The organism is Ruegeria sp. CDSA221, assembly GCF_059611825.1.
On sequence record NZ_JBXWPK010000018.1, the window covers coordinates 1 to 54223 of the forward strand.

Sequence of the window (54223 nt, forward strand, 5' to 3'; positions counted from 1 at the left end):
GTCTTGCCGTGGTCAACGTGCCCAATCGTGCCAATGTTGACGTGCGGCTTATTACGCTCAAACTTTTCCTTTGCCATTCCTCAGGCGCCCTTTTGTGCTTTGGGGGACCCTTGGTCCCGTGGTTACATCTGCGCGCGCGAGATATTGGGTTCAAAGGAGAAAATCAAGCACATCCTGCGGGAAATGCCGTTCTTTAAGCCGGATTTTGCGTTGCTTCACCTGAATCGAGTGGCTGGATCAGTTCGGGACGCCGGTCGAACCAACCGTTTTCCAAATGTTCCTCGGCCAACCATTCTTCGACTCGGTCCGCAACTTTCAGAGCCAGCCCGCTCATTTGCTCTTGTTTCGTCCGTTCATGACCCGACCCTTTCAGGGCACTGCCGCCGGTTGTGTCTTCCAGCACCTGGAATTGCTTACCTTTGGCAAGAAACTCTTTCTTGTTCACGTCATAAACGTTGACCAGAACAATCGCAGTGCTCTTGGGGTTGTAGATCACCGGAATTCCGGGAGGGGCCAGCATGTAGCCCTCGAGGCTGATGCCGATGTCGTATTCCTGAGCGCCCGTATAGCGCCCAAGGCGGATGTCCAACGCGTTTTGAATGGCAGCAGTCCATTCGTCGGGCGTCGCATCCCGGCTTACCGGCCCCTGCACCGCCTTATCGGCAAAGGCATAGTTTACCCGCAACTTGAATTCGCCCAGCGACTCAGGCTCTTCGTAAACCTGCGTTTGGGTGCAGGCGCCCATCAGGGCCAATCCGGTGATCAGTGTCAAAATGCGCAACATATCTCGTCTCGATAGGCCTGTTTTTCTTTGATCTAACGCACCGATACGGCTTGTGCCAAGCCGTATCGGCATAAATCCTCTGTGACCGGGCCTGATCAGGAGAATTTAAAATCACGCGGGAAGCCGTATGGCGGCTTTTTCCCGACGCTGGCACGCTTGGCCAGCCATTGCGAAAGATCTGCCTCGTGCCGGGTCTTGTCGCCACCCATGGACCATTTCAGGCCCTCTTCCCAGTTGAAGGTGGTGATATCTGACAGCCCGCCGTCCAATTCCAGCGTCCCCTGCCGCCCGCGCGCCATATTGTATTTTTGCAGGCGAACGCCCTTGCCGCGGGTCATTTCAGGCAGTTCCTCGGTCGGGAAGACCAGAAACTTGCCGTTCTGAGAAACCACTGCAACGTGGTCACCTTCGATCGGCTTACAGATAATCGCTGTTTCGTCGCCTTTGACGTTCAGCACCTGTTTGCCGTTTCGGGTCTGTGCCAGCACGTCATCCTCGGGCACGGTGAAGCCATTACCCGCATCCGAAGCCACCAGCAGCTTGCGCCCCGGCTTGTGGATCAGGATGTCGATTATCTGCGCCTCATTCGGCAGGTCGACCATCAGGCGCAGCGGTTCGCCCATACCCCGACCGCCGGGCAGATTCGCGGCACTGATCGTATAGAATCGACCGTTCGAGGCAAAGACCAGCAGCCGATCGGTGGTTTCCGCATGGAAGATAAACCGTGGCCCATCGCCATCCTTGAACTTCAACTCACGGTTCAGGTCGATATGGCCGGTCATGGCGCGAATCCAGCCCATCTGAGAGCAGACAACTGTGATCGGTTCGCGGTCGATCATCGCCTCAAGCGGGACCTCTTCGACCTGACCTGCTTCGGCAAACTGGGTGCGCCGCGCTCCGCCCTCATAGTCCTTGCCGAAGGTTTTCTTGGTCTCTTTCAACTGCTCGGCGATGCTGGCCCATTGCAGGCTTTCGTCGGCTAGCAGATCTTCGAGATTGGCACGTTCCAACATCAGCTCATCGCGTTCGCGAACCAGCTCCATCTCTTCCAGACGACGCAAGCTGCGCAGACGCATGTTAAGAATTGCGTCGACCTGGACCTCGGACAGCTCGCCCTCGCCCGGTTTGGGCGAGACATAGTCGGCCTCATTGGTGGCGCGGACATGGTCGATGCCCCAGTCTTCGCGCATCAGCGCAGCCTTGGGGTCATCGTCATAGCGGATAATGTCGATCACGCGGTCAAGATTCAGGAAGGCAACGATAAAGCCCTCCAACACCTCCAGCCGATGGTCGATCTTGGCCATCCGGTGGCGCGACCGGCGCAGCAGAACCTCTTGCCGGTGATCAAGGAAGGCGCGAAGCACTTCTTTCATCGAGCAGACTTTGGGTGTCACCCCGTCGATCAGCACGTTCATGTTCAGGCTGAACCGCACCTCAAGGTCCGAGTTGCGATAGAGCATGCCCATCAGAACCTCGGGGTCCACATTCTTGGAACGCGGCTCAAGGATCAGGCGGATGTCATCGGCGGATTCGTCACGAACGTCGCCAAGGATCGGGATTTTCTTGGTCTGAATCAGCTCGGCGATCTTTTCGATCAGCTTCGATTTCTGAACCTGATAGGGAATCTCGGTGACGACGATCTGCCACTGACCGCGGCCCAGATCCTCGACCTCGAACTTACAGCGCAGGCGGAATGACCCGCGCCCGGTGCGATAGGCCTGCGCGATATTCGCAGGCGGTTCAACGATTACGCCGCCGGTTGGGAAATCCGGTCCGGGCACGTAGTTCAGAAGCGTATCGTCGCGCGCATCCGGCGTCTTGATCAGATGCAAACAGGCGTCACACAGTTCCGAGATGTTATGTGGCGGGATATTCGTCGCCATGCCCACCGCAATACCGCTGGAGCCATTGGCCAGCAGATTCGGAAATTGCGCGGGCAGAACCACCGGTTCGGTCAGCGTGCCGTCATAGTTGTCACGGAAATCGACAGCATCCTCGTTTAGACCCTCAAGCAGAGCCTCGGCCACGATGGTCATCCGAGCCTCGGTATAACGAGAGGCCGCCGGGTTATCGCCGTCGATATTGCCGAAATTCCCCTGCCCGTCGACCAGCGGATAACGCACGTTGAAATCCTGCGCCAAACGCGCCATCGCGTCATAAATCGCGGCATCGCCGTGCGGGTGATAGTTACCCATCACATCGCCCGAGATTTTCGCCGACTTACGGAACCCGCCCGTTGCACTGAGTCGCAACTCGCGCATCGCATAGAGGATTCGCCGATGCACCGGCTTCAAACCATCCCGTGCATCGGGCAAGGCCCGGTGCATGATGGTGGACAGCGCATAGGTCAGATAACGTTCACCAATCGCGCGGCGCAGCGGTTCGGCTACTTCGCCCCCGTTTTCGGGGGCCACCATATTGGGGTCGTCGATCGTATCATTCATAGATGATGTGATACGACGCAAGGGCGCGCGGGTAAAGCAAGCAAGACATATTTTACTGGGGACAAGTGGCGCTTTTTGCAACAGGGGGAGGCAACCCCCCGATTTCCCCCGTTTTTCGACTTGGGTCGCGAATTATGCTAGGATGTCTGACATTAGTCTGCTGCCTTTTTTTGGTTTGATTGATCGACCGGGGGATGCGCCATGACGCGCCTGATTGTAATGAGTTTCGCTGCACTTGGCTGGTGCTTTTACGTCATGAGTGGCGGGCCTAATTTCGAGCCGCGCGGTGTGCGGTCGGAACAGCCTGTGCGAGTCGCCTCGAAAGCGGCCCCCAAAAGCGTAGCACCGTCTCCGGCAAAAGAGCTTGTGACAAATGTCGCTATGCGCTCGCCGGTCGTGCGCGAGCGCCCGATTGATCCCCAGCCAGCAGTCGCAGCGATTGTCGCAGAACCTGCCAGTCTGGACACTTTCAACGCGCTTTCGGTGTTTGACGATCAGACTGCCAGCATCACGCTTGCGTCTCTGGAAGACGGTGTAACTGGCCTGAAGCAAATCACCAAGGACGTGCAGCCTGAACCCGCCGCCCAGCCTGAACCCAGGAAAGATATCCGGGAAATCTCCGGGACCCGCGTGAACATGCGTGACGGCCCTGGAACGATCTACCCGATTGTTGGCAAAGCGCGCATCGGCCAGAAGGTCGAGGTGCTAAGTGACTCGGGCACCGGATGGTTGCGACTGCGCGTGTTGCCGCAGCAACAGGTGGGGTGGATTTCGACCTCTTTGGTCAGAAAAACACCAGACTGACGTGGAGCAATGATTGTTCCCATACTCTGTGCACCCTAGCTTGGGGCTGGTTCAGAATCGGGAAAATCATGCAGAAAACCATTCTAATTACTGGCTGCTCATCGGGCATCGGACTGGATGCGGCGCATGGGATGCGCGCGCGGGGTTGGCGCGTGTTTGCCTCGTGCAAACAACAGCGCGATTGCGACCGGTTGCGGGCGCAGGGGTTTGAAAGCCCGCGCATTGATTATACCGACACGGCCAGCATATCGTCGGGTTTGAACGAAGTGTTGGAGGCCACCGGAGGCACCCTGGACGCGCTGTTCAACAATGGCGCACATGGCCTGCCCGGCGCGGTCGAGGACCTGCCGACCGAAGGCCTGCGTCAGATTTTCGAGGCGAACTTCTTTGGCTGGCACGAACTGACCAGACAGGTCATCCCGATAATGCGCAATCAAGGACACGGGCGAATCGTTCAGAACTCTTCGGTGCTGGGTCTGGTGGCCTATCCGTGGCGCGGCGCCTATGTGGCCACGAAATATGCAATCGAAGGGCTGACGGATACACTGCGCCTAGAACTGGCTGATACGGGGATCAAGGTCATTTTGATCGAACCCGGCCCGATCACATCTAAAATCCGCGAAAACTCGATCCCGTTCTTCGAGCGGTTCATCAACTGGCAAAACTCGGCCCTGCGCGAGCGTTATGAGTCCTCTTTGTTGAAAAGACTGTATGAATCGTCGGGGCCGGATCGGTTTGAACTGCCCGCATCAGCAGTTACGACCAAGCTGGCCCACGCCGTAGAATCCAAGCGCCCGCGCCCCCGATACTATGTGACAACACCTACATTTATCGCCGGTTGTTTGCGCCGCATCCTGTCGACACGTGCGATTGACCGCATCCTTGCAGGGGTCTGAGGCGAAATAACCCGTTCGCTTTTGGCACGCACGGGGCTAGATGATAGCCCTAGGCAAACAGAAACGCGGACGGTGTACTCATGGACCTAATGATGGTCATTTTGCTTTTGGCCATGGCGGCGGTTGTCGTCGTATTGGCGCTTGGCATCTCGAATTTTGGCAAAAGCGGCAGGGACGCGGCACTGAAAAGCAACAAGTATATGCGCCTGCGTATCCTGTTTCAGTTCATCGCCGTGATTCTGATCGTGCTTTACGTCTGGCTGCGCGGTCAGGGAGGTCAGTAAATGGTCGTATTGAACAAGATTTACACCCGCACCGGTGATGATGGCAAAACCGCTCTCGGCAATGGCGAACGCGTTGCCAAATACTCGGGCCGCGTGACCGCTTATGGCACCGTGGACGAGTTGAACGCCTTTGTCGGCGTCGCCCGGACCGAGGCAGATGGGGATGTCGAAGCTGCACTCGCCCGCATTCAGAATGACTTATTTGATCTGGGCGCAGATTTCTGTCGTCCCGATATGGAAAAGGATGCCGAAGCAGACTATCCGCCTCTGCGCATCGTGCCCTCGCAGATTGACCGGCTCGAGGTTGAAATCGACGCGATGAACGAAGCCTTGGAACCGCTGCGCAGTTTCATCCTGCCCGGTGGCTCGCGTCTTGCGGCGCATCTGCATGTATGTCGAACCGTATCTCGCCGGGCCGAACGGCTTGCGGTTGAGCTGACCAACATGGAGCCGGTCAACGAAACCGCAGTCAAGTACCTGAACCGTCTGAGCGACTGGTTCTTCGTCGCAGCCCGTTGTGCCAATGAAAACGGAACCGAAGATGTTCTGTGGGTTCCGGGCGCGAACCGCTGAAAGCGGCGTTGCGTCCAGTGGACGCGGCGGCGACCGGAAGGGCGAAGCCCCGGCCCGACGGGCGGGCGCAAACCGATAGCTTCCTGCCTTTTTGGGTGGGTGTGTGGTGCTTGGTCACGTCAAAAATAGCAAAACGCGACGTCCGTTGCAGATGACGTGACGATTTTGCCCTGTTGCCGCCTGAATTGAATCGCTATTCAAGCCCTCATGAACATTGGTGGAGTCGCGACGCGGCTTGCCGTTTTTTGTGAGGAGCTAGCGCAAAATGAAGGTACTCGTGCCTGTCAAACGCGTGATTGACTATAACGTTAAAGTTCGCGTCAAAGCGGATGGCAGCGGTGTCGATCTCGCCAATGTCAAAATGTCGATGAACCCGTTCGACGAAATTTCTGTCGAAGAGGCAATCCGTCTGAAAGAAGCCGGCAAGGCAGACGAAGTCGTCGTTGTTTCTATCGGCGTAAAACAAGCCCAGGAAACACTGCGCACTGCGCTGGCCATGGGCGCGGACCGTGCCATCCTGGTCATTGCTGCAGATGATGTCCATCAGGACATCGAACCCCTGGCCGTTGCCAAGATCCTGGCCAAAGTGGTCGAGGAAGAGCAGCCCGGTATCGTTCTGTGCGGCAAGCAGTCTATCGACAACGACATGAATGCAACTGGTCAGATGTTGTCAGCTCTTTTGGGCTGGTCACAAGGCACCTTTGCGTCCGACATCGACATCGACGGCGACAGCGCAAAGATCACTCGCGAAGTCGATGGTGGCATGCAAACCATCAGCGTCAAAATGCCGACAATCGTGACCGTGGACCTGCGCCTGAACGAGCCCCGTTACGCGTCGCTGCCCAACATCATGAAGGCGAAGAAAAAGCCGCTGGACGAGAAAACCGCCGCCGATTACGGCGTCGACGTCTCGCCGCGCCTGGAAGTCGTCAAAACCGAAGAACCACAGGCACGTGCCGCTGGCATCATCGTCGGCTCGGTAGACGAGCTTGTCGCGAAACTCAAAGAAGCGGGGGCTGTGTAATGGCTGTTCTTCTTCTCGCCGAAGTCAACAATGGTGAACTGGCGCTGGACGCAACCGCCAAAGCTGTAAACGCAGCAAAGGCACTGGGTGATGTAACCGTTCTGGCCGCAGGCGGTTCCGCTGCTGCTGCCGGTGAAGCTGCCGCCAAGATCACCGGCGTCTCAAAGGTTCTGGTCGCCGAGGACGAATCGCTGGGCCATCGCCTGGCGGAATCCACTGCTGCGCTGATCGTAGGTCTGGCTGATGGTTATGAGCACATCGTTGCCCCCGCCACCACCGATGCCAAGAACGTTATGCCGCGCGTTGCCGCGCTGCTGGACGTCATGGTCATCTCGGACGCGTCCGGTGTCGTCGACGGCTCGACCTTCGAACGCCCAATCTATGCGGGCAACGCGATCCAGACCGTCAAATCTGTGGACGCCAAAAAAGTCGTCACTTTCCGAACCGCAAGTTTTGATGCTGCGGGCGAAGATGGCTCGGCAGCCGTTGAGACCATCTCGGTCGGCGAGAACCCCGGCCTATCGTCCTGGGTCGAAGACAAGGTAGCTACAAGCGACCGCCCCGAGCTGACTTCGGCTGGCGTTGTTGTGTCGGGTGGCCGTGGTGTCGGTTCTGAAGAGGACTTCAAGCTGATCGAAGGTCTCGCTGACAAGCTGGGGGCCGCAGTTGGCGCATCGCGCGCCGCAGTCGACTCGGGCTATGCTCCGAACGATTGGCAGGTGGGTCAGACCGGCAAGGTTGTTGCCCCGGATCTGTATGTCGCTGTCGGCATCTCGGGTGCGATTCAGCATCTGGCAGGTATGAAAGACTCGAAAATCATCGTGGCGATCAACAAAGACGAAGAAGCGCCGATCTTCCAGGTTGCCGATTACGGTCTGGTCGCCGACCTGTTCCAGGCCGTTCCGGAACTGACCGAGAAACTCGGCTGATCAACGGGCTAGACTTTTCCACGAAGAATCTTGCATTGGGCCCGCCATCGGCGGGCCCTTTTCATTGCAGGTTTCTGATCGGACCGACCAAGGCGTCAGCAATCGACCTGTGTGCCGCAGGACCTATCATATGTTCCGCCATGGGCTGTTGCAGTGTTCCAAACAGCATATCTTCAAGCTCATCGGACTGCCCCGACACGCTGACCGTCACCTCAACGATCTCGGCGCTGAGAGGGCGCAGGGCCTCGATCATCTGTGGCGTGATCCGAATATCAGCACCGTGCTTGGGCTGATCACTTTCTGCCTCACGCAGGACCTGCAAATTCAACAAGACAACAGGCGCCTCAAGCGCCTCAACAAGCCCCCCAATGCGGTCGATCCAATTCCGTCGCAGCTCTTCTGCGATTACCTCGAACCGCGCATCATTGCGGCCCTGCAACAAAATCATCAGGTGATGTACGAAATGGACATCAGCAAAGTCGATCTCGGGATAGAGAGATTTCAGATCCTCTGTTGGAGCCAGAAAACGGTCGTTGCGTCGGGGATGAACCCGGTAGAATCGATTGGACTGCCCCAATATGTCGCTAAGCTGCACCACGCAGAGCTCTGCTTGGTTCAGTAAACCCTTCAACTCCGTGTCATCGCACAGCGCATCTACGCCGCAAAAAAGACTTCCGAAATTCAGGCATCGTCTGTCCAACCTCTCTTCGAGAACTGCCGCGAATGGCTGCTCGACGAATCGCCCGAATGTTTCGGTCCCACCTGCGCAGGCCACAAATGACGTCTCCAGCGAACGCATTGGCCCACGAAACCACAATCGTGACTCACCGTATTGGCACACGTCATGCTCGAGTCGCCCCGAGCCAGCTTGATGATAGCTCATATCACTCACCCAATTTTCACCCGGATGCCATCTTGCAGCCGCAAGTCTTGAGAATCTCCTAATGTGCGCATTTGAAGCAAAGTCGAACGGTCTGATCCCCTTGCCGCCCGCCCCGATCTGCCGATAGTGTCATCCTACCCCGTGGCACAGAGGCGTCAAAAAATGGATGTAAAATCAGTCGGAGTGATTGGCGCAGGCCAAATGGGCAATGGTATCGCCCACGTACTGGCTTTGGCGGAATATGACGTTCTGCTGAACGACGTTAGCCAGGACGCGCTGAACAGCGCCATGGCGACGATTGAAGGAAATATGGCGCGCCAGGCATCGCGCGGAAAAATTTCGGATGAGGAGATGCAATCCGCGCTGAAACGCATCACGACCACAATGGAGCTGCCACAGCTGGGCCAGACTGACCTGGTGATCGAGGCCGCAACCGAGCGTGAGACCGTCAAACAAGCCATTTTCGAAAGTTTGCTGCCACATCTGCAACCGCATACAATCCTGACGTCAAATACGTCATCTATTTCGATCACACGTTTGGCGAGCCGAACAGACCGGCCCGAACGCTTTATGGGTTTTCACTTCATGAACCCAGTTCCGGTGATGCAACTGGTTGAACTGATCCGGGGCATTGCTACGGATCAACCAACATTTGCTGCCTGTAAGGCCGTTGTAGACCGCCTGGGCAAAACCGCCGCCAGCGCCGAAGATTTCCCGGCTTTCATTGTCAACCGCATCCTGATGCCGATGATCAACGAGGCCGTATACACCCTGTATGAAGGCGTGGGGAATGTTCAGTCGATTGACCAATCGATGAAATTGGGCGCAAACCACCCGATGGGACCACTAGAACTGGCTGACTTTATCGGCCTGGACACCTGTTTGGCCATTATGAACGTGCTGCATGATGGATTGGCCGATACCAAATATCGCCCTTGTCCGCTGTTGACGAAATATGTCGAAGCGGGCTGGCTGGGACGTAAAACGCAGCGTGGTTTTTATGACTATCGGGGCGAGGCCCCAGTGCCGACCCGGTAAAGGCCACCGCCCGGAATTCATCCGGGCGCAGCCACCGAGATTGTCCTGATCAGGTGAAATTGCAGGTCAGAGCTTGGTTGCCTGCCCCAGACCCAGCGTGTGCTTTCTGAGCCAAGCCATAAAGCCGCGCGGATCTCGTTCCAGCAGCTGCATATCCTCATCCGAGATCGGTTCTCCGATCACCGGGGATTGCGGTTTGTTGCAGGATCGAACGATCTCGTGCAGCAACAAACCCTGGCGCAGAATCGCAGAAAGCTTGTTGGCGATCTGGTAGGCACGCGAATTCCTGCCAGGGAAAAAGATCGGCAGGACCTGCGCGCCGGATCGACGGATCATTTTGGCCGTGAACACGTTCCACTCACGCTCGATCACCGGCCCGAACCAGTCATCCGAAGACATCACGACGCCCGAAGGGAACAAGGCCACAACGCCCCCGTTTTTTAGATGCTCCATCGCATTGCCGCGCATCTCAAGCATCTTGGCCTGTGCCTCGGGATCGTGCGGGAAGGGCACCGGAATCATGAACGACGTCGCCGCCTCGTCCAAACCTGTCAGAACCGAACGGGTCAAGATCCGATAGTCGCTGCGGACCCTGCCGATCAGCTCTGCCAAAATCATGCCGTCGACCATGCCATGGGGATGGTTGGCTACGACGACCACGGGCCCCGTTTTCGGAATACGCGCGATCTGTTCCTCTGGCGTGGTCAGGTCGATGCCCATTATATTAAGCGCACCTGCCCAGAACCGTTGGCCGCGGAATTGTTCATTCTGCTTCTCGAACTTGTTAACCATACCCAAAATGGTCAACTTACCCGTACACCATTCAATGGTGCGGATCGCTGTTGCAGTCCAAGGGTCGTCGAACGAGTTTGCGTAGGTCAGGGTCTTACGATCATAGATCTCGCCCTGGTCCTTGGTCCCATCCACCACCGGGCCTGTCTTGGTCTCGTGCGTTGTTTCCGCCAATTCCTGGTTATCCCGTTCTTCGTATCACGGCGGGTGCGGTCAGAAACCTTCTCCGAACTTGTCGTTCACCAGAGTCTCCAACGCATCAGCCAACGCCTCAGCATCCGGTCCGGACGTCTCGACGTCAATAGTCGTTCCGCGAGACGCTGCCAACATCAAAAGACCCATAATGCTGTCGCCGGATGCGGAAAGCCCGTCTTTCGACACCTCGGCCTGAGCGTCGAACCCTTCTACCAACTCAACCAGCTTGGCCGAGGCGCGGGCATGCAGGCCCTTTTCATTGATAATTTTCAAGCTTCGGGTGGTCATTCTTTATCTGTCCGGTTCTCATCAAACGTCACATTTTGCGCATTGATATACTTACGTCCAGCTTCCATTGCCTGCCGCACGGCTTCGCCAATCGGCAGGTGGCGGGATTTAGCCAGTTTTATCAACATGGGAAGATTTGCGCCGTAAAGGATGCGGCGATCCTGCGGCGCGCAGGCACGCAGGCTGAGATTCGACGGGCTTCCGCCAAACAGATCGGTCACGACGACAACACCGTCACCAACATCAACACTGTCGGCGGCCGTACAGATTTCCGATTGCTTCGCTTCGCGATCATGATCGGCCTCGATCGAGATCGCGGCCAGGCCGGGCTGATTGCCGACCACATGCTGCATCGCGGCCAAATATTCTTTGGCCAGCCCACCATGTGCTACGAGTACGATCCCGATCAATCCGGCCTCACATTCAACGATCGTCTTTCCATTTCGCGATGCCTAATTGCCACTTGCTGCCCCCCCTCTGCAAGGGCCTTTGCAACCGCTTCGGCCATTGCAACCGATCTGTGTTGCCCTCCGGTACAGCCAAAGGCCACGGACAGGTAGGCTTTGCCCTCGGCCCGGTAGGCGGGCAACAACAAAGTCAGCAGGTCAACCACCCTTTCGAAGAAAGGCGCATAGTTCGCGTCGGTTTGAATATAGCTCGCCACATCCGAATTGCGACCATCTTCGGCCCGTAGCTCGGGACGCCAGTACGGGTTGGTGAGAAAACGGCAGTCAAAGACCATATCCAATCCGCGAGGCAAACCACGCTTATAGGAAAATGATTCGATGGTTACCGCCAGATGCCGCCCACCCTGAGGTGCAAACCAACGCTCTACCTCTTCGCGCAGTTGGTGAACATTCAGTGGTGTGGTGTCGATCAACGTATCTGCAAGTTCACGAATTGGGGCCAGCGACTCTTTTTCCTGGCGCACTCCGGTTTCAGGGCTGGCATCCGCAGACACCGGGTGACGTCTGCGGGTTTCCGAATACCGGCGCAGCAGGACTTCATCGCTGCAATCGAGATAAAGCGTGGTCAGGTCAACCTGTTCCATCCACCGAAGCTTGGCCAGCAATTCGATGACGCCAATCGTGGAAAAATCGCGGTTGCGCGCATCAATACCAAGCGCCATGGGACGGTCGGTTTTTGGCCCGTCTAATAGACGCAGCAAAAGACCCATGGGAAGGTTGTCGATGGCCTCGAACCCCAGATCCTCTAACACACGGATTGCGGTGGACCGGCCTGCGCCGGATGGGCCGGTGACAAGTACGATGCGTCTTTGGGTCGTCATTGATTGGGCCATTCCGGGTCTGCGCACCCGTTTTTCATCAGTAGCAAGAGCGCTGCTGGTAAATTGGAGACGCCAGCGCCCCGAAGCAAGGGAACAGTTTGCCTCAGGATAAGAATTGAACGGGGTTCTGGCAGGCGCTCGGGTTCTTCTTGCGCCATGTCCACCACAAAGCCAACCGGCACCGGCCCAACCGAGACTGCCCGCAACAGGCCAAGACCTCTTGCCTCGATCAGTCCACCGATATTTGGAGCCGCCTCTGCCAGGGCGAGATTGCCATCCATATACAACCGAACCCGATCGTCCGCGACCAGATCGGCCCCCAACGCCATCATCTGCAAAGACAGCGCTGACTTCCCGGTGCCCGAAGGTCCCACGATCAAAACAGCACGGTCTGCTACCGCGACGCAAGAGGCGTGAACGATGGCAGTATCTTTGTGTTCAACAGAGGAGAGTGCGGACGTGCTCACCGCGTCAAACCGGCAGGCCCACGACAAATCGCGCGCCTTGAGGGTCTGATGTTATGTCCGCTTCGGTCGGGCGGATATTTTCGGCCCAAATCACCCCGCCATGCGCCTCGACGATCTGCTTGGAAATTGCCAGACCCAACCCCGAATTATTGCCGAAATGCTCGGCTGGTCGCTGGGAATAGAATCTTTTGAACACTTTGGTCAGGGCTTGCTCGGGGATGCCTGGGCCGGTGTCTTCAACAACAACCAGAACCCGATCCTCGCGCCGGCGTACCCACACACGTATGGCATCGCTTTCTTCGCAGAAGGAAATCGCATTGGTGATCAGGTTTACGAACACCTGCGCCAATCGCGCCTCAAGCCCGGTCACGGTGATTGGTTCGGGCGGCAGATCAGTGATGTAGTCGATTCCCTTGGCGCGCGCATCCTCGCCCAGATACTGACCGAGGTTTCCGATCAGGTTCAACAAATCAAATGGCTGCTCTTCCTCCTTGACCAGTTCGGCGTCCAGGCGCGAGGCGTTCGAAATGTCGCTGACCAGACGATCCAGCCGACGGACATCATGTTCGATCACACCCATCAGCTTATCGCGCTGGTCGTCTCTTTTAACCATGCGCAACGTGCCCACAGCAGATTGAAGGCTGGCTAGGGGGTTTTTGATCTCATGCGCCACATCTGCCGCGAATTGTTCGTTTGCATCAATCCGGTTGTACAGCGCTGTAACCATGCCGCGCAAAGCTCGGCTGAGTCGTCCAATTTCGTCCGGTCGCGCGCTCAGATCGGGGATGCGGATGCGGCCCGGGTTGACCCCCGCACCGCGGTCTTTGCCCATCTCGGCGGCGGATGCCAGGTCGGCCAATGGGTTGGCGATGGTCGATGCTAGGACAAGGCTCAATCCGACTGACACCAAAAGCGCCACGACGAACATGCGCAGGATTCTCTCTTGTTCATGGCGGGCCAATGCGTCGATTTCTCCGGCGGGTCCAGCCATGGCAACCGCGCCAACGGGCTTTCCATCCAGTTGGATCGGGGCCGCAGCAACGATAACCGTTTCGCCTGCGTCATCCTGAACCGCCTGAACCTGAATATGCCCGGTCAGCGCCTGTGGAATGATGGCCTGAACGCGTTGGGCCAAGGTTGGCGCTTCGCTGGCTTCTTCTTTGTTGAACACTCTGGACAGCCCGGTCCAGACCGCATTCAAGGCATCACTGATCAGTGTGCTTCCAGTCTGTGCATCAGCTTCTGAGCGCAGCATGACCGGCATCTCTGAGACCGCGGGTGCGCCGCGCGTCCAACCAATCAGCGTCCCTCGGGCATCGTAAACAAAGACTTCACCGCCGACCGGCAGGCTGAGACCAGCCAACGTATCTTTGACATCCAGGATGGCCGCGTCGCGGGTAATGCCAGTCACATTCTGTCGCAGCTGGGTTTCAAATACGTTGCTGACCAACTGCGCATCACCAACCAAGTTCCGGGCGGTCTGCTGCACCTGTTCTTCTCGCGAATTATCCAGATATAGCAATCCGGTGACCAGAATCACCAATGCAATCATGTTGAATGTGATGATCTTGCGCGCCAGAGGCGAGCCCCGCAGAGAAAACAGATTGCGGCGGCCGCGTGTGGCCCTGAGTTCGGCGGAATCGTCGCTCTGGGGGATGACCCAGTCATCCCCAAGAACGACGTCACCGTCGCGTAACTCGTTTTCTTGCTCAGTATCGCGCACGAGACCCAGTAACCCCTTAACTTAGGCCACGCTTATTCTTCGTTGTACCGATACCCAATACCATACAACGTTTCGATGGCCGAAAACTCCGGATCAGCAGCGCGCATCTTTTTGCGCAGACGCTTGATGTGGCTGTCGATCGTGCGGTCATCTACATAGACCTGATCGTCATAGGCAACATCCATCAGCTGATCGCGGCTTTTGACAAATCCCGGACGCTGCGCCAAGGCCTGCAGCAACAAGAACTCGGTCACTGTCAAAGAGACATCCGATCCCTTCCAGCTCACCGCGTGGCGCAAGGGGTCCATCCGCAATTCGCCCCGTTCCATCACCTTGGCGTCGCCTGTGTTGGCAGCCACGGGATCACCCGAGGTCGCTTCCTGACGACGCAGCAAGGCCCGTATCCGTTCTACCAGCAACCGTTGCGAAAAGGGCTTTTTGACATAATCATCAGCACCCATACGCAAACCCAGAACTTCGTCGATCTCGTCATCTTTCGAAGTCAGAAAGATCACCGGCATCTGAGTCTTCTGCCGCAGTCGCTGCAGCAAATCCATGCCATCCATACGCGGCATCTTGATATCCAGCACTGCCATATCGGGCAGCTTCTTGTTAAACGCATCCAGAGCAGCCTGCCCGTCGTTATACGTTTCTACCTCGAAACCCTCGGCTTCGAGCGTCATGGATACGGACGTCAGAATGTTCCTGTCGTCATCCACCAGTGCAATCTTTGACATCGGGTTAACCCCTATTCCTGCTCTCATACGAAACAATTCGCTTATTTGTAGGGCATTTTTGTCGTTTTTATGGCCGCGAATCAATCGCCATCTACGAATCGTGCGATTGTTGTCACACACATGCGGCAAAAAAGCCGTTAATGGTCTTCGAAAAGTGTCTGTATTTCCGGCAGAAAAAACATGGTGGCGCTAAACCTGAACTTGGTTGCGCTAACTGCGCCAAACCGTCCTGTTCACGCCCTAAACGACCATGATAAGACCCGCCCAATCGCCGGTTTTCCCGGTACACTGCCCCAAGAGCGCACCTTGGCCAATCTGCCGCCGCGCCGCCACAGGAGAAGACACACATGACATCTGGACGGGTGAACCCGCAATTCCGCCTCGAAGATCAGGGCATCGAGGGTCTGGGCAATGTCTATTACAACTTCATGGAACCGGCACTGATTGAAGAAGCCCTCAAGCGGGGTGAAGGTACACTTGGCAATGGCGGAGCTTTTCTTGTCAGTACCGGCAAGTTCACTGGCCGTTCTCCCAAGGACAAGCATGTTGTCCGCACCGACAGTGTCGCCGATTCGATCTGGTGGGAAAACAACGCCGAGATGAGCCCCGAGGGTTTCGAAACGCTTTATGCCGATATGATCGAGCACATGAAGGGTCGTGACTATTTTGTGCAGGATCTGGTCGGTGGCGCCGACCCCGCTTATTCGATCAACGTGCGCATGGTCACCGAACTGGCATGGCACAATCTGTTCATCCGTCACTTGCTGCGCCGCCCGGATCGTGAAGACCTGGATGAGTTCATCGCGGATTTCACAATCATCAACTGTCCCAGCTTCCAGGCTGATCCGGCCAAGCACAACTGCCGTAGCGAGACAGTGATCGCACTGAACTTCGACCGCAAATTGATTCTGATCGGCGGCACAGAATATGCCGGTGAAAACAAGAAGTCCGTCTTCACCCTGCTGAATTACATGCTGCCCGAAAAAGGCGTGATGCCGATGCATTGCTCGGCGAACCACGCGGTCGGCAATCCCGTTGATACCGCAGTCTTCTTTGGCCTCTCGGGAACTGGCAAGACCACCCTGTCCGCTGATCCGGCCCGCACCTTGATTGGCGATGACGAACATGGATGGTCAGACCGTGGCACTTTCAACTTCGAGGGCGGGTGCTATGCCAAGACGATCAACCTGAACGCCGAGGCCGAACCCGAGATCTATGCAACCACCAGCAAATTCGGCACCGTGATCGAGAATATGGTTTTCGATCCCGAGACCAAGGAGCTGGATTTCGAAGATGACTCGCTGACCGCAAACATGCGTTGCGCCTATCCGCTCGAGTATATCTCCAATGCCTCGAAAAGCGCGTTGGGCGGGCATCCGAAGAACATCATCATGCTGACTTGTGACGCGTTTGGTGTTCTGCCCCCGATTGCGCGGCTGACCCCGGCTCAGGCGATGTACCACTTCCTGTCGGGCTTCACCTCGAAGGTTGCTGGCACAGAGCGCGGCGTGACCGAGCCCCAACCCACATTCTCGACATGCTTTGGCGCGCCGTTCATGCCGCGTCGCCCAGAAGTCTATGGCAACCTGCTGCGCGACAAGATCGCCCAGCACGGCGCGACCTGCTGGCTGGTGAATACCGGCTGGACTGGCGGCGCCTATGGCGTTGGCAGCCGGATGCCGATCCGTGCGACCCGCGGTTTGCTGACTGCCGCTCTGGATGGATCGCTTCGGGATGCGGAATTCCGCAAGGATGCGAATTTTGGCTTTGATGTGCCGGTTTCCGTCCCCGGTGTCGCCGAAGTTCTGCTGGATCCGCGTCGCACCTGGGACGACCAGGCCGCTTTCGATAAACAGGCTGAGAAGCTGGTTCAGATGTTTGCTGAAAACTTTGAGCAGTATCTGCCTTTCATCGACGAAGACATCAAAGCCGTAGCAATCGGTTAATGTTGCAAAAGGGGGCCAACCTCTCCCCTTTTTTTCGGACAGCACATCTGTTGGCAATCGTCCTTATACGTCTAACGTAAGGTGTCCTTACAAATTCGTTGCCCGATTTGCCGGTTTAAGCTATCCAATGATGTCATTAAGATAAATTCGCCCGACGCAATCGCGCCGGGCGTTGTTTAAAAATACCTTGGGTAACTCAGCCGCGCACTCACATTCGCGAATTGAGAAACCTAATCAGATAGCAAGTGTATGCCAATGGGGATGAGTGTCAATATGAGACTTTCTGAACATTCAGATTTCAGTTCGTCTCATACCGCTGCTTTGTCGCAGCGCGTGACATGGGAAACGACAGGTAACGAAATGACTGAAATCTTGAAACTGACCGAACTGCGCAAACTGATGCAAAGCATGGAGCGCACGCTGGGGCTGGAACAACTCTCACCGGTAGAGCGCGATATCTATTACGCCGCCGAAGAACTGTCCAAAGCTGACCAGGAAGTTCGGACATTTGGGTTGATTGAACACACGCTTGTGCAAAGCGTCTCGCGCCCGACCTTTTTTCGTGCGCTGAAGTCGCTGGTGCAGAAGGGGTATTTGTCACAAAGCGGTAGCGCGAACCGTGGACGGTATGTTGTGCATGCGCCTAAGTAATAAAGCGTTTGATCTGCGCATTGCTGGCTGACCGCCGTGCGCAGATGGGCCTCTGAAACGTTCTTTGCCTCACTGACCTACGTGATTGCCTCGTTCCTTACGTTCGAGGTTCTGATGCCACTGCAGAACGTATTCTTCCCCGAATATCCCAGCAAGGCCAGCTTGCTGTTTCTCCCGCATGGTGTGCGTGTGCTCTCTGCTTGGTTGTTGGGGTGGCGGGCGATTTTTGCGCTCTTGCCCGGTGTCTTTCTTGTCTTTGCCTTTCTCGGCGGAAGCGACGTCTTCCTGCCCAACCGTCTGGCCGCCATAGCAATCGCCGTCACAACCGTTCCTGCTGTATTTTACCTATGCAAATGGGTCGGCTTCGATCTGTTTCCCCACCCGGACCGCAAACCATGCTGGTCCTGCGTCATGGGGGTCGGGATCGTCACGTCAATATTGGTGTCCGTACTGACCAATCTGGCTTTTGGCAGCGGTGGGCTGGAATATATCGCCTTCCTGATCGGCGATATCTCGGGCCTGTTCTTTCTGATGCTGGGGCTTTATTTCACGCTGCGCACGATAGATCGGCGTGCCTAGCCCATCAGCCCGCGTCGCAACAGGTTCAGCCCTGCGATAAGCAGCACGAACAGGGTGATCTTGCGAAACAGCGCCTGATCTATGCGCGACTGCAGTTGCAACCCCACCCACATGCCCGCCAGCCCCGGCAGCACCAGAGCAGCCGAGAACGGAGCGGTTTCGGCGCGGAAAATCCCGGAGCCCATATGCGCGAACAGCAACGCCAACGCCCCCAAACCATAGATGACCCCCTGCACACGCATCTGCACCGCTTTCGGGGTGTTTAAGGCGGTCAGATAGGCAACGGTTGGTGGTCCCCAAATTCCAGACATCCCCCCGACAAAGCCTGCAACCGCGGCGATCATGGCCTCTATTCGGGCAGATGGGCTGGCCAATTTCAGACGCAGCCCCAATACTTGGATCAATGCAAAGACTGTAACCGGGATGCCAATCATCAACAAAAAAGTTGATGCTGGCACTGCGCTGACCAACTGAGCACCAATCAGCAGAAACACCAACCCGACAACCAGAAATACACGGAACTGACGGATCGAGGACACGGCGGCCGGAACACCCCCGCGCAATGCCTGCACCCCATTTGTCACCAGGGTTGGCAGAATAAGCCCCGCGATCGCCATATCCGGCGAAAGGAACATGCTCAGCCCCGAGATCAGAACCATTGGCATGGCAAACCCGACCATGCCTTTGACCCAACCGGCAATGAAGGCAACCCCACAGGCCAGCAGCAGTTCTTGGGCAGAGAGCATAGAAAACAACGTCATGTCCCCCTGATATCACTCCTGACGGGTGCTGCACTGCAAAAATGATCAAGCAACTTTAGAACTTTTTAGTCACATAATTCGTATTTTTGTTGCGCTGCACGTGCAGCATGATATGACCAGACGACTTTAGGAGAAAGCTGATTCATGGCCCATGACGGACAGGATATGACCCAGATGATTACATCCGCGATTTTGCCCGAGCTTCTAACGCTGACACGTGCGGCTCTGCCCGCCGTGGAGACCGTATTCGAACGCGCCCGCGAGTCGGTTCGCGCGATGGTGACAGAAGATGGTCGCGTGTCCGGCGCTCTGATCGAGGCCAATCAGACCGCCGCTCATGGGTTGGCATGGCTGGCGACATACAACCAGTCGCTGCAGCAAATGCAACGCTGGGCCGATGCTTTGGAGGCAGAAGGCAAATTCGGCGAGATCGAACAGCTGCTGCACCAAATCGCCTTTGGTGAATACTTGCATCAGGTCGCGGGCGGCATCCCAATGAACCAGGGTGAGATTTTGCGTCTTCAGGACATGGGTCTGGGCTGGGACGCGCTGTCCGGTTTCCAATGCGCCGAAGTTCAGACACTGATGGCACAGGCCAATTCACAGGCCGCACGCGGTCGCTTGGTTGAACTGATGGAAGAACAGGCCGGTGCCACGATGTTCGGAACGTCGGGCTTGGACGAAGAACTGGAAATGATCCGCGACCAGTTCCGCCGCTATGCCCAGGAAAAAGTCGAACCAAACGCCCATGATTGGCACCTCAAGGATGAGCTGATCCCGATGGAGATCATCGAGGAACTTGCCGAGATGGGTGTCTTTGGCCTGACCATCCCCGAGGAATTCGGCGGGTTTGGCCTGTCCAAAGCCTCGATGTGCGTGGTGTCCGAAGAATTGTCGCGCGGCTATATCGGCGTCGGTTCGCTGGGCACCCGGTCCGAGATTGCGGCCGAGTTGATCATTGCCGGCGGAACGGATGAGCAAAAAGCGCAGTGGTTGCCCAAGATCGCCAGCGCCGAGATTCTGCCGACGGCTGTTTTCACCGAACCCAACACGGGCTCGGACCTGGGCAGCCTGCGCACCCGTGCGGTCAAGAATGCGGATGGTGATTACGAGATCACCGGCAACAAGACCTGGATCACCCATGCGGCGCGAACCCATGTGATGACTTTGCTGGCACGCACCAACTCTGACACCTCCGATCATCGCGGCCTGTCGATGTTCCTGGCGGAAAAGACGCCCGGCACGGACGACAACCCCTTCCCCACCCCCGGCATGACTGGCGGTGAGATTGAAGTGCTGGGTTACCGCGGCATGAAGGAATACGAGCTGGGCTTTGATGGCTTCAAGGTCAAGGGTGAGAACCTTTTGGGTGGCGAAGAAGGCAAGGGATTTAAACAGCTCATGGAAACCTTCGAATCCGCCCGCATCCAGACCGCAGCCCGCGCCATCGGTGTGGCCCAAAGCGCACTGGACATCGCCATGCAATATGCGCAGGACCGCAAACAGTTCGGCAAGTCGCTGATCAACTTCCCCCGCGTGTCCGGCAAGCTGGCGATGATGGCCGTCGAGATCATGATCGCACGACAGCTGACCTATTTCTCGGCTTGGGAAAAAGACAACGGTCATCGCTGCGATCTTGAGGCCGGGATGGCCAAGCTGCTGGGCGCCCGCGTGGCCTGGGCTGCTGCCGATAACGGCCTGCAGATCCACGGCGGCAACGGCTTTGCACTGGAATACAAGATCAGTCGCGTGCTGTGTGACGCACGTATTCTCAATATTTTTGAAGGGGCTGCCGAAATTCAGGCACAGGTGATCGCGCGGCGTCTGCTGGGCTGACCTGTTACGGCAATCCTGTTTCCCCAACTCGACCCGGCGCACGCGCCGGGTTTTTTTTGCCCGCAATACTACAATCTTCTGTTCCCAGTATTATTATTGATACCTGCCCTCATGTCCACGCTCGACCATGACCAGCCGCAGCACAAACTTCCCCCTATCACTGCGTCGATTATCCCGGTAGATCAGCGATTGATCACGAACCAGCGGCGAACACATGACCCGATCCATTCTTGTCCTTCTGGCCACGCTTGCGGCACTGGCCCTTGCCGGCTGTGCCACCCCTCAACCGACCGCAACGCAGAACGACATAGACGAGCTGGCGCTCGCCATCCGTTCTATGGGCCCTGAGGTTGATCCAGCCGAGGCACAGAAGGCGGCCACCATTGCCTATACCTATTCGCAGAGTCTGGCCCGAGAATGGCAGGTCACCGACCCGGCCATCATCCACAACGCCAAGGTCATCAACGGATTTCGTGAGCGCGGCCTGTGCAACGACTGGGCCGAAGCGATGACCAGCCGTTTAAGGGCCGAAAACTTCCGCACCCTGGAAATGCACTGGGCTACATCACCGCCAACGCCGCTGAGGATCATCCACCATTCCGCAGTGATCAGCGCAAAGGGCGACACGATGTTCGAGGGCATCGTCCTTGACCCATGGCGCAACAGTGGCGCGCTGACATGGGCGCCAACGCGCGAAGATACGCGATACAACTGGCGTACCCGCATGGAGGTGCGCACCGCTTTGCTAAACGGAGAGCAACCCTACTGAGTTTAGGACGGGGTCTTACACTGGCTGATCCGTTCCGCCACCACGGGCAGCATCCGCGCAGCCACCAGCTTTGACCCTTCGGGCGTCAGATGCGTGTAATCGACATACAGCACCTTGTCTTTGTGGAGGGGGCCGCCGATCTCGGCAATATCGGTGAAAGGCACATTGGCCTCTTCAAACAAAGCAGGGAAATCGACCCGCGCGCGATGCATCAGATTTTCGCGTCCCGGCTTGTACCAATCCCGCGTGAGCTGGGCGATTTCGCGGTCGGTCTCGCTTAGGACATTGGTGTCCTCATAGACGACCTCAGGCTGCAAAAAGACGTGATAGCAAAACCCATGATAATCACCGAATGTCTCGATCAGCTTGTAATTGCGCAAAAAACCGACCTTTGCAGTCTGTGCAAGCTCAGCTGAAAAGTCTCTTTGCAAGGCGGTAACATCCCCATACGTGATGTTTTTGGGGATTTCATAGCGGTCGAACAAGCCTTGCGTAAATTTCGAAGCCAGTTTGAAGGTATAGGAATACTGCGCCGGGTACCGCAGGAACGCATAGGCTGAAAAGAAGGGTTTGCGATCATTCAAGGCGTCGATCATGCGTGCGGACGAGTAAGCATAACTTTGGACCGGATTATCGACCCCAACATTGTAAAAATCATTGTGGCCATCCAGAAACACAATCATGTCCGGGCTGTACTCATATAGCGTCTCGTACAGGTACAACACATGTTGAAAACTGTGATACGCAACCACTCCGGCGTTGATCACCTCAATCGTCACACCGGGCATCTGATCGCCCAACCGCTCGCGCAGGTCCTGCTGCAGGAAATACGCAACCGTTTCCTGGTTGGTGAGCGTTGGGTGGTCAGGATAAATACTGCCCTGCGATCCGATGGCATAAGCAGTTGAGCCACCCATCAGAAAAATGCGGAACGTGTCGTCGGGTTTTGGCTGTTCAATCAGCGTATCGTGGCGGAACCCTTGATCGGAATGGATACGCTGTCCGCCAGTATCAAATCCTCGCTGATAGTCTGGGTTCAGTTTGTGACCACGGATCGAAGAGTATAGATGTCGCTCTGCCGTATTGCCCAGCGTGTTGTCATACACATAAACCACGGTGAAATACGAAAGCAGTTCAACCAGCAGGAAGAGAAAGAGGGCATAGATCAAAATCATAAAAAACTTGGTTACAGGTCGCATCCGCCCCATGCCAACATCATCATTTCCGCTCACTACGAAGCTCCAATTCTATCAGGTCAAAATCAAATAAACCTGGTGTAGATACCGGTGTAAAAATTCCACCTAACTGCCCAAATCTTAGGAAAGACCCGTTATTCGCTTTCAATATGTCCAAGATGTTTTGCAAGTCAACGGTCAGCATTGTATCCGATCCTTTACCTAGTCGGTTCAAAACAATGCGTCCAAGCGCAGGAAACTGTTCTTCGCTGATTTCAGGAATTCTGCCATGTTGCGTTACATAATGCTGCTTTCCCTTTCCGGATTACTCCAATGTCAGAAGGATGAAACCGTTGCGGCCTATGGTGCCGCCGAACGGGAATGGGCCCTGCAAGAGATCAACGGTCAGCCCTACAATGCAAGTGCCTTGTTGCGATTTCTGGAAGAAGGCAAAGTAACGGGCAACGCCCCCTGCAACAGCTACACGGGCAGGCTTAACGCGCCCTATCCATGGTTTGAGCTGACCAGCCTGACAGCGACCCGTGCCGCCTGTGCCGGGCTTGAGGCAGAAGGGATCTATTTCGCCGCCCTGCTTGCCATGACCCAATCCGAAGTATCAGGGAACCTGCTGATATTGCGCAATGAGGACGGGCAGGAAATGGTGTTCAAAGCTGCCGATTGATCTGATCAATAAACCGCGCCCGTGCGCCGGGCAGAGGGTTGTTCCCCAACGACGGAGCGACATGGTTTTCTAGAAAATGTCCGGTGGTCAACAATCCTTGCACCAATTCGGTATCCGGCGCGTCGCCCACGCCACGTAGGCAAGGTGGCAAGGGAAGCAACCTATCCACCCAGTCCCCTGCCCCATCAACGCTGACCGCACGACCTGTTTTCGGAGATACATATTCCAAACCTTCTGTTACCCCCGTCACGGCACAGCGTGTCAGGTCAAGGCCAAACCCCAGCTCTTCCAGCAGCGACAATTCCCACCGCAGATAGGCAAGCACCCAAATTTCGTCCTGACCCAGCAGGTCCATCAACTGTTCGGTTTGTTTATAGATGCGCGGATGCGCTTCGCGCTCAGGCAAACAGAACGAGAGCAGGGCCACCACCGCATTCAATCCGGCCAGCGCAAGCCTACCCGAAAACGCCGCCGCCGCCCGCGACCGCAGGGGCTCGACCTGAAAAGTGCCGATATGCTCCTCGAGCCGCGCGCGCCAAAGCACATCTAATTGCGCCCCGGGCTGCAGAATCGGCGCAATCTTGCGGCTGGTTCCACCACGTACGACGCCGGCATGACGACCGTGGCCTTCGGTAAAGACTTCGATAATCGCCGCCGTTTCGCCATGGCGGCGTGAGGTCAGAAGTATGCCGTGGTCGCGCCAGTCCATTGGTGGTTCCGTTTCCGTGTCACAGGAATCAAAAGGTTTCGTTCCTCAGCCGCCAGCAGCTCATTGCAACGCGCTTCATCAATTCAATCTGACCAGCCAATGTATGCGCAAGTCATCCCGCGGGTACCAAAAACACTAAAAATGTTGTATAGAAGTCGCCTAAATACCTTTTTAGGAGACCTATTATGGCCGAAATTTATAGCGTTGACAAATTGGACTTGGCTATCGAAAAGTCACTGCCACCTAATCTTATTGTCACTGCAGAAGGCACTGTAAACACTGGAGGATGGTGCAACTTTTCTCTGTCCTTGGTAGTTTATGTTGTCGCGCCGAGTGACGGGATTCAGGAATATGTTTTTATCGGCACAAAGCCTACTGGCAGCGTCACTGAAGGTTTTGAAAGCGAGAAAGTAGCGGTTGCACGCATCGAAGAACTAGACGAACAAAACTACTGGGGCAATGGAATACCCTTGAAGGGTATTAGAGTTAAGGCGCAAACCAACAATAAAGTTGTGATGCTCTAGTCCAACCCCTCCTCACCCAACAGATGTCGCCCCTGACGGTCCTCGACCTCGATCACCCAGAGGTCGGGGTCAAAGCTGCGTTGACGTTGGATCGCGGCATCGACATCTGCCTCAAGGCCAGAGCTGAGTTCGATCCATTTGCGATTCCCGCTCATCAGATCAAAGCTGCGCTGAAACGCAACAGCTTGGCCATCCAGCGTATTCAGTTTGACCAACACAGCACCGGCAGTGTCATCGCCATGGGAAACAACAAAAGCGGGGATTTCTTGGAACCGAAGCCGCGCTAGATAGGCGTGAACCCAGAATTCGGCGGTCAAACGGGTCATGGCGTACCCTGCGCCACCAGGACCGAGAATTTTCGTCGAAAATTCTTTCCCAGCGTCATGCGTTGCCGTCTTTGAAATCCAGGCCCATTTCCGAATAGCGCTCGGATTCCTCTAGCCAGTTTGGCCGGACTTTGACCTGCAGGAACAGGTGGATTTTTCGATCAAGAAACTCTTCCAGCTCGGCCCGGGCCGCCTGGCTGACCGCCTTGATGGTCTCGCCCTTTTTGCCCAGAACGATACCTTTATGGCCGTCGCGCATGACATAGATGATCTGGTCGATCTTTGCCGACCCGTCCTTGCGCTCTTCCCAATTCTCAGTCTCGACGGTCAGCTGATAGGGCAGTTCCTGATGCAGCCGCAGGGTCAGCTTTTCGCGGGTCATTTCCGCCGCAATCATACGCAATGGCAGATCAGCGATCTGGTCTTCGGGATACAGCCACGGGCTTTCGGGCAATTCGCCGGCCAACCATTTGCGCAGATCGTCTACGCCATGGCCTTTCTCGGCCGAGATCATGAACGTCTCGGCGAAAGAATAGCGGGAGTTGAGATCGCTGGTCAGGGCCAGCAGAACTTCGGACTGCACCCTGTCGATCTTGTTGATGGCCAGCGCGACGGTGCGGCCCTGCCCGATCTCATTCAGACCTTCAAGGATGCGCTCTACACCCTCGGTGATGCCACGATGCGCTTCGACCATCAGGACAACCACATCGGCATCCGCGGCGCCGCCCCATGCGGCGGCAACCATCGCCCGGTCCAGACGGCGGCGCGGTTTGAAAAGGCCCGGCGTGTCCACAAAGACCAGCTGTGCATCACCTTCCATCGCCACGCCCCGGATGCGGGCTCGGGTCGTCTGAACCTTATGTGTCACGATCGAGACCTTGGCCCCGACCATGCGATTCAGAAGGGTGGATTTGCCTGCGTTGGGCTCTCCGATCAGGGCGATAAATCCGGCGCGTGTCGTCATCTGGGGTTTGATCCTGTTTGCAGATGGGCCTCCCTATCGCAGAAAGAGGCAGCGGACCAGAGCGATTTGCAGCTTGGGCACATGCGATCTGGATGGCATTGGGTGGGGTATGGTGGGCGACCCATCACCGGATAGGACCCGTGTTCGACCGATAGGCATTTCCGGCCAGCCCTCAGGAGACAGACTGTTTTTACCCGGTAGACTAATTCTGCAAACGGTCCAGCAACGACTTGGCAGCCGCCTGTTCGGCCTGACGCTTTGACCCTGCTGTTGCCTGCTCTTCTGCCCCGTCCTGAAGACGCGCAGCAATGGTGAAGACCGGCGCATGGTCCGGGCCAGAGCGTCTGACTTCGACATAGCTGGGCGGTTTCTGGCCCCGTGCCTGCGCCCATTCCTGAAGCGCCGTTTTGGCGTCACGGGCGTCGGCCTCGACATCGTGGATGCGATCACCCCAGAGCTTTAGGATAACGGCGCTGGCGACCTCGAACCCGGCGTCGCGATAAACCGCAGCAATGACTGCCTCCATCGCGTCGCCAAGCAAAGCTTGTTTGCGCCGCCCTCCGGACAGCATTTCAGATCGGCCCAGTTTCAGTACAGCACCCAAATCAATCTGCAGCGCCACATCTGCACAGGCCTCTTTGCGCACAAGCGCGTTGAACCGGGGGGCAAGCTGACCTTCGCTGGCCTTTTTGTCCGCCTCCAGCAAGGCCGTCGCCATCACCAGACCCAGCACCCGATCACCCAGAAATTCGAGCCGCTGGTTGTCCGGGCGCGTGGCGGACGAAACCGATCCATGGGTCAGCGAACGCACCAGCAGCTCGGGGTTGGCAAATTCATGCCCCAGACGTTTTTGAAACGCCTTTATTTCGGCGGAAAGCTTCAATTCACAGCCTTAAAGAAGCGGTCTCCGCGCCAGGTCCAGAAGAACAGCATCGACCGGCCAGCGGAGGAGAACATGATGCGATCTGCACGACCAATCAGGTTTTCATAGGGTACATATCCGACACCCCCGGCCGATTGCGGCAGGCGGCTGTCGCTGGAATTGTCGCGGTTATCGCCCATAAAGAAGTATTCGCCTTCGGGCACTGTATAGACGCCGGTATTGTCCGACCCCTGATTACCGATATTGAGCACATCATAGGACACCCCGTTGGGCAGGGTTTCGATCATGCGGGATTTCTCACACACGCCACCACGGCCAACCGGGCCGTTTTCACAGCGCGGGCGCAACCCTTGCGGACCTTGCGGCGCCGCGACCTCGGTGAAGACGCCATCGGGTTGCTGCGGAACCGGAGTACCGTTCAGGATGATCTGGCCCTCGATGATCTGGATACGATCGCCGGGCAGGCCGATCAGGCGTTTGATATAATCGCGGCCCGTTACCGGATGACGGAATACGATCACATCACCGCGCTCGGGATCGCCGGCCCAGATACGGGTGTTGTCATCACTTTGCATCCAGCCACAAACATCCTCGGCGTCGATATTGAGGCCGACGCTTGGAATAATCAGACTGGGGCAAGAGGCATAGGAATATCCATAGGCCATTTTGTTGACGAACAGGAAATCCCCGATCAACAAGGTCTGTTTCATCGACCCTGACGGAATCCAGAACGGCTGAAAGAACAGGGTACGGAAAACGCCCGCGATCAACAGCGCATAGACGATGGTTTTGATCGTCTCCCACACGGGATTTCCGGTTTTGACGTCCTCGGCCATACTGCTCTCCGGTCCTTGGTTTGTTGGGGTGCTACATGCGCGGCGCGGCGGGGTTAGTCAAGACAGAGCGCTGCGTTCGCGAATTGGGCGCGCCTCGATCACCACGAAGGCCTGCGCCCAGGGGTGGTCATCGGTTAGGGTGACGTGGATGATCGCCGCATGACCCTCGGGGGTCATATCGTTGAGCCGTTCCGCCGCCCAACCGGTCACATGCATCACTGGCTGGCCGGTTTTAAGGTTGGTCACAGCCATGTCCTTCCAGGAAATCCCCATACGAAGCCCGGTGCCCAGCGCCTTGGAGCACGCCTCTTTCGCGGCCCAGCGCTTGGCATAGGTGCCTGCTGTGTCGGCGCGGCGTTCGGCCTTGCGCTGTTCGATGTCGGTAAAAACACGGTTGCGAAACCGGTCACCAAACCGGTCGAGCGTGCCTTGAATGCGGTCTATGTTTGCGAGGTCTGTGCCGATGCCTAGGATCATGACAACCGCACCGTCAAAATCTTGTAACTTGCCACCCCAAAGAACCCGGCAAAGGCAAAATCGAACCAGCGGCGGGCGCGGCGGTAGGCGCGGACTGTGCGTTCGGAAGAGAAAAGGAATGCATAGCTGATGAAAATCAGCAACGAGCCCGCGTAGAGCAGGCCGAAATAGCCAAGCAGCATCGACAAGCTGGCGTCATTCGGGGCAACGATAGCGTAGATCGAGCCCCAGCTGAGGATCGCCTTGGGGTTGGTCAGGTGAATCGCCGCGCCTTTGGCAAAGATGGTGCGTAGCGAGCCGGTGACCGGGTTGCCCAACGCCATCTCATCCGACGACAGCGCCCGTTTCAGGGCCTTGAGCGCCAGCCAGCCCAGATAGGCTACACCGACATAGCGGATCACTTCGAACACCCAGACATTGGCCAGCATGATCGCCGACAGGCCCAGCGCGGCGGCGATGCCCCAGGCAGCGGACCCAGCACAGATGCCCAGTGCAAAGACCAGACCGGCGCGGCGGCCTTCGTTCATTGCAGTTCCGGCGATGCCCATGGTTGCCGGACCGGGTGAGCCTCCGGCCATCAGCCAGGCGATCCAGATTGCTATGAAACCCGCGGTTATCATCCCCGCGCCTCATCCATCAGGCGGCGCATTTCCTGAATGGCGGGGGTCATGCCCAAAAAGATCGATTCGCCAATCAGAAAGTGACCAATGTTCAACTCGCGCACCTCGGGGAAAGCGGCGACAGGTTTGACCGTGTCGTATGTCAGACCATGTCCGGCATGCACTTCGAGGCCAAGCGAATGGGCAAAGGTGGACATGTCGCGCAGGCCTTCCAGCTCTTGCGCTGCCTCATCCAGTTTGCCTTCGGCATGGGCGTCACAATAGGCGCCTGTGTGCAGTTCGATCACTTCGGCGCCGATGCGATGCGCTGCCTCAATCTGTCGACGGTCGGCGGCGATAAAGATCGACACGCGACAGCCCGCATCACGCAAAGGTGCAATGAAATGGGCCAGTTTGTTTTCTTCGCGCGCGACTTCCAGCCCGCCTTCGGTGGTCCGTTCCTCGCGCTTTTCGGGGACGATGCAGACCGCGTGCGGCTTATGGCGCAAAGCGATTTGTTGCATCTCGGGCGTGGCTGCCATTTCAAAATTCAGAGGCACCGAAAGAACCTCCATCAACCCGTCAATATCTGCGTCCGAAATATGCCTGCGGTCTTCGCGCAGATGGGCAGTAATGCCATCTGCACCGGCCTGCTCGGCCAGCGTGGCCGCGCGCAAAGGGTCGGGATAGACCCCACCACGTGCATTCCGCACAGTGGCCACATGGTCGATATTCACACCGAGACGCAAACGGTTCTCAGACATCCTTTGATTCCTTTCCCAAATCCTGGCTCGAGCCTAGTTGGTTTGACTCTGGAACGGCAGCCTCGGATTCAGCCAGACGTTTGATTTCTTCAAACTTCTTTTTGATCCTGTCGCGACGCCGTTGCTGATAGGTGTGGACCAGCGGCAGGCTGAGATAGTAGCAAACCACCCCAGCCAGCAATCCGGGAAGAATGCCGCCAATCAGGTACGGAAAGAAAACCTCGTCGTAGAAAATTCCCAGCCCGTGCCAGTCAGCCACCCGGTCGGTGAATACTGCAATCAGGTTGTCTTTGAGATCACCGATAGCATTGGCGAACTTCCCCATAAGCCCATGGGTGTCGCCCTCTTCAAACTCGGTGCCCAACAGGAAATGCCCGGTCTGAAGGCAAACCACCCCGATGGGCACATAGGTCAATGGGTTTCCGAAAAACGTACCGCTGAGTGCAGCCAGCATATTGCCGTTGAACAATCGCGCAGCCAGGGCGGCAATGCCAAAATGCAGCCCGTAAAAAGGTGTAAAGGCCGCAAACACTCCAAACCCTACCCCGCGGGCGATGCGTTCAGGTGAATCCGGCAATCGCCGGACGCGGTGTTTCACATAGTGAAAGGCCCGGGTCCAGCCACCACGAGGATAGACGAATTCCGATGCGATCTGGACAGGCGAGCGTCGATCTCGGCGCTTGAATACCACTCCTGATCACCCCTTCTCAGCCAGCCGCAACTGCGGATTTAGCTCTGTCTCTGAAACGTTCAACCGCTGCAACATCGCTTTCGGCCTCAAGCATCAACATCAACGAATGCAACTGCTCTAGGTCGCGCAGTTCTACGTTGACCAGCAGGCGGTAAAAATCCGGTTTGCGATCCACAAATTCTAGGTTCGAGATATTGGCCTTTTTCTCGCCGATCAATGTACAAATGCGACCCAGCACACCTGCGTCATTGCCAATCGTAACATCAATCGTTGCCCCGTAAACAGCCGGGTGAGTTCCCGAGTGCCAGTGCAGATCGACCCAGCGTTTGGGCTCACTCTCGTATTCGCTCAGGCGATCGCAGTCGATTGCATGCACGACAACACCTTTGCCGCGATAAGTGATCCCGACGATCCGTTCACCCGGCAATGGCTGGCAGCAAGGGGCGCGGTCAAACTTCTGCCCCGGCTCAAGACCGATCACGGCCCGGCGCATCGGAATGGCATCACCATCATCCTGCGTCAGTTCCGGGTAGACGGCGCTGACCACATCATGGGCAGTTAGTTCTGCACTGCCCAGGCGCGCCAGCAGCTCATGCCGGTCTTTCAGGCGCAGATGCTTGGCAGCAGTGTCCAGCGCCTTGTCGGTCGCTTTGCGCCCGACATGTTCAAATCCCGATCGCGCGAGTTCTTTGCCCAGCTTGATGAACCGCTCTCGGTCAACCTCGCGCAGGGCGCGACGAATGGCTGTACGGGCTTTGCCGGTGACGGCAATTTCCAACCACGTGACTTGGGGAGTCTGACCGTCAGCTGTTATGATATCCACCGACTGACCGTTTTTGATCCGGGTCCAAAGTGGCACGCGAATACCATCAACCTTGGCCCCTACACAGGCGTGCCCGATGCGCGTGTGGATGGCATAGGCAAAGTCAATCGGCGTCGCACCACGCGGCAGTTTCACCACGTCCCCCTTAGGCGTGAAACAAAAGACCTGGTCCGAATACATCTCGAGCTTGACTGCCTCGAGGAAATCCTCGTGATCCTCTTCGCTGTCGAATTGTTCAGTCAGGTTGGCGATCCACTTAGCCGGGTCGACGGCAAAGGGGTTTTCCGAACGCACGCCATCCCGATAGGACCAGTGCGCGGCCACGCCGGTTTCGGCGACATCATGCATCTGACGGGTGCGGATCTGAACCTCGACCCGCTTGCCGTCACGGCCTGAAACGGTGGTGTGGATCGACCGATAACCGTTCGATTTCGGCTGACTGATATAATCCTTGAACCGCCCCGGCACGGCGCGCCAACGCTGGTGGATCGCGCCAAGGGTTCGATAGCAGTCTTCTTCGCTTTGCGTAATGATGCGGAACCCGTAAATGTCGGACAGACGCGAGAACCCCTGGTCCTTTTCCTGCATCTTACGCCAAATCGAATAGGGTTTCTTGGCACGGCCAAAAACCTCGGCTTCAATCCCGGCCTTTTCAAGTTCGTGCCGCATGTCGCCGGTGATCCGGTGGATCACGTCACCCGTTTCGCGCTGCAGCGTGATGAAGCGGCGGATGATGGACTGTCGGCCTTCAGAGTTGAGAACGCGGAAGGCGAGGTCTTCCAGCTCTTCCCGCATCCATTGCATACCCATACGGCCTGCAAGCGGCGCGTAGATATCCATCGTCTCGCGCGCTTTGACGATCTGCTTTTCGGGCCGCATCGCCTTGATTGTGCGCATATTGTGCAGACGGTCTGCCAGCTTGACCAGAATGACCCGCAAATCCTTGGACATCGCCATAAACAGCTTGCGGAAGTTCTCGGCCTGTTTGGTTTCGCGGCTGGACAGCTGAAGGTTTGTCAGTTTGGTGACCCCATCAACCAGCTTGGCGACTTCTTCGCCAAACAGCTCAGACACTTTGCCGTAATTGGCCTTGGTGTCTTCGATCGTATCGTGCAGCAGCGCCGTGATAATAGTCGCATCATCCAGACGCTGTTCGGTCAGGATGGCGGCAACGGCAACAGGGTGGGTGAAATAGGGCTCGCCAGAATGGCGGAATTGCCCTTCATGCATCTGCTTGCCGAACTCATACGCCTTGGCAATGCGGTCTGCATTCGTTTTTGGATTGTAGTTGCGGACCAGCGCAATCAGGTCTTCAGCAGAAATCATCCGGTCCGCACCTTCATTTGTGGGGATTACCCCTGGCCTTGAGCCTCCATCAGAGCGCGCAGCAGCTTTTCTTCGGACATGTCGTCATCCGCAGGCTTGTCTGTTTCCGCACCCATCAGCAGCGCCATCTGGTCTTCTTCGGGCTCGTCGACCTCGATTTGGGTCTGGTTGGCCTCGATCAGCCGCTCGCGCAGCTCGTCAGCGCTTTGAGTCTCGTCAGCGATCTCACGCAGAGAAACAACCGGGTTTTTGTCGTTGTCACGGTCAACGGTGATCGGACCACCGGCGGAAATCTCGCGCGCACGATGGGCGGCAAGCATCACCAGTTCAAACCGGTTCGGAACCTTGTCTACGCAATCTTCAACCGTCACGCGGGCCATGGGGCGCTCTCCGTTACTGAATCCATGTCAGGAAGAGGTTTATCTAAGGGCGAATCCCTGCCTTGACAAGCAGGAAATGCTGCAAATGCACCAATCATAACGGGGTAACTGCCGCAATATCGCCTGAAGGAAGCCCCGCAAGCATTTCCCTGACGGTCTGATCCAGTATTGGATGCCTCCAGTTCGGGGCAACATCCGCCATGGGAACAAGCACAAACGCACGATCCTGTACCCTTGGGTGCGGCAGGATCAACTGATCCGGCGCCTGCTGTTTCTGATCTTCGGGCGGCAGCGATAACCAGCTTTGAAAAACCTCGCGGTCGGGCAGAACCAGATCATCGTAACAGACCAGGTCCAGATCCAACGTCCGCATTCCCCAGCGCTGAATCCTCTCGCGCCCGTAATCATGTTCAATTCCATGCAATATCTGCAGCAACTCAAAGGGTGACCTTTCAGTCTCGATCAACACGGCCGCATTCACATAGTCCGGCCCCGCGCCTGCAGGAAAACAAGGGGTCGCATAAAAGCGGCTTTCTGCCCGAATCAACAGCCCCTGGCGCAAAATCGCGTCAATGGCATGCCGTAGCGTCAGATGGGGCTCAAAACCTCTCACTTTGAGATTTGCACCGAGGGCAAGCACTGCTTTTGAGGTGGTTTTGCGCATCCTACTCCCTATATTCGGCGAATTGCATACTTGCGATACACCATAAAACCCCTAATTATGGAGATATCAATGCGCTGTATTTTCCCAAGACTCACTCACGTAACACGCAGCGCGCTGATTTGTACCGGAAGGACCTATTTATGTTTTATAAAGACGAACGGCTAGCGCTGTTCATCGACGGCTCGAATCTTTATGCAGCCGCAAAAGCACTGGGGTTTGACATTGACTATAAACTGCTGCGCCAGGAATTCATGCGCCGCGGTAAGATGCTCAGAGCTTTCTATTACACAGCGCTACTTGAAAATGACGAGTATTCGCCCATCCGTCCACTGGTTGATTGGCTGCATTACAATGGCTTCACCATGGTTACGAAACCGGCAAAAGAATACACCGACAGCATGGGGCGTCGGAAAGTCAAAGGTAACATGGATATCGAACTGACCGTCGATGCCATGGAGCTTGCACCACGTGTAGACCATATCGTGCTGTTTTCCGGCGACGGAGATTTCCGCCCGCTGATCGCAAGCCTGCAACGTCAGGGGGTACGCGTTTCTGTGGTGTCGACCATCCGCAGCCAGCCACCCATGATCTCGGACGAATTGCGCCGCCAGGCCGACAACTTCATCGAGCTGGAAGATCTCCGCGACGTGATCGGTCGTCCGCCGCGCGAAATGCCGATGGAACCGCGCACCGTTGCCGCAGGCGGGTAGTAACTGGCCCCAAAGCAAACTCGGTTGAAAATTAGCGCGGTCAGGGGAAACCCTGGCCGCGCTTTTTAAACAAAGATCAGGTGCTGAAAACACCTATTGGCTAGCATTGAACCATGTCGGATCAATGACATTGTCCTGACTGGACCATGGCCGTGAAAAGACTTACCTGTGTCGGTAAGGAGAACGCGACATGACCAAGCCCCCCCTGACCCTCTATCTCGCCGCCCCGCGCGGGTTCTGTGCTGGTGTCGACAGGGCCATAAAGATTGTCGAGATGGCGCTGCAGAAATGGGGCGCCCCGGTTTATGTTCGGCACGAGATTGTCCATAACAAATTCGTGGTCGATGGACTGCGTGCCAAAGGTGCGATCTTTGTCGATGAACTGGAAGACTGCCCCGACGATCGCCCAGTGATATTCTCGGCGCACGGGGTTCCCAAATCGGTACCCGCGACGGCGGCGCAGCGCCAGATGGTCTATGTCGACGCCACCTGCCCGCTGGTCTCCAAAGTCCATGTCGAAGCACAGCGCCACGCCGAAGCCGGGCTGCAGATGATCATGATCGGACATAAGGGCCATCCCGAAACTATCGGAACGATGGGACAGCTACCGGAAGGAGAGGTTTTGCTGGTCGAAACGGTTGCAGACGTTGCAGACGTCCAGGTCCGCGACCCTGACAAACTGGCCTTTGTCACTCAGACGACCCTGTCGGTTGACGATACAAAGGATATCATTGCAGCGCTTCAGACCCGATTTCCATCTATCGTCGGCCCTCACAAAGAAGATATCTGTTACGCCACAACCAACCGGCAAGAAGCAGTCAAGGTTGTGGCCCGGAAGTCAGATGCCCTGCTGGTTGTGGGGGCGCCGAATTCATCTAACTCGCGCCGTTTGGTCGAGGTCGCGGCACGCGCAGGATGCAGCTATGCCCAACTGGTGCAGCGCGCGACCGATATCGATTGGCGCGCCCTCGAAGGTATCTCTTCGATCGCTCTGACAGCAGGCGCTTCTGCCCCCGAGGTTCTGATCAACGAAGTTATCGATGCGTTCCGCCAGCATTATGATGTGACGGTCGAGATGGTCGAAACAGCGACCGAGAATGTCGAATTCAAAGTCCCGCGCGTCCTGCGCCAACCCGCATGAGCGGCATACCAAGGGCGCCGCTGTTTCTGGGGTTGGCCGGGCTGATCCCCTTCATCTGGGGCGCTCTGACCTATCTGAACGACGATCTGAACGACTGGGGCCGACAGGCACTGGGCGCACGTTTTGTCGGTCCGTATATCCAGTTGTATTATGGGGCGATCATCCTCAGCTTTATGTCCGGCGTGCTGTGGGGGTTTTCCAGTAAAACCTCTGGCAGCAAGGCCGCGACCTGTTATGCGCTGTCCACATTACCCGCCCTGTGGGCCTTTCTGAAAACCGGCAGCGGGCCTGTCAGCACTGGCACAAATCTGATGTGGGGGTTTGGCGGGCTACTGGTGTTAGATGCCATCTTTTCGTATTGGCGGCTAACACCGGTCTGGTGGATGCGGTTGCGCATTTTGCTGACCGCAGTCGTATTGGCCTGCCTTGCCGTCGGAGTCTATCTGTGAGCGATCCCAAAACCATCAACGCCTATACCAACAACGTGGCCGAATACCTCAAGGTTCCTCTACCACCGGAGCAGCTGACATCACGTCAGGAATTTGTCGATGCCGTCGGTAAGGGGCATGTGTTGGATCTGGGCTCGGGCCCCGGGTCAGACAGCGCGTTCTTTCTACGCCAGGGCCTGAGCGTGCATGCGCTGGATGCGGCGCCCGCTTTTGTTGACTATGCGCGCGCCAATGGCGTGGACGCGCATCTGGGTACTTTCGACGACGTGACCGAAGTGGCCGCATATGACGGCATCTACGCCAGCTTCTCGCTGCTGCACGCGCCCCGCAAGGATTTCCCACGCCATTTGGTGGCCATCCACCGGGCGCTGAAACCGCAGGGCGTTTTTTTCCTGGGCCTCAAACTGGGCACGGGCGAACATCGCGATCATCTGGATCGCTATTATAGCTACTTCTCGCAGACCGAGATTGAGGAGGCCCTGGCAGATGCCGGCTTTACCATCGACGGGATTAGGACCGGGATCGGCAAAGGTCTGGCGGGTTCTTACGATGGCTTCATTCTGGTGCTGGCCCATGCCTGAACTGTTTGCCTATACTGACGGTGCTTGTTCCGGTAATCCAGGCCCGGGTGGCTGGGGTGTGGTGCTGCGTGCAATGGACGGCGACACCGTCCTGAAACAGCGTGAACTGAGCGGCGGCGAAGCTGAAACCACCAACAACCGAATGGAACTGCTGGCCGCAATCAGCGCGCTTGAAACGCTCGAACGTGCCTCGAAAATCACCGTAATCACTGACAGCGCCTATGTGAAAAACGGCGTCACCGGCTGGATATTCGGTTGGAAAAAGAACGGCTGGAAAACCTCGAACAAAAAACCGGTCAAGAATGTCGACCTGTGGCAACGGCTGGATGAGGCGCAGGTGCGTCATGATGTGACCTGGGAATGGGTCAAGGGCCACGCGGGTCACCCGGAAAACGAAAAAGCCGACGAACTGGCCCGTGCAGGCATGGCCCCGTTCAAGCCCAAGAAGACGCAGCCATGAACGGTTTGGACCTGCTCGATTATGCCTCGGTTCTGGTTTTTGCGCTGACTGGCGCATTGGTCGCCAGTCGCGCGCAGCTTGATCTTGTAGGGTTTGCCTTTATCGCCTGCCTGACTGCCGTTGGCGGCGGCACGGTGCGTGACCTGCTGTTGGATCGGAATCCGGTGTTCTGGGTTGGCCAGCCCAGCTATGTCCTGATGGCCTGCAGTGCGGCGGTGCTTGTGTTCTTTACAGCCCATCTGGTCGAAAGCCGATATAACTGGCTGGTTTGGTTGGACAGTTTCGCCCTGTCCATCGCGGTCGCTGCTGGCACGGGCGTCGCATTATCCTTGGACCAATCCGGCACGATCGTGGTGTTGATGGGTGTCACCACCGGATGCTTTGGCGGCCTGATGCGGGACGTGGTCTGCAACGAAGTTCCGCTGGTGCTGAAACAGGGTGAGCTTTATGTGTCCTGCGCCCTTGCAGGCTCGGTAGCGGCCGTTATTGCCAACCGGATGGGGTTCGAGGAGCTGACCGTGCTTGCCGCATGCGCCCTGATCTGCTGGGCATTGCGGGCAGGATCGCTGCTGTTCGGCTGGAGACTGCCGGTCTACAAAAGCCGCCCGCCACGCAGTCGCCCTTGACCAAGGCTTAGCGGCGCTTATAGGTCTGCCAGATCCAGATCACCAGAAGCGCCCCCAGCACAGCGCCGACAAACCCGGACAACCAGCCCATCATCGTGACCAATGCCCGCAGAAGAAACCCACCAACCAAGGCACCAATGATACCGATCAGCATGGTGGTGGGAATATCTGCCTCGATCCGCATCAGGCGGGTGGCCAGAAAACCCGCAGCGGCGCCGATGACGATCAGGGCGATGACGGGCATGTCACTTCCTCCAATGAGTCGGAACGATGATCAGCGCCCCGATCGAGGACAGCACTGCATCCAGACCGGGCGGGCCAAAGCTGATCCCGAACATGATGCGCACGAAATAGAACAGGAATGCACCACCTACGCAGATGATGATCGACTGCAGAATGCCATTATGGGTAAAGCCGGATTTCTCGGACAGATAGCCGACAATCCCAGCAATAACGACAGTCCCCATCAGGATCATGAACATGGTGGCCTACTCCGATGACAGGCGGGTACCAACGGCAATCGGCCACCCCCGCAGAAAAGTTCCCCTATCCTGCGCCCCTTTACCCGCCCGTTGCAAGCGCAGTAGCTCAATCGCGTCATCGTCACAGGCAACCTTCAGTTGGTCGTCAAGAACCTCTCCTGCAACACCCTGCCCCTCGGCCAATTTGGAACCAAGCAGCTTGATCCGCTCGCCATTCATCTCGGTCCAGGCGCCGGGAAAGGGGGACAGGCCACGGATCTGACGGTCAATTTCGACCGCGGGTCTGGCCCAGTCAACACGCGCCTCAGCCTTGTCGATCTTGGCGGCATAGGTCACGCCGACGTCGGGTTGAGGCTCGGGCGTCAGGTTCGGCAGTTTGGACAGTGCCTCGACGATCAGAGAAGCGCCCATTTCAGACAACCGGTCATGCAACTGCCCTGTGGTCTCCTGCGCACCAATGTCGGTGGCCCGCCGCAACAGGACTGGCCCGGTATCCAGACCAGCCTCCATCTGCATGATGCAAATACCGGTTTGCGCATCACCCGCCATGATCGCCCGATGGATCGGCGCAGCCCCCCGCCAGCGCGGCAACAGGCTTGCATGAATGTTCAGACATCCCTGCGTAGGCGAATCCAGAATCGGTTGTGGCAACAACAGACCATAGGCCACGACGACAGCCACATCCGCATTCAACGCGGCAAAGGCGTCCTGTTCTTCCGCTGATTTCAATGAGACCGGATGCCGAACGGTCAGTCCCAATGCCTCGGCCCGAGCATGAACGGGGGTTGGACGATCCTTTTTGCCTCTGCCCGCTGGGCGCGGAGGCTGGCAGTAGACGGCGGCAACCTCATGCCCCGCATCAATCAGCGCGTCCAGCACCGGAACCGAGAAATCGGGTGTCCCCAAAAAGATCAGCCGCATGCCTACCCCAGCTTTTTAGCTTTGCGCAGCAGAATGTCTCGTTTGACCTTGCTGAGCCTGTCGAAATACATCTGCCCGTTTAGATGGTCGATCTGGTGCTGCACGCTGGTGGCTTCGATCCCGACAAAGTCACGGCGGTCGATGATGCCTTTTTCGTTGAGAAACTTTACCGTCACAGCCCGGGGACGTTTCACATTGGCCGACACGCCAGGCAAGTTTGGGCTGGCTTCTTCATGCTCGCGCAATTCGACGGATCTGTGCAGGATCTCAGGGTTTGCCAGCCGCACAGCCCGCCCCCTCTCGGTCGAGCCATCGACCACCGCCAGCCGGAGCATCACGCCGATCTGCGGTGCGGCAAGGCCGACGCCGGGCATCGCCTCCATTGTGTCGATCATGTCATCCCAGATGGCACGAACCTCGTCAGTAATTTCGGTGATATCTTCGGCTTTAGTCCGCAGACGCTTATCAGGCCATGGCAGGCAGGTACGAACGGTCATTCGCGCGCCTGCTCGCGTTTCAGCTTTTGCATTTTTCGGGTGATCATCTGGCGTTTCATAGGCTTAAGATAATCGATGAACAGCTTCCCGTTCAGGTGGTCAATCTCATGCTGGACACAGGTTGCCCAAAGGCCATCGAATGTTTCCCGCTGCGCGTTACCATCACGATCGATCCAAGCCACGTCCACGACCTTTGGGCGCGTGACTTCGGCGAATTGTTCGGGGATCGAAAGACAACCTTCTTCATAGACATTCGTCTCGTCCGACGATGCGACCACTTCGGGGTTGAACATAATCAGCGGGCGTGGAGCCTCGCCCTCTTCCTTGACACAGTCCATAACGATCAGCCGGTCCAGCATCCCAATCTGAGGCGCTGCCAGCCCGATACCAGGTGCATCATACATCGTCTCAAGCATGTCATCAGCCAGCTGGCGCAATTCGTCCGTCAGATCCACCACAGGAGAGCAGATCTTTTTCAGGCGGGGGTCGGGATGGATCAGTATATTGCGTTTCATGAGGTTGATTTAGGCCATCACGCCCTAAGCCGCAACGCCCCCCTTGCACCTGCCGAATTTGCGGCTAGCTTTCATCCGGACAGATGGAGCAGATATGACATTCAACGACCTGATCGACCGCCGCGGCACTAACAGTTCGAAATGGGACAAGCTTGAAAAGCTGTATGGCCTTTCGCCAGATGACAGTCTGGCAATGTGGACGGCCGATTCCGACTATTCTACGGCGCCTTGTGTGATCGACGCTGTGCGTAACGCGGCGGATCACGGTGTTTTCGGATATTCCTGGATGCACCCGGACTACCTGAATTCCATCCAATGGTGGATGAAGAACCGCCACGGGTGGGAGATCGATTCTGATTGGATTCTGACGTCGCAGGGTCTGGGAAATGCGATTGCGCTCTGCCTCGATGTCTGGACCAGTCCGGGCGACGGAGTGGTCATCTTTACACCCGTCTACCATGAGTTTGCACATAAGGTGAACAAGTCGGGTCGGCGCGTGGTGGAATGCCCCTTGATGCGCGACGGCGACGGCTATGGCCTTGATCTGGAAGACGCGCAATCGCGGCTGGACGGAACCGAGAAGATGCTTTTGTGGTGCTCGCCTCAGAACCCCTCGGGCCGGGTCTGGACGCCAGAAGAATTGCGCGCAGTCGCGGCATTTGCGGAACGGAACAGCCTTATTCTGGTATCGGACGAGATTCACCACGATCTGGTCTATCCCGGCACGACCTTTGTTCCGATGGATGTCGCCGCGCCGGTTGCGCGGCCTTGGACGGTGACACTGACGGCAGCGTCCAAGACCTTCAACATCGCAGGTCAACGGACGGGGAATATGATCATTCCCGACCCGCACCTGCGCGCCGCGATGCGTCGCCGAATCCAGACACTGGATTATGATCCCAGCGCATTGGGAGTCGCAATGATCACCGCTGCCTATTCGACTGAAGGGGCCGCTTGGGTGGATGAACAGATCGCCCATCTTGATAGCAATCGAAAAATCTTTGACGCTGCAATCGCAGAAATCCCTGGCCTGTGGTCAATGCCCCTACAGGCAACCTATTTGGCTTGGATTGATTTCTCGGGCACCGGAATGGACCACGCAGAATTTACCCGACGTCTGCGCGAGGATGCAAAAATCGCCACCTCGCCCGGCCCCGGCTTTGGTGCGGGTGGAGAGACATTCGAGCGGTTCAATCTTGCGACGCAACGCGGGCGTGTCGAAGAGGCCAGCAAACGGCTGAAACACGCGTTTTCCGATCTGCAATAGCGGGATGCCCATCGGCAGACCCGATGGGCAAAAGCCTAGTCCTTGTTTCCAAGCAGCGCGATGGGCGCGTCCGGAGATCGATAGAAATCCAATGGGGCCTTGTCGGAGGCGGCCGTGCTGCGCTTGAATTCATAGCGCATTTCGCCTGCCTCACATTCATCGGCAATGATCAGGCATTGATATAAGTGACGCGCGCCATCGTAGATATCGACCAAACCGCGCAATCGAGGCGTGGTCGCGGCCTCTACGGTGAAGCCATCCTTCCACAATCGGAGAATTTTGTAGGTATTGTCGCCCAATTCGACACGAAGTCGGCTGGTTTTCTTCAGACTCGCGATTCGCGCAGCATCCAATTCGGCGCTGATTTCTTTGGAAACATAGGTACTCATATCAAAACTCCCCCGCAGCGGACTCTATTTTGGAACGTAGACTGTAAAAATCCAGTGAAGCCGATCACTCAACGCGGTCGAATCCAAACCTGTTGCACGGAAATCCCATTCCAACCTGTGCGAAAACGCAGGCACAATGCGCGGCGGCTCGCATAGGATCGGTCCCCTTCAAAGCGTATGTTCCGGGAAACCGCATTACGGAGGATCCAAGCATGGGCCTATTGGTCGACGGCAAATGGCATGACACGTGGTATGATACCAAATCCACAGGCGGCGCCTTCAAGCGTAGCGCGGCGCAATTTCGCAACTGGTTGACCGCTGATGGCAGCGCCGGACCCTCGGGCACGGGCGGCTTCAAAGCCGAACCTGACCGGTACCATCTTTATGTCAGCCATGCCTGCCCCTGGGCCCACAGGACACTGATATTCCGCGAACTGAAAGAGCTGTCCGATCTGATCCCGGTTTCGGTCGTACACCCAGACATGCTGAACAAGGGATGGACATTTGCAACCGACGAACACGGGGCGGCGGGCGACGTACTGTACGGAATGGACTATGCCCACCAAATCTATACCAAGGCTGACCCGACCTATTCGGGGCGCGTAACCGTTCCAATCCTGTGGGACAAGGAACAGGAAACCATCGTCTCAAACGAAAGTTCGGAAATCATTCGGATGTTCAACTCGGCCTTTGACGGGATCACCGGGAACACCGATGATTACTGGCCCGAGGCAATGCGTGACGAAATCGAACAGGTCAATGCCCGCATCTATTCCGACATCAATAACGGAGTCTACAAATCCGGCTTTGCCACCAGCCAGGCGGCATATGACGCAGCCGTTGGACCGCTCTTTGACACGCTGGACTGGCTCGAAGACCGGCTGTCCACCAGCCGCTATCTGATGGGCGACCGCATCACCGAGGCCGACTGGCGGTTGTTCACCACGCTGATCCGGTTTGATCCGGTCTACCATCTGCATTTCAAATGCAACCGGCGGCGTCTGATCGACTATCCCAACCTGTGGGCCTATACCCTCGAGCTGTACCAGTGGCCGGGTGTCGCGCGGACCGTGAACTTAAACCATATCGTGCGCCACTATCACTACAGCCATGAGAGCATTAACCCGCACCGGATCATCCCGACGAACCCGATCCTGAACTATCTGGAGCCCCACGGGCGCGATCAGCGTCCCGCCGCGTAATGCTCAACCATCGCCGCCAGATCCTCTGGCGGCGTGCCGCTTTGCACATAGGCGCAGGCATTCGGGCTATGGGCAAAGATCGAGCCATCCGAAAAGAAAGTGGTGTTGGTCACGAAAATCACACGAGCTTCGGGCCTGCGATAGCTGGCAAAGTCTGCCACGGCCAAAGCGCTGCCGGTCTCCAGCACCAAATCCAGAACAATGATTTCAAACTCGGCCCCATACAGGGCGAGGATTGCATCCTCCTGACCGGCCACAAGCGTGACATCGGCACCCTGGCGTTCAAGATGCCTTTTCCAAACCCGACCTAAATCGGGGTTACTCTCAACAATCAATACATTCATTCTCAACAACCTCGGCACATTTATGGTGAGTGGTGCCGACCCCTAAGGTTTGTGTTCACGCCAATTCATTAACAAAGTGTTAACCGAGCCGGAGCACGCCCCTGATCACGCGGATTTGCTTGTAAAACTGGCAGAAATCCGCTTGAAACAGGCAAAATTTGGTGATTCCGGCGAGGGGCCCGATGGCGCGCAAAAATAGAGATTTGAATCCGCGGGCCGCTCGGGACCATGGCGGTGGATTGGATGGGGCCATGTCAGTTTATGGCGGTAAGCGAACCGATTGGATCGACCTGTCCACCGGAATCAATCCGGTTCCATACGAAGTTGCCGGGCTCACCCCATCGGATTGGATGGAATTGCCCGACCATGGCGCATTTGAACGGCTGGCCGATGCGGCCCGCAGTTTCTGGTCAGTTCCCAAGGGTGCAGAGATCCTGCCTGCACCCGGCGCATCTGCTCTGATCGCCCGCATTCCTGCGTTGGCTGCAACCGGCCGGGTTCAGATTACCACTCCGACCTATAACGAACATGCCGCCGCCTTTGCCGCGCAGGGCTGGACGCTACAGAACTCCGGCACAGTCGAGGCGCGCGTGATCGTGCACCCCAACAACCCAGATGGGCGCATCTGGAGCGTGAACGATGTGGATGCCCCCCTGACGATTATCGACGAGAGCTTTTGCGACGTCACGCCCGATGCCTCGCTGATCCATCTTGCCGACCGGCCCGGTGTTATCGTGCTAAAAAGCTTTGGCAAGTTCTGGGGGCTGGCGGGGGTTCGGCTGGGATTTGCCATCGCACGCTCCGGTCTGATCGCACGTTTGAACGATCTGACCGGGCCTTGGGCGGTCTCAGGTCCCGCCTTGCGGATCGGAGAGCAAGCGCTGCACGACACGGCCTGGGCTGACGAGACCCGCCTGCTTTTGGCGGCCGATGCCGCCCGGATGGATCGGATGGTAACGCAGAAAGGCGCGCAGCTGATTGGCGGCACCAGCCTGTTCCGGCTCTATCAGGTCGACGACGCCAGCGCCTGGCAAGACCGTCTGGCCCGCGCTCATATCTGGAGTCGTGTATTCCCCTATTCGCAAACCTATCTACGCCTTGGCCTGCCACCGGCAGATGGCTGGGCGCGGCTTGAGGCGGCCCTGTGAGCACCGCCTTTATCTTAGTCTGCGCCATGTGTCTGGATGCTGCACTGGGCGAGCCGGATTGGCTGTGGTCGCGCGTCCGGCACCCCGCCGTTATGATTGGTAAACTCATCGGGTGGCTTGACGACCGCCTGAACCATGGCTCGTACCGTCGCCTCAAGGGCATAGCTGTTGCCGCGCTGCTGGTCGCAGGTGCCGCTGGGCTTGGGGGGCTTCTGTCTTTGCTTGGCCCGATCATCGGCACCATCATCTGCGCTGTGCTGTTGGCACAAAAATCGCTGGTGGAACATGTCCGCGCTGTTGGCGAGGGTTTGCAGACCTCGCTGGTCGATGGGCGCGCGAAGGTCGCCATGATCGTGTCACGTGACACCAAGGACATGACTGAAGCACAGGTCGCCCGATCCGCGATCGAGAGCGCGGCTGAAAACCTCAGCGACGGAGTCATCGCGCCGGCCTTCTGGTTTCTGGTGGGTGGCCTGCCAGGGCTTCTGGTCTACAAGGCGATCAATACCGCCGACAGCATGGTCGGCTATCGCACGGATAAATACCGTGATTTCGGATGGGCAGCTGCGCGGTTGGACGATGTCCTGAACCTGATCCCGGCACGACTGACCTTTCTGTTGATCGTCATCTTGTCAAACCAATGGGCGAAATGGGAGCAGATGGTGGGCGATGCGCGCCGCCATATCTCTCCCAACGCTGGCTGGCCCGAGGCGGCAATGGCACGCGCGCTGAGCGTGGCCCTTGCCGGGCCGCGCAGCTATGACGGGCAGATCAGGGATCTGGCCTGGGTCAACGGCGATGCCCCGCGCGACATCGGCGCGCCAGAGGTTTTCCGCGCATGTGACATGCTTTGGAGGATATGGGGGCTTGCGCTTGGCCTCGTGTCAGTGTGGGTTGGGGTCAGCTTCATAATCTGACGGACCTGTCCATGCGTTTTCTTTCCGGCCTTGTTGCCGCCGCCTTGTTTGCTTCACCTGCGCTTGCCCAATGTGGCGGGGGTTTCAATTCCTTCGTGAAGGGGTTGAAGGCCGAAGCCGTTCAGCAAGGCTTTGACAAATCCACCGTCAATGCCTTCTTCAAAGGTGTGCAACAAGACAACGCGGTATTGAAAGCCGACCGGGCACAGGGCGTGTTCCAGAAACCGTTCATTGATTTTTCGCGACACCTGATTTCACAAAACCGGATCGACCGGGGTCAGGCCATGTCGCGCAAATACGACGCGGTGTTTGACCGGATCGAGCAACAATATGGTGTCTCGCGCGGGGTGCTGTTGGCATTTTGGGCGTTCGAAACGGATTACGGGTCGTTTCAGGGGGATTTCAACACCCGCAATGCGCTGGTGACACTGGCGCATGATTGCCGTCGTCCAGAATTGTTCCGGCCTCAGGTGTTCGCTGCGATTGAGCTGTACAGCCGGGGAAATTTCGACCCGGCCCGCACGTCAGGTGCTTGGGCTGGCGAGATTGGAATGGTGCAGATGCTGCCCCGAGACATTCTGGAAAACGGGGTCGATGGCGATGGTGACGGCAAGGTTTCGCTAAAGACCTCTGCGCCCGATGCGCTTATGTCGGGCGCCAAGATGCTGTCGCATCTGGGCTGGCAACCGGAGCAGCCTTGGCTGCAAGAGGTCACCGTACCCGCACGGATGGATTGGTCGCTATCGGGCCCGGGCAAACCGCGTTCGGTTTCTGACTGGCAGGCGATGGGCGTTCAGGCACGCAACGGGTCCCTCACCAACCTGCCCGCCTCGCTGATCCTACCGCAAGGGCATAACGGGCCTGCCTTTCTGGCCTATCCAAATTTTGATGTGTATTTCGAATGGAATCAGAGCTTTGTCTATGTGCTGACCGCAGCCTATTTCGGCACCCGGCTTGAAGGGGCGCAGGTCTATGACGCGGGCAACGCGGCCCAAGGCTTATCGGGTGCACAGATGAAGCAGCTGCAAAGCAAGCTGCAGGCGCGCGGCCATAATGTGGGCAAGATCGACGGGATTCTGGGCGCAGGGACCCGCGCGGCTGTCCAGTCAGAGCAAGCACGACTAGGCCTGCCTGCGGATGCCTGGCCAACGGCTGAGTTGTTGAACCGGCTCTAGTCGCTCTTCGATACGGCGATCTAGGCGACTTCGGCGTCCAAAGATCGCCCGTTCGGCTCAAACACATACATCTGCAGCCTATCGCCGCGTGTTTCGATGGCGGTATTTGCCGGGATCTCAGCCCAATCGCCATTCTTCGCATCCAGCGGCTCAGACGCGATAATGATCCCATCATCGCAGGGCCTGTAATGCAGGCTGGGTGCGAAACGGTCCGAGGCATAGCGCGCAGCAAACAGGCGATCTCCATCGGACCAGCAGGCGGCAAAGCGCATATGGGGTAGGCTTCCTTTGGCGCGGGCAAGCACCTCGACACGGTGCACCGCACGCTCCATCGCGGCGATGGGTTCGGCGTCCAACCCTTCGCCATGGGCAATCAGAAAAATCGCCTCGCTTTCAGTTGCGCCAAGGCGATGATCGTACAGGTGGCTAGGTATCATCCCGTCAAGCTGTTGGCGGATACGGTCATGGCCGCCGGCCTGCCCGTTATGCATAAAGCTCCACTTACCACAGCCAAAGGGATGGCAGTTGTTCCGCGACGTGGCAGTCCCCGTTGAGGCACGTACATGCGCCAGGAACAGGTGCGATTTCGTGTGATGGGTCAACTGTTTCAGGTTGGCATCCGACCAAGCCGGGTTGGTGTCTTTGTAAAAACACGGCGTTTCGCGCCCGGAATACCAGGCCAACCCAAAACCATCCGCGTTGATCGGCGTTTTGCCAATCAGGGCGTTTCTGCTTTGATGCACCAGCGACTGTTCCTGGTCCATAACAAGTTCGTCCAGAAACCGTTTCGCACCCGCCCAAGCCAGAAATCTGCACATCGACCCGCCTCTTTTGATCCGTTGTTGATACGGGAAATTACAACAACGCGGGGTGAGAATTCGCCCCTGATCTCCATCTAATTTTGAAATATTACGATTAAGTGACCACCAAAAATCCAAATATTCAGATCAATTTCAACAGTTGCCCGGTTTCTTGAATGTCACTCGGGCCGTACCGGGAAACGCTCTCCCTTTTCCGTGATCAGGATCAGGCGTCCAGCACTCAGGACATAAAGATCACATCGACCGAACCCGTTTCTGTATTGCACGCAGATACTGCCATCCTCCGCGATGGAATAGGTTCCGAACGCGGATTCTCCGCTGGCATAGGTATAGGAATAGGCCCCGCCAGCCGAGTATCGCGACTGCCCGTCATCATAAAAGGTCAGCGTCCGACCCGCCAGCGCCGTCAACTCTTGTTGGGTCAGAGGGACGTCATCGGGCTTGGTCGTCCATTCCGCGGCCCCTAAAGGGGTAGCAGTCAGTAGGGCGATGATCAGGAAACGGGTCATGGCAGCAGCCTAACCCAATTCTTACGAAACCGCTCATAACGTTGCAGTGAGAGGTCAGGCGACCATCTGTTCGGCTTTCTTCAGATCAACCGAGACCAGCTGGCTGACACCCTGTTCTTGCATGGTGACGCCGAACAGACGATCCATCCGCGCCATGGTCACCGCGTGGTGGGTAATGATCAGGAACCGTGTGTCGGTCTGGCGGCACATCTCGTCCAGAAGGTCGCAGAACCGGGTCACGTTGGCATCATCCAGCGGAGCATCGACCTCGTCCAGAACACAGATCGGAGCCGGGTTCGCCAGAAAGACGCCAAAGATCAGGGCCGTCGCGGTCAGGGTCTGTTCACCACCCGAAAGCAGGCTGAGCGTCGACAATTTCTTGCCCGGCGGCTGGCACATGATTTCAAGGCCGGCATCCAGCGGGTCGTCGCTTTCGACCATGACCAGATTGGCCTCGCCACCGCCAAAGAGATGCTTGAACAACATGGCGAAGTTCGAATTCACCTGTTCAAACGCGGTCAGTAGCCGTTCGCGTCCTTCGCGGTTGAGGCTGGAGATGCCGCTGCGCAGCGCTTTGATCGCCTCTTCGAGATCGGCCTTTTCGCCGTTCAGCGTGTCGAATTCTTCCTGAACCTCTTTGCTGTCCTCTTCGGCACGCAGGTTTACCGCGCCCATCGCATCTCGCTGGCGTTTGTGGCGGTTGACCTCGGCCTCAAGAGCATCGGCAGCCGGCATCTGGTCGGGATTCACATCCAGCTGATTCAGCAACTGGTTCGGGGTTAGCTGTTGATCCTCAGCGATACGCTCGGCCGCTGCCGATACGGCCTCTTTGGCGGCATCACAGCGCGCCTCAGCAGCGGCGCGGCTTTCGCGCGCTTCCGAAGCCAAACGTTCCGCTTCGCGCTCAGCCAGCACAATCTCTCGCTGGCGGGACTCGGCGGCAGCCAGCTTGTCGGCGGCTTCGGCCCGGCGGGCTTCGGCAGTTTCGATCAATTCGTTCAACTCTTCACGCGCCTCGGCGATTTCGCCCGGAGCAGCCATCGCTTCGGATAGCTCTTCCTCGGAACTTTCCTTGCGCTCGGCCAGTTCCGAGATCCGCTTTTCGGCGCTGTCCAGGCGGTGCCGCCAACCGCTGAGGTCCTTGGTGACCTCTTGTGTACGGCGGGTACGGGCCTCGCCCTCGCGGCGCAGCTCGTCATGGGACGAGCGGTGAGTCAGCATCGTGATCCGCGCCGCCTCGACCGTCTGTTTGATGTCTTCGACCTGCGCGCGGGCATTGTCGAGATTGCCCAGACCGGTTAAGGCGCCCTCGGCCTCGCGCAGTTGGGCACGGGCGGACATCGCATCCTCTTTGTGGCGATCAACGGCAAGCGCCAGCGTTTCCAGCCTGCCCTGCGCCAGATTGCGATCGGCCTCGGCCCTGCTGAGCAGACGCGCGGTTTCAGCCATGCGCTGATCGGCGGCGCGGCGTGCCTCGCGGGCGCGGCGGTCAGCCTCGGTCACGTCGGCCAGTTGTTGCGACAGCGTCTCGTGCGCGGCGCGGGCCCCGTCGGCCTGCGCCTCGGTCCGGGCCAGTTCCTGTTTCAGTGCCTCAAGTTTGTTGAGCTGTTCAAGCCGCAGGGCGGCCGCACTTGGCGCATCCTCGGCCCAGGCACGGAACCCGTCCCACCGCCACAGATCGCCGGAACGCGACACCAACCTTTGGCCCGGCTTCAACGATGCCTGCAACCGCGCGCCCTGATCCGCATCGACCAAACCAATCTGCGCGATCCGGCGGCTGAGGCGATCAGGACCGGATACATGCAAGGCCAGTGGTTCGGCCCCATCGGGCAGCGATTGATCGGCATCGTAACCCGCCACCGGAACCCAGCCTGATGGCCCGTCGCCCTCGACCAACGGCGCCCTCAGATCGTCGGCAAGCGCAGCACCCAACGCCTTTTCATAGCCCGGTTCCACGCGCAGCATGTCGAGCACCTGCCCGCCTTCTGCGGTATCCCGTTCAACCAGCTTGGCCAGAGCTGTGGTCTCGGCGCGGATCGCACCCAGCTCACCTTCAGCTTCGGATCTTTTCGCACGCGCCTCGGCCTCGCGGCCCTGGGTTTCATTGCGTAACTCGTCAGCGGCGGCCAGTGCCTCTTCGGCGGCTTCAGAGGTCTCGCGAGCCTCTTCTTCACCCTCTTGCGCGGCCTCAAATGCCTCGGCGGCGCGGGTCAGGGCTGTTTTCGCCTCATCCACCGCTGCGCGGGCCTTTTCCTCTTCACCTTCCGACCTGGCCAGCGTTTTGCGGCTGTCGTCGACCAATCGCTGGCCGGACTGGTGGCGCGCAACCAGACGCGCCATATCCTCAGTCTCTTGTGACAAGTGGTCTTCGCGGTCTTGCAGGACAGAGGCCGCTTCGCGCGCGACCTCGGCTGCCTCGGCGACTTTTTCGTCGTGGCCATCGGCAGCTTTGGCCAATTCACGAGCTTCCCATTCCAGCCGTTCGATCATCTGCCCCGCATCGCGGTTCAGCCCGGCCTCGCGCTCGATATCGTTACCAAGCTGCTGAATGCGATTGGTCAATGTCTCAATCGTCTGACGGGCGCGGGTTTCCTGATCCGACAGCTGATCGCGCTGCACCTGTTGGCGCTGCAGGACGGCGGCGGCAATGGCCTCTTCCTCGCGCAGGGGCGGCAGGGTTTCTTCGATTTCGGCCCGATTGGCGACGGCAGAGCGTGCTTCGGCTTCGGCGCGCGACGCCTCGGTCAGGCGTTCGCGCAGCTTTTCCTCGGCCTGCTGACGGGCCATGTCGGCCTCTTTCCAGCGACGATAGAGCAACATGCCTTCGGCTTGGCGCAGCTGCTCTCCGATTTCGCGATAGCGGGCGGCCTGACGCGCCTGACGGGCCAACTGCGCGAGCTGTCCGCCCAGCTGTTCCAACACGTCATCGACACGGGTCAGGTTGGCCTCAGTACCTTTCAGCTTCAACTCGGCCTCGTGTCGGCGCTGATAGAGGCCCGAAATTCCGGCCGCCTCTTCCAGAATGCGGCGGCGAGAGCGGGGTTTGGCGTTAATCAGTTCGGCAATGCGGTTCTGTCCGACCAGCGCCGGAGAATGTGCACCCGTTGACGCGTCGGCGAACAACATCTGCACATCACGCGCCCGCACATCCTTGCCATTGGTCTTATAGGCGCTGCCGACATCTCGGGTGATGCGGCGGACAATCTCAAGCTGGTCGCTGTCATTGAAACCCGAGGGCGCGAGCCGCTCGGAGTTGTCCATGGTTAACACAACTTCGGCAAAATTGCGGGCCGGCCGCGTGGCGGCCCCGGCGAAAATCACATCTTCCATCGCGCCACCGCGCATGGATTTGGGTCGGTTTTCCCCCATCACCCAACGCAGAGCTTCCAGCAGATTGGATTTGCCACAACCATTAGGCCCCACAACACCGGTCAACCCATCCGCGATAATCAGATCGGTCGGATCAACAAAGCTTTTGAAGCCGGTGAGTTTGAGTTTGCTAAAGCGCAAAGGCAATGGGTCCCGTGATTCCTATACCTTCGAAGTCTGCGCAACGGATTGGGGGTGAGTCAACGGAGTCGCGCAGGATATGGGATATATGGCCCACTTATCCACAACATCTTGCCTAAATCCGCAAGAAAAAGCGCGATTCAGTAGGCTGTACACTCAAAGACCTGATAGCCGTCGCCGTCACCAAGGTCTTGAAACAGCCCGGTATCAATGCATTCGTAATTCGGGACTGAAACCGCCGTCAGCAGCAACCGCTTGCCCATGGCGCGGTCACAACCCAAAACGCCAACGGTCACGGCCGCGTCGCCCAGGACATCCAGTATCGGGCATCCCGAGACCTGAGCCATCGCCATGGCCGCTCGTTCGCGGATCGGGCCAAGACGCGGAGCGTATTCCGAATTAACCCGAACGGCTTCGGCCAGATCTCCGCGCACGCGAACATCAAATACGCTGCCATTCACAGCGATACGCGTCGCCTGAACATCGCGAAAGTGAGGGGTCCCGGCCGAACATGCTGCCAGCATCAGAAAAGACAAAATCCGGATCATATCCGCATCATTGCCAAAACTGGTTAACAGAACCTTTCCTTCGCTCAGGCCCTAAGTACTATTCCCAAGCGGCGAATACCTTCGCGGATCGTATCCTCATCCGAGTTCGAGAAACTCAACCGGATCGTATTGGCGCCCGAGCCATCTGCGAAAAAGGCCCGACCCGGTACAAAGGCCAGTTTCACTGTGTCGAGCGCACGGGCCAGCAGGTCTGCCCCGTTCATACCAGTAGGCAGAGTCACCCAGATGAACATACCACCCTGGGGATGCGTCCACTGAACGCCATCGGGCATGTTCTGTTGTAACGCATCCAGCATAGCATCGCGCCTGGCACCATAGGTCTGGCGCAAAAGCGGGATGTGCGTGTCAAAATGCGCGCGGGCAACCTGCTCAACCGCCATCTGGTTCAACGTGGGCGAATGCAAATCCGCCGCCTGCTTGACCAATACCAGTTGCGAGATAATGGGCTTGGCGGCCACCACCCAGCCAACGCGCAAACCGGGAGACAGCGTTTTCGAGAAGCTACCGCAATAGATCGTACGGCAGGCCTCGATCGACCCTTTTCGCGCCTGTTCTAACGCCAAAACCGGAGGGATGGCATCTCCTTCATAGCGCAGAGCCTGATAGGCGCCGTCCTCGATCACCGCTATATTCAGATCATCGGCAAGATTCAGCAGGTATTCTCGACCACGCAGGTCAACGGTCTCACCGGTTGGATTTGCGAAATCAGGCGACAGATAAGCGAATTTGACCGCGCCCTCGCCAGCAGCTTCGGAATATTCGGCGGCACCTCTATTGCCGTTAAGCATAAGACGGTCGAACCGGGGCTCGTAGGCATCAAAGGCGTTGATCGCCCCCAGATAGGTCGGCCAGCCGATCAACGCAGTATCCTCTGGCGACAAATAGAGCTTGCCCAGATAATCCAAGGCCTGTTGCGATCCCGAGGTGATCAGGATGTTATCGACACTACAATCGACGCCGATCTCGCGCATATGCTGCACAAGCCATTCGCGCAATGGAACATAGCCCTCGCTGACTGAATATTGCAGCGCCTGCGGCCCAGCACTCAAAGCGGCCTGACAAGCTTGGGCAAAGGCCTCGGTGGGAAACAGGTTTGGGTCTGGGATGCCGCCCGCGAACGAGATGATTCCCGGCTGATCAAGAAGTTTCAACAACTCGCGGATTTCCGATGCTTTCATCCGGGACGCCCGCGTTGCAAACAGATTCTGGGTCATCCTTGGCCTCCTCCTGCCCTGTTGCGACCCACCCTAGGTGCAAATTTTATAATGTCAATATTGCTGACCTAAATTCAACTCCACCCCCCTGCTTGAACCAGGCCCGGATACGTGGTCATATGAATTGACCAATTTCGAAAACGCGCCGCCATGCCCTTCCAAAAGATCCAAACTGAAAAGCTGTCCATTGCGGTGGTCAAACAAATCGAGTTGCTGATTCTGCGCGGGATCCTGCGCCCCGGAGAACGTTTGCCTGCAGAACGGGAACTGGCCGACCGTCTGGGCGTTTCACGCCCCTCACTACGCGAAGCGATTTCTGATCTTCAGCATCAGGGTTTGCTGACAGCCAAGGCGGGGTCAGGAATCTATGTTGCCGAAGTCTTAGGCTCGGCTTTTTCACCGGCTCTGATCCGGTTGTTCAGCAGCCATGACGAGGCGGTTTTCGACTATCTGTCCTTCCGCCGGGACATGGAAGGGCTTGCAGCAGAACGCGCGGCAAGACTGGGGTCGGAAAGCGACCTGAAGGTCGTACAGGCGATCTTTGACAAGATGGAAGCCGCCCATGCCCGCAATGCGGCCGAGGAAGAGGCCCATCTGGATGCGCAGTTCCACATGGCCATCATTGAGGCCAGTCACAACGTGGTCATGCTGCATATGATGCGGTCGATGTTTGACCTGCTACGACAGGGTGTCTTCTACAATCGGCAGATGATGTTCCGGCAGCGTACGACGCGAGACGCCATTCTGGATCAGCACCGGGAAATCAATTCAGCGCTGCAGGCTCGCGACCCTGAGGCGGCGCGCGTTGCAGTCCAGGAGCATCTGGGCTTCGTTCGTATCTGCATGGAAGACCACCAGAAAGCCCTGCGGAACGAAGCCATTGCGCAGCAGCGCCTGGACCATGAGACAGGACAGCACTGATGTTCATTGGGCACCTACCTGGTGCGTATCTGGTCTTTCGCACTGCGACGCCCGGATTGGATAAAGCTGCGTTTGCCGCTGCGATGATTGGTTCCATCGCCCCAGATATCGATTTGCTGTGGTTCTATTTCGTAGACAATCGCAGCCACCACCATCACGAATACCTCACACACCGCCCTCTGCTTTGGCTCGGCATCCTGACGCTCGGCCTGCTGCTGCGGCTAAGATTCCCGCGCGCAGGACTCATTACTGCAGCCTTCGGCGCCGGGGGTCTGGTGCATATGACCTTGGATTCGATTGTTGGCGAAGTGGCATGGGCTTGGCCAATTTTCGAATTCACC

At 57.4% G+C, this 54223-nt stretch carries 63 protein-coding genes (1 of these 63 cut by a window edge); 27 read left to right on the forward strand and 36 right to left on the reverse strand.

What is annotated here, in order from left to right:
- Positions 1–193 precede the first annotated feature (193 nt).
- The gene (locus tag AC2FJ5_RS19260) at positions 194–784 is read right to left on the reverse strand and encodes a hypothetical protein (protein WP_281973483.1); all 591 of its coding nucleotides are present in this window, start codon (positions 782–784) and stop codon (positions 194–196) included.
- 95 nt (positions 785–879) lie between these two features.
- The gene (locus tag AC2FJ5_RS19265; protein ID WP_281995885.1) at positions 880–3228 is read right to left on the reverse strand and encodes a DNA topoisomerase IV subunit A; all 2349 of its coding nucleotides are present in this window, start codon (positions 3226–3228) and stop codon (positions 880–882) included.
- Positions 3229–3429: 201 nt separating this feature from the next.
- Here AC2FJ5_RS19265 and AC2FJ5_RS19270 point away from each other — a divergent pair, with 201 nt between their 5' ends.
- The 6 genes from AC2FJ5_RS19270 (at position 3430) to AC2FJ5_RS19295 (ending at position 7738) form a co-directional block, all read left to right on the forward strand.
- Positions 3430–4032 (forward strand): SH3 domain-containing protein, encoded by a 603-nt coding sequence (locus AC2FJ5_RS19270; protein WP_496692211.1) that lies wholly within the window; start codon positions 3430–3432, stop codon positions 4030–4032.
- Between the two features lie 68 nt (positions 4033–4100).
- A complete protein-coding gene (locus AC2FJ5_RS19275; RefSeq protein WP_496692210.1) occupies positions 4101–4928 on the forward strand; it encodes an SDR family NAD(P)-dependent oxidoreductase in 828 nt (275 codons plus the stop codon).
- A gap of 80 nt (positions 4929–5008) precedes the next feature.
- Positions 5009–5212: a twin transmembrane helix small protein gene (locus AC2FJ5_RS19280; protein ID WP_142639289.1), complete on the forward strand. Its 204-nt coding sequence runs from the start codon at positions 5009–5011 to the stop codon at positions 5210–5212.
- A complete protein-coding gene (locus tag AC2FJ5_RS19285; protein ID WP_281973486.1) occupies positions 5213–5785 on the forward strand; it encodes a cob(I)yrinic acid a,c-diamide adenosyltransferase in 573 nt (190 codons plus the stop codon). It abuts the gene before it with no gap.
- Positions 5786–6050: 265 nt separating this feature from the next.
- Positions 6051–6809: an electron transfer flavoprotein subunit beta/FixA family protein gene (locus tag AC2FJ5_RS19290; RefSeq protein ID WP_271951297.1), complete on the forward strand. Its 759-nt coding sequence runs from the start codon at positions 6051–6053 to the stop codon at positions 6807–6809.
- Positions 6809–7738, forward strand: a complete 930-nt coding sequence (locus tag AC2FJ5_RS19295; protein ID WP_142639283.1) for an electron transfer flavoprotein subunit alpha/FixB family protein — start codon at positions 6809–6811, stop codon at positions 7736–7738. The genes AC2FJ5_RS19290 and AC2FJ5_RS19295 overlap by 1 nt, the downstream gene beginning before the upstream one ends.
- A 61-nt stretch (positions 7739–7799) precedes the next feature.
- Here the strand turns inward: AC2FJ5_RS19295 and AC2FJ5_RS19300 are convergent, their stop codons facing one another.
- Positions 7800–8621 carry a DUF6473 family protein gene (locus tag AC2FJ5_RS19300; RefSeq protein WP_496794333.1) on the reverse strand — a complete coding sequence of 274 codons (822 nt, stop codon included), beginning with the start codon at positions 8619–8621 and terminating at the stop codon, positions 7800–7802.
- 162 nt (positions 8622–8783) lie between these two features.
- Here AC2FJ5_RS19300 and AC2FJ5_RS19305 point away from each other — a divergent pair, with 162 nt between their 5' ends.
- Positions 8784–9659, forward strand: a complete 876-nt coding sequence (locus tag AC2FJ5_RS19305) for a 3-hydroxybutyryl-CoA dehydrogenase (RefSeq protein WP_142639281.1) — start codon at positions 8784–8786, stop codon at positions 9657–9659.
- Between the two features lie 66 nt (positions 9660–9725).
- Here the strand turns inward: AC2FJ5_RS19305 and AC2FJ5_RS19310 are convergent, their stop codons facing one another.
- Genes AC2FJ5_RS19310 through AC2FJ5_RS19340 form a run of 7 tightly spaced genes read right to left on the reverse strand, consistent with a single transcriptional unit; the run spans position 9726 to position 15149 of the window.
- Positions 9726–10625, reverse strand: coding sequence for a lysophospholipid acyltransferase family protein (locus AC2FJ5_RS19310; protein ID WP_271951305.1), 900 nt, complete (start codon positions 10623–10625; stop codon positions 9726–9728).
- A gap of 39 nt (positions 10626–10664) precedes the next feature.
- Positions 10665–10934 carry an HPr family phosphocarrier protein gene (locus AC2FJ5_RS19315; protein WP_142639277.1) on the reverse strand — a complete coding sequence of 90 codons (270 nt, stop codon included), beginning with the start codon at positions 10932–10934 and terminating at the stop codon, positions 10665–10667.
- Positions 10931–11344, reverse strand: coding sequence for a PTS sugar transporter subunit IIA (locus AC2FJ5_RS19320; protein ID WP_496794334.1), 414 nt, complete (start codon positions 11342–11344; stop codon positions 10931–10933). The genes AC2FJ5_RS19315 and AC2FJ5_RS19320 overlap by 4 nt, the downstream gene beginning before the upstream one ends.
- Positions 11341–12222 (reverse strand): RNase adapter RapZ, encoded by an 882-nt coding sequence (rapZ, locus tag AC2FJ5_RS19325; protein WP_496698411.1) that lies wholly within the window; start codon positions 12220–12222, stop codon positions 11341–11343. The genes AC2FJ5_RS19320 and rapZ overlap by 4 nt, the downstream gene beginning before the upstream one ends.
- Positions 12219–12689 carry an HPr kinase/phosphorylase gene (locus AC2FJ5_RS19330; protein ID WP_496690309.1) on the reverse strand — a complete coding sequence of 157 codons (471 nt, stop codon included), beginning with the start codon at positions 12687–12689 and terminating at the stop codon, positions 12219–12221. The genes rapZ and AC2FJ5_RS19330 overlap by 4 nt, the downstream gene beginning before the upstream one ends.
- 4 nt (positions 12690–12693) lie before the next feature.
- Positions 12694–14412: a sensor histidine kinase gene (locus tag AC2FJ5_RS19335; RefSeq protein WP_496794335.1), complete on the reverse strand. Its 1719-nt coding sequence runs from the start codon at positions 14410–14412 to the stop codon at positions 12694–12696.
- Between the two features lie 32 nt (positions 14413–14444).
- On the reverse strand, positions 14445–15149 hold the full coding sequence (locus AC2FJ5_RS19340) for a response regulator transcription factor (RefSeq protein WP_142639269.1): 705 nt from the start codon (positions 15147–15149) through the stop codon (positions 14445–14447).
- 347 nt (positions 15150–15496) lie between these two features.
- On the opposite strand from AC2FJ5_RS19340, the gene AC2FJ5_RS19345 reads away from it, so the two are divergent.
- The 3 genes from AC2FJ5_RS19345 to AC2FJ5_RS19355 all read left to right on the forward strand — a co-directional run bounded on the left by AC2FJ5_RS19345 (position 15497) and on the right by AC2FJ5_RS19355 (position 18325).
- Positions 15497–17095 carry a phosphoenolpyruvate carboxykinase gene (locus AC2FJ5_RS19345; protein ID WP_142639267.1) on the forward strand — a complete coding sequence of 533 codons (1599 nt, stop codon included), beginning with the start codon at positions 15497–15499 and terminating at the stop codon, positions 17093–17095.
- Positions 17096–17368: 273 nt separating this feature from the next.
- Positions 17369–17746, forward strand: coding sequence for a hypothetical protein (locus tag AC2FJ5_RS19350; protein ID WP_246097302.1), 378 nt, complete (start codon positions 17369–17371; stop codon positions 17744–17746).
- A 36-nt stretch (positions 17747–17782) separates the two neighbouring features.
- Positions 17783–18325: a hypothetical protein gene (locus tag AC2FJ5_RS19355; protein WP_496703727.1), complete on the forward strand. Its 543-nt coding sequence runs from the start codon at positions 17783–17785 to the stop codon at positions 18323–18325.
- Here AC2FJ5_RS19355 and AC2FJ5_RS19360 read toward each other — a convergent pair.
- A complete protein-coding gene (locus tag AC2FJ5_RS19360; protein ID WP_496692203.1) occupies positions 18322–19086 on the reverse strand; it encodes a sulfite exporter TauE/SafE family protein in 765 nt (254 codons plus the stop codon). The genes AC2FJ5_RS19355 and AC2FJ5_RS19360 overlap by 4 nt on opposite strands.
- Before the next feature lie 144 nt (positions 19087–19230).
- Here AC2FJ5_RS19360 and AC2FJ5_RS19365 point away from each other — a divergent pair, with 144 nt between their 5' ends.
- Complete coding sequence (locus AC2FJ5_RS19365) at positions 19231–20922, forward strand: acyl-CoA dehydrogenase family protein (protein WP_496692202.1); 1692 nt, start codon at positions 19231–19233, stop codon at positions 20920–20922.
- 214 nt (positions 20923–21136) lie between these two features.
- Positions 21137–21691 carry a hypothetical protein gene (locus AC2FJ5_RS19370; protein WP_496794336.1) on the forward strand — a complete coding sequence of 185 codons (555 nt, stop codon included), beginning with the start codon at positions 21137–21139 and terminating at the stop codon, positions 21689–21691.
- 2 nt (positions 21692–21693) lie between these two features.
- Here the strand turns inward: AC2FJ5_RS19370 and AC2FJ5_RS19375 are convergent, their stop codons facing one another.
- Positions 21694–22923 (reverse strand): SGNH/GDSL hydrolase family protein, encoded by a 1230-nt coding sequence (locus AC2FJ5_RS19375; RefSeq protein ID WP_496794337.1) that lies wholly within the window; start codon positions 22921–22923, stop codon positions 21694–21696.
- Positions 22924–23155: 232 nt separating this feature from the next.
- Between AC2FJ5_RS19375 and AC2FJ5_RS19380 the strand changes: the two genes are divergently transcribed.
- Positions 23156–23548 carry an META domain-containing protein gene (locus tag AC2FJ5_RS19380; RefSeq protein ID WP_496794338.1) on the forward strand — a complete coding sequence of 131 codons (393 nt, stop codon included), beginning with the start codon at positions 23156–23158 and terminating at the stop codon, positions 23546–23548.
- On the opposite strand, the gene recO is transcribed toward AC2FJ5_RS19380, so the two are convergent.
- Positions 23532–24257, reverse strand: coding sequence for a DNA repair protein RecO (gene recO, locus AC2FJ5_RS19385; protein ID WP_496714049.1), 726 nt, complete (start codon positions 24255–24257; stop codon positions 23532–23534). The genes AC2FJ5_RS19380 and recO overlap by 17 nt on opposite strands.
- A gap of 185 nt (positions 24258–24442) precedes the next feature.
- On the opposite strand from recO, the gene AC2FJ5_RS19390 reads away from it, so the two are divergent.
- On the forward strand, positions 24443–24781 hold the full coding sequence (locus AC2FJ5_RS19390; RefSeq protein WP_496794339.1) for a hypothetical protein: 339 nt from the start codon (positions 24443–24445) through the stop codon (positions 24779–24781).
- Here AC2FJ5_RS19390 and AC2FJ5_RS19395 read toward each other — a convergent pair.
- The 11 genes from AC2FJ5_RS19395 to folK all read right to left on the reverse strand — a co-directional run bounded on the left by AC2FJ5_RS19395 (position 24778) and on the right by folK (position 33514).
- The gene (locus AC2FJ5_RS19395; RefSeq protein WP_496794340.1) at positions 24778–25107 is read right to left on the reverse strand and encodes a DUF1491 family protein; all 330 of its coding nucleotides are present in this window, start codon (positions 25105–25107) and stop codon (positions 24778–24780) included. The two genes, AC2FJ5_RS19390 and AC2FJ5_RS19395, sit on opposite strands and share 4 nt — an antisense overlap.
- Before the next feature lie 55 nt (positions 25108–25162).
- Complete coding sequence (gene era / locus AC2FJ5_RS19400) at positions 25163–26071, reverse strand: GTPase Era (protein WP_496794341.1); 909 nt, start codon at positions 26069–26071, stop codon at positions 25163–25165.
- Between the two features lie 202 nt (positions 26072–26273).
- The gene (gene rnc, locus AC2FJ5_RS19405; protein ID WP_271951343.1) at positions 26274–26954 is read right to left on the reverse strand and encodes a ribonuclease III; all 681 of its coding nucleotides are present in this window, start codon (positions 26952–26954) and stop codon (positions 26274–26276) included.
- Positions 26951–27790, reverse strand: coding sequence for a signal peptidase I (gene lepB / locus AC2FJ5_RS19410; RefSeq protein ID WP_271951346.1), 840 nt, complete (start codon positions 27788–27790; stop codon positions 26951–26953). The genes rnc and lepB overlap by 4 nt, the downstream gene beginning before the upstream one ends.
- Before the next feature lie 57 nt (positions 27791–27847).
- Positions 27848–28267, reverse strand: coding sequence for a holo-ACP synthase (acpS, locus tag AC2FJ5_RS19415; RefSeq protein ID WP_496707227.1), 420 nt, complete (start codon positions 28265–28267; stop codon positions 27848–27850).
- Positions 28264–28887 carry a LysE family translocator gene (locus AC2FJ5_RS19420; protein WP_496702972.1) on the reverse strand — a complete coding sequence of 208 codons (624 nt, stop codon included), beginning with the start codon at positions 28885–28887 and terminating at the stop codon, positions 28264–28266. Before AC2FJ5_RS19420 ends, acpS begins: the two co-directional genes overlap by 4 nt.
- Positions 28884–29630 (reverse strand): pyridoxine 5'-phosphate synthase, encoded by a 747-nt coding sequence (locus AC2FJ5_RS19425; protein WP_281995877.1) that lies wholly within the window; start codon positions 29628–29630, stop codon positions 28884–28886. The genes AC2FJ5_RS19420 and AC2FJ5_RS19425 overlap by 4 nt, the downstream gene beginning before the upstream one ends.
- Complete coding sequence (locus AC2FJ5_RS19430; RefSeq protein WP_142639238.1) at positions 29623–30321, reverse strand: DUF2062 domain-containing protein; 699 nt, start codon at positions 30319–30321, stop codon at positions 29623–29625. The genes AC2FJ5_RS19425 and AC2FJ5_RS19430 overlap by 8 nt, the downstream gene beginning before the upstream one ends.
- Before the next feature lie 16 nt (positions 30322–30337).
- Positions 30338–32470, reverse strand: a complete 2133-nt coding sequence (locus tag AC2FJ5_RS19435) for a RelA/SpoT family protein (protein ID WP_496709630.1) — start codon at positions 32468–32470, stop codon at positions 30338–30340.
- Between the two features lie 26 nt (positions 32471–32496).
- Positions 32497–32850, reverse strand: a complete 354-nt coding sequence (rpoZ, locus tag AC2FJ5_RS19440) for a DNA-directed RNA polymerase subunit omega (protein ID WP_142639234.1) — start codon at positions 32848–32850, stop codon at positions 32497–32499.
- A gap of 94 nt (positions 32851–32944) precedes the next feature.
- Complete coding sequence (gene folK, locus AC2FJ5_RS19445; protein ID WP_496702970.1) at positions 32945–33514, reverse strand: 2-amino-4-hydroxy-6-hydroxymethyldihydropteridine diphosphokinase; 570 nt, start codon at positions 33512–33514, stop codon at positions 32945–32947.
- A gap of 140 nt (positions 33515–33654) precedes the next feature.
- On the opposite strand from folK, the gene AC2FJ5_RS19450 reads away from it, so the two are divergent.
- From AC2FJ5_RS19450 to AC2FJ5_RS19475, 6 genes are all read left to right on the forward strand, one after another.
- Positions 33655–34224 carry a LabA-like NYN domain-containing protein gene (locus AC2FJ5_RS19450; protein ID WP_142639223.1) on the forward strand — a complete coding sequence of 190 codons (570 nt, stop codon included), beginning with the start codon at positions 33655–33657 and terminating at the stop codon, positions 34222–34224.
- Between the two features lie 190 nt (positions 34225–34414).
- Positions 34415–35365 (forward strand): 4-hydroxy-3-methylbut-2-enyl diphosphate reductase, encoded by a 951-nt coding sequence (ispH, locus tag AC2FJ5_RS19455; RefSeq protein ID WP_271951367.1) that lies wholly within the window; start codon positions 34415–34417, stop codon positions 35363–35365.
- Positions 35362–35814, forward strand: a complete 453-nt coding sequence (locus AC2FJ5_RS19460) for a DUF3429 domain-containing protein (RefSeq protein ID WP_282022242.1) — start codon at positions 35362–35364, stop codon at positions 35812–35814. Before ispH ends, AC2FJ5_RS19460 begins: the two co-directional genes overlap by 4 nt.
- Positions 35811–36395: a class I SAM-dependent DNA methyltransferase gene (locus tag AC2FJ5_RS19465; protein ID WP_496794342.1), complete on the forward strand. Its 585-nt coding sequence runs from the start codon at positions 35811–35813 to the stop codon at positions 36393–36395. The genes AC2FJ5_RS19460 and AC2FJ5_RS19465 overlap by 4 nt, the downstream gene beginning before the upstream one ends.
- Positions 36388–36855 (forward strand): ribonuclease HI, encoded by a 468-nt coding sequence (gene rnhA / locus AC2FJ5_RS19470; protein WP_496707218.1) that lies wholly within the window; start codon positions 36388–36390, stop codon positions 36853–36855. The genes AC2FJ5_RS19465 and rnhA overlap by 8 nt, the downstream gene beginning before the upstream one ends.
- Positions 36852–37481 carry a trimeric intracellular cation channel family protein gene (locus AC2FJ5_RS19475; RefSeq protein WP_496702966.1) on the forward strand — a complete coding sequence of 210 codons (630 nt, stop codon included), beginning with the start codon at positions 36852–36854 and terminating at the stop codon, positions 37479–37481. Before rnhA ends, AC2FJ5_RS19475 begins: the two co-directional genes overlap by 4 nt.
- Positions 37482–37488: 7 nt before the next feature.
- Here AC2FJ5_RS19475 and AC2FJ5_RS19480 read toward each other — a convergent pair whose 3' ends face one another.
- Genes AC2FJ5_RS19480 through def (AC2FJ5_RS19500) form a run of 5 tightly spaced genes read right to left on the reverse strand, consistent with a single transcriptional unit; the run spans position 37489 to position 39896 of the window.
- Positions 37489–37725: a GlsB/YeaQ/YmgE family stress response membrane protein gene (locus AC2FJ5_RS19480; RefSeq protein WP_282022239.1), complete on the reverse strand. Its 237-nt coding sequence runs from the start codon at positions 37723–37725 to the stop codon at positions 37489–37491.
- A 1-nt stretch (position 37726) separates the two neighbouring features.
- Positions 37727–37963 carry a hypothetical protein gene (locus AC2FJ5_RS19485; RefSeq protein ID WP_282022238.1) on the reverse strand — a complete coding sequence of 79 codons (237 nt, stop codon included), beginning with the start codon at positions 37961–37963 and terminating at the stop codon, positions 37727–37729.
- Between the two features lie 6 nt (positions 37964–37969).
- A complete protein-coding gene (fmt, locus tag AC2FJ5_RS19490; protein WP_496794343.1) occupies positions 37970–38884 on the reverse strand; it encodes a methionyl-tRNA formyltransferase in 915 nt (304 codons plus the stop codon).
- A 2-nt stretch (positions 38885–38886) separates the two neighbouring features.
- Positions 38887–39381 carry a peptide deformylase gene (def, locus tag AC2FJ5_RS19495; RefSeq protein ID WP_142639212.1) on the reverse strand — a complete coding sequence of 165 codons (495 nt, stop codon included), beginning with the start codon at positions 39379–39381 and terminating at the stop codon, positions 38887–38889.
- The gene (gene def, locus AC2FJ5_RS19500; protein ID WP_271951383.1) at positions 39378–39896 is read right to left on the reverse strand and encodes a peptide deformylase; all 519 of its coding nucleotides are present in this window, start codon (positions 39894–39896) and stop codon (positions 39378–39380) included. Before def (AC2FJ5_RS19500) ends, def (AC2FJ5_RS19495) begins: the two co-directional genes overlap by 4 nt.
- 94 nt (positions 39897–39990) lie before the next feature.
- Between def (AC2FJ5_RS19500) and AC2FJ5_RS19505 the strand changes: the two genes are divergently transcribed.
- The gene (locus AC2FJ5_RS19505; RefSeq protein WP_496709622.1) at positions 39991–41163 is read left to right on the forward strand and encodes a MalY/PatB family protein; all 1173 of its coding nucleotides are present in this window, start codon (positions 39991–39993) and stop codon (positions 41161–41163) included.
- Positions 41164–41198: 35 nt separating this feature from the next.
- Here the strand turns inward: AC2FJ5_RS19505 and AC2FJ5_RS19510 are convergent, their stop codons facing one another.
- Positions 41199–41552, reverse strand: coding sequence for a hypothetical protein (locus AC2FJ5_RS19510; RefSeq protein WP_142639206.1), 354 nt, complete (start codon positions 41550–41552; stop codon positions 41199–41201).
- A gap of 212 nt (positions 41553–41764) precedes the next feature.
- Between AC2FJ5_RS19510 and AC2FJ5_RS19515 the strand changes: the two genes are divergently transcribed.
- Positions 41765–42754, forward strand: a complete 990-nt coding sequence (locus tag AC2FJ5_RS19515) for a glutathione S-transferase family protein (protein WP_496794344.1) — start codon at positions 41765–41767, stop codon at positions 42752–42754.
- Here the strand turns inward: AC2FJ5_RS19515 and AC2FJ5_RS19520 are convergent.
- Positions 42736–43098 carry a response regulator transcription factor gene (locus tag AC2FJ5_RS19520; RefSeq protein WP_271951393.1) on the reverse strand — a complete coding sequence of 121 codons (363 nt, stop codon included), beginning with the start codon at positions 43096–43098 and terminating at the stop codon, positions 42736–42738. The genes AC2FJ5_RS19515 and AC2FJ5_RS19520 overlap by 19 nt on opposite strands.
- A 182-nt stretch (positions 43099–43280) precedes the next feature.
- On the opposite strand from AC2FJ5_RS19520, the gene AC2FJ5_RS19525 reads away from it, so the two are divergent.
- From AC2FJ5_RS19525 to AC2FJ5_RS19535, 3 genes are read left to right on the forward strand one after another with little or no spacing between them, the layout of a single operon-like run.
- Positions 43281–44246 (forward strand): threonine-phosphate decarboxylase, encoded by a 966-nt coding sequence (locus tag AC2FJ5_RS19525; protein WP_496794345.1) that lies wholly within the window; start codon positions 43281–43283, stop codon positions 44244–44246.
- Positions 44243–45163 (forward strand): adenosylcobinamide-phosphate synthase CbiB, encoded by a 921-nt coding sequence (cbiB, locus tag AC2FJ5_RS19530; RefSeq protein WP_496794346.1) that lies wholly within the window; start codon positions 44243–44245, stop codon positions 45161–45163. Before AC2FJ5_RS19525 ends, cbiB begins: the two co-directional genes overlap by 4 nt.
- A gap of 11 nt (positions 45164–45174) precedes the next feature.
- The gene (locus AC2FJ5_RS19535; RefSeq protein WP_496794347.1) at positions 45175–46338 is read left to right on the forward strand and encodes a lytic murein transglycosylase; all 1164 of its coding nucleotides are present in this window, start codon (positions 45175–45177) and stop codon (positions 46336–46338) included.
- 20 nt (positions 46339–46358) lie between these two features.
- Here AC2FJ5_RS19535 and AC2FJ5_RS19540 read toward each other — a convergent pair whose 3' ends face one another.
- The 5 genes from AC2FJ5_RS19540 to AC2FJ5_RS19560 all read right to left on the reverse strand — a co-directional run bounded on the left by AC2FJ5_RS19540 (position 46359) and on the right by AC2FJ5_RS19560 (position 52961).
- A complete protein-coding gene (locus AC2FJ5_RS19540) occupies positions 46359–47156 on the reverse strand; it encodes a class II glutamine amidotransferase (RefSeq protein ID WP_496794348.1) in 798 nt (265 codons plus the stop codon).
- A 161-nt stretch (positions 47157–47317) separates the two neighbouring features.
- Positions 47318–47668 carry a hypothetical protein gene (locus AC2FJ5_RS19545; RefSeq protein WP_281973514.1) on the reverse strand — a complete coding sequence of 117 codons (351 nt, stop codon included), beginning with the start codon at positions 47666–47668 and terminating at the stop codon, positions 47318–47320.
- A 54-nt stretch (positions 47669–47722) separates the two neighbouring features.
- Positions 47723–51178 (reverse strand): chromosome segregation SMC family protein, encoded by a 3456-nt coding sequence (locus AC2FJ5_RS19550; RefSeq protein WP_496794349.1) that lies wholly within the window; start codon positions 51176–51178, stop codon positions 47723–47725.
- A 140-nt stretch (positions 51179–51318) separates the two neighbouring features.
- Entirely contained in the window at positions 51319–51726 is a 408-nt protein-coding gene (locus AC2FJ5_RS19555; protein ID WP_496794350.1) for a hypothetical protein, read from the reverse strand.
- Between the two features lie 44 nt (positions 51727–51770).
- Positions 51771–52961 carry an aminotransferase-like domain-containing protein gene (locus AC2FJ5_RS19560; protein ID WP_496794351.1) on the reverse strand — a complete coding sequence of 397 codons (1191 nt, stop codon included), beginning with the start codon at positions 52959–52961 and terminating at the stop codon, positions 51771–51773.
- Positions 52962–53111: 150 nt separating this feature from the next.
- Here AC2FJ5_RS19560 and AC2FJ5_RS19565 point away from each other — a divergent pair, with 150 nt between their 5' ends.
- On the forward strand, positions 53112–53882 hold the full coding sequence (locus tag AC2FJ5_RS19565; protein WP_142639185.1) for an FCD domain-containing protein: 771 nt from the start codon (positions 53112–53114) through the stop codon (positions 53880–53882).
- On the forward strand, positions 53882–54223 hold the 5' portion of the coding sequence (locus AC2FJ5_RS19570) for a metal-dependent hydrolase (RefSeq protein ID WP_496698464.1). The gene runs 153 nt beyond the window's last position; the window shows 342 of its 495 coding nt (coding positions 1–342); its start codon is at positions 53882–53884; the stop codon falls past the right edge of the window. The genes AC2FJ5_RS19565 and AC2FJ5_RS19570 overlap by 1 nt, the downstream gene beginning before the upstream one ends.

Bases quoted from the DNA above. Each gene is read 5' to 3' on its own strand.
- AC2FJ5_RS19260 (WP_281973483.1), bottom strand. From the start codon at position 784: ATGTTGCGCATTTTGACACTGATCACCGGATTGGCCCTGATGGGCGCC.
- AC2FJ5_RS19265 (WP_281995885.1), bottom strand. From the start codon at position 3,228: ATGAATGATACGATCGACGACCCCAATATGGTGGCCCCCGAAAACGGG.
- AC2FJ5_RS19270 (WP_496692211.1), top strand. From the start codon at position 3,430: ATGACGCGCCTGATTGTAATGAGTTTCGCTGCACTTGGCTGGTGCTTT.
- AC2FJ5_RS19275 (WP_496692210.1), top strand. From the start codon at position 4,101: ATGCAGAAAACCATTCTAATTACTGGCTGCTCATCGGGCATCGGACTG.
- AC2FJ5_RS19280 (WP_142639289.1), top strand. From the start codon at position 5,009: ATGGACCTAATGATGGTCATTTTGCTTTTGGCCATGGCGGCGGTTGTC.
- AC2FJ5_RS19285 (WP_281973486.1), top strand. From the start codon at position 5,213: ATGGTCGTATTGAACAAGATTTACACCCGCACCGGTGATGATGGCAAA.
- AC2FJ5_RS19290 (WP_271951297.1), top strand. From the start codon at position 6,051: ATGAAGGTACTCGTGCCTGTCAAACGCGTGATTGACTATAACGTTAAA.
- AC2FJ5_RS19295 (WP_142639283.1), top strand. From the start codon at position 6,809: ATGGCTGTTCTTCTTCTCGCCGAAGTCAACAATGGTGAACTGGCGCTG.
- AC2FJ5_RS19300 (WP_496794333.1), bottom strand. From the start codon at position 8,621: ATGAGCTATCATCAAGCTGGCTCGGGGCGACTCGAGCATGACGTGTGC.
- AC2FJ5_RS19305 (WP_142639281.1), top strand. From the start codon at position 8,784: ATGGATGTAAAATCAGTCGGAGTGATTGGCGCAGGCCAAATGGGCAAT.
- AC2FJ5_RS19315 (WP_142639277.1), bottom strand. From the start codon at position 10,934: ATGACCACCCGAAGCTTGAAAATTATCAATGAAAAGGGCCTGCATGCC.
- rapZ (WP_496698411.1), bottom strand. From the start codon at position 12,222: ATGACGACCCAAAGACGCATCGTACTTGTCACCGGCCCATCCGGCGCA.
- AC2FJ5_RS19340 (WP_142639269.1), bottom strand. From the start codon at position 15,149: ATGTCAAAGATTGCACTGGTGGATGACGACAGGAACATTCTGACGTCC.
- AC2FJ5_RS19345 (WP_142639267.1), top strand. From the start codon at position 15,497: ATGACATCTGGACGGGTGAACCCGCAATTCCGCCTCGAAGATCAGGGC.
- AC2FJ5_RS19350 (WP_246097302.1), top strand. From the start codon at position 17,369: ATGAGACTTTCTGAACATTCAGATTTCAGTTCGTCTCATACCGCTGCT.
- AC2FJ5_RS19360 (WP_496692203.1), bottom strand. From the start codon at position 19,086: ATGACGTTGTTTTCTATGCTCTCTGCCCAAGAACTGCTGCTGGCCTGT.
- AC2FJ5_RS19365 (WP_496692202.1), top strand. From the start codon at position 19,231: ATGGCCCATGACGGACAGGATATGACCCAGATGATTACATCCGCGATT.
- AC2FJ5_RS19370 (WP_496794336.1), top strand. From the start codon at position 21,137: ATGACCCGATCCATTCTTGTCCTTCTGGCCACGCTTGCGGCACTGGCC.
- AC2FJ5_RS19380 (WP_496794338.1), top strand. From the start codon at position 23,156: ATGTTGCGTTACATAATGCTGCTTTCCCTTTCCGGATTACTCCAATGT.
- recO (WP_496714049.1), bottom strand. From the start codon at position 24,257: ATGGACTGGCGCGACCACGGCATACTTCTGACCTCACGCCGCCATGGC.
- AC2FJ5_RS19390 (WP_496794339.1), top strand. From the start codon at position 24,443: ATGGCCGAAATTTATAGCGTTGACAAATTGGACTTGGCTATCGAAAAG.
- AC2FJ5_RS19395 (WP_496794340.1), bottom strand. From the start codon at position 25,107: ATGACCCGTTTGACCGCCGAATTCTGGGTTCACGCCTATCTAGCGCGG.
- era (WP_496794341.1), bottom strand. From the start codon at position 26,071: ATGACGACACGCGCCGGATTTATCGCCCTGATCGGAGAGCCCAACGCA.
- lepB (WP_271951346.1), bottom strand. From the start codon at position 27,790: ATGGCCGAGGACGTCAAAACCGGAAATCCCGTGTGGGAGACGATCAAA.
- acpS (WP_496707227.1), bottom strand. From the start codon at position 28,267: ATGATCCTAGGCATCGGCACAGACCTCGCAAACATAGACCGCATTCAA.
- AC2FJ5_RS19420 (WP_496702972.1), bottom strand. From the start codon at position 28,887: ATGATAACCGCGGGTTTCATAGCAATCTGGATCGCCTGGCTGATGGCC.
- AC2FJ5_RS19425 (WP_281995877.1), bottom strand. From the start codon at position 29,630: ATGTCTGAGAACCGTTTGCGTCTCGGTGTGAATATCGACCATGTGGCC.
- AC2FJ5_RS19435 (WP_496709630.1), bottom strand. From the start codon at position 32,470: ATGATTTCTGCTGAAGACCTGATTGCGCTGGTCCGCAACTACAATCCA.
- rpoZ (WP_142639234.1), bottom strand. From the start codon at position 32,850: ATGGCCCGCGTGACGGTTGAAGATTGCGTAGACAAGGTTCCGAACCGG.
- folK (WP_496702970.1), bottom strand. From the start codon at position 33,514: ATGCGCAAAACCACCTCAAAAGCAGTGCTTGCCCTCGGTGCAAATCTC.
- AC2FJ5_RS19450 (WP_142639223.1), top strand. From the start codon at position 33,655: ATGTTTTATAAAGACGAACGGCTAGCGCTGTTCATCGACGGCTCGAAT.
- ispH (WP_271951367.1), top strand. From the start codon at position 34,415: ATGACCAAGCCCCCCCTGACCCTCTATCTCGCCGCCCCGCGCGGGTTC.
- AC2FJ5_RS19460 (WP_282022242.1), top strand. From the start codon at position 35,362: ATGAGCGGCATACCAAGGGCGCCGCTGTTTCTGGGGTTGGCCGGGCTG.
- rnhA (WP_496707218.1), top strand. From the start codon at position 36,388: ATGCCTGAACTGTTTGCCTATACTGACGGTGCTTGTTCCGGTAATCCA.
- AC2FJ5_RS19475 (WP_496702966.1), top strand. From the start codon at position 36,852: ATGAACGGTTTGGACCTGCTCGATTATGCCTCGGTTCTGGTTTTTGCG.
- AC2FJ5_RS19480 (WP_282022239.1), bottom strand. From the start codon at position 37,725: ATGCCCGTCATCGCCCTGATCGTCATCGGCGCCGCTGCGGGTTTTCTG.
- AC2FJ5_RS19485 (WP_282022238.1), bottom strand. From the start codon at position 37,963: ATGTTCATGATCCTGATGGGGACTGTCGTTATTGCTGGGATTGTCGGC.
- fmt (WP_496794343.1), bottom strand. From the start codon at position 38,884: ATGCGGCTGATCTTTTTGGGGACACCCGATTTCTCGGTTCCGGTGCTG.
- def (WP_142639212.1), bottom strand. From the start codon at position 39,381: ATGACCGTTCGTACCTGCCTGCCATGGCCTGATAAGCGTCTGCGGACT.
- def (WP_271951383.1), bottom strand. From the start codon at position 39,896: ATGAAACGCAATATACTGATCCATCCCGACCCCCGCCTGAAAAAGATC.
- AC2FJ5_RS19505 (WP_496709622.1), top strand. From the start codon at position 39,991: ATGACATTCAACGACCTGATCGACCGCCGCGGCACTAACAGTTCGAAA.
- AC2FJ5_RS19510 (WP_142639206.1), bottom strand. From the start codon at position 41,552: ATGAGTACCTATGTTTCCAAAGAAATCAGCGCCGAATTGGATGCTGCG.
- AC2FJ5_RS19515 (WP_496794344.1), top strand. From the start codon at position 41,765: ATGGGCCTATTGGTCGACGGCAAATGGCATGACACGTGGTATGATACC.
- AC2FJ5_RS19520 (WP_271951393.1), bottom strand. From the start codon at position 43,098: ATGAATGTATTGATTGTTGAGAGTAACCCCGATTTAGGTCGGGTTTGG.
- AC2FJ5_RS19525 (WP_496794345.1), top strand. From the start codon at position 43,281: ATGGCGCGCAAAAATAGAGATTTGAATCCGCGGGCCGCTCGGGACCAT.
- AC2FJ5_RS19535 (WP_496794347.1), top strand. From the start codon at position 45,175: ATGCGTTTTCTTTCCGGCCTTGTTGCCGCCGCCTTGTTTGCTTCACCT.
- AC2FJ5_RS19540 (WP_496794348.1), bottom strand. From the start codon at position 47,156: ATGTGCAGATTTCTGGCTTGGGCGGGTGCGAAACGGTTTCTGGACGAA.
- AC2FJ5_RS19545 (WP_281973514.1), bottom strand. From the start codon at position 47,668: ATGACCCGTTTCCTGATCATCGCCCTACTGACTGCTACCCCTTTAGGG.
- AC2FJ5_RS19555 (WP_496794350.1), bottom strand. From the start codon at position 51,726: ATGATCCGGATTTTGTCTTTTCTGATGCTGGCAGCATGTTCGGCCGGG.
- AC2FJ5_RS19560 (WP_496794351.1), bottom strand. From the start codon at position 52,961: ATGACCCAGAATCTGTTTGCAACGCGGGCGTCCCGGATGAAAGCATCG.
- AC2FJ5_RS19565 (WP_142639185.1), top strand. From the start codon at position 53,112: ATGCCCTTCCAAAAGATCCAAACTGAAAAGCTGTCCATTGCGGTGGTC.